Raw genomic sequence first — 53,424 nt, 5'->3', positions numbered from 1 at the left:
ATTTCAAAGTCGGTTCCGCCTTGGCGTCCATAACAGGGACGCTGTAGGGAGGGTTCGACGTCAGGTCTGGATCGTGAACTGCCATAGGCCTTATCCAAAGCGGGGCCGATGGTGGCCCGCGTTCGACAACCCTATGGCAGTAATGAAGTTCCGCCGCGGCTCAGTTTGCGGTCTGGGGGCGCATCACGCGCCCATCCGCTTCTGCTCGCGCTTGGCGTTCCCGCCTTCCATCCTGAGCAATCCCAGGGATTTCCAGAACGGCCTCACCTTCTCGTCATTGACGGCGAGATGAGCCTCGAGGACCCGAAGGCTCTCGTCTGCGCCCTTCAACTCCTGCCCCTCTTTGGACACCTTGAGGCCCGCTTGATTCATATGATTCAGAACGGCCTGGGACAGGTCCTTCTCCTCATTGTGAAGCGCAAGCCAGATCAGCGCACCGATACGGTCATGAGGCACGCCTCCGCCAAGAACGGGCGATGCGAACGTGTTGAGGGGAGCGCCGGACTTCACGCGCTCCGCAGCGACCGCGTTGAAGCGCTCCGCACGGAGCTTGCGCTCCAGGAGACCCTGGTCGGGAAGACAAGGATGGCAGGCATTCTGATCGATCAGGTAAAAGATTCCCTGGAGGATCCGATCCAGCTTGAACCGCTCGAGTTCCGGAAGGCTCGCGATCTCGCGCAAGGCGCGCGGTCCTGGCGTGAGGGCTGCGACCAAGCCATTGAAGAGATCGGGGTTCAGTTTGATGGAGAAGCGGCTTCCCTTCATGTCCTGAGAAGGATTGCCGTTCGTCAGCGCAAATCTCGTGTCCAGCCATTTCTCGGTAATGGCCTGAGCGCCAGGTCTCACAGGACCTTTGACGAAGATGTCGGACCGGAACTGCTGATTGATGATGTGATCGCGCACCGTCTCGCGAAAATGCACGTCGTCGATGCCGGCAAGAAGATCCCGTTGCTCCTGTGTCAGATGGATCATGTCGAGGCCCGCCGTCGTGCTGGCGGGACCCACCCATGTGAGTTTGGCCTCCGACAGTTCGCGGGCCACATCCATGAAGTAGAACGGCGTCAAATCGCGATTGAAATACTCATGCGCGACGTAGTTGAGATTGTTCTTCTTGATGCGCTCGATGCGACCAGCCAGCGATGGCTGGCTTTGGAAATAGCTGGCTTCCAGACGGTTGAGCGTTTCGGCGAAATCGAGAGATGCGGAAATGCGCGGCAGCAACGGGCGGGATGCGCCCTGCATGTCTGCGTGCTCGATCATAAGACGCCGGAGCGGCATGACGGATGCCCATCCGGGCATGCAGTTGTAGGAGATGTAGACGATGCCGCCCGGCTTCAGCTTCCTGGCAATGAAGCGAACGATCTCCTGCCGCGCCTCCGCCGAGATCCAGCTATAGATGCCATGAAGGGTGATGAAGTCGAAATCCGGCAGGTCATCGCGTTGCAGATACTCGCCGAAGCTGTCGTTCGAGAAATGCACATTGCCGAGCTTGGCCGCCCGCGCCAGATCCTGTGCGCCGGCAATATGGCTTGGATTGAAGTCGGTTGCATAGAACTCGATATGCGGATTGCCGGCAGCCAGAACATTGGCTGTGTAGCCCTGTCCGCAGCCCAGCTCGCAATAAGTGCGCGGCTCCAGATCGGCCCCGGGAGCCTGCACCCCGCGCAGGAGTGCGTACAGGCTCAGCAGATTGGGCGTCAGGCCCTTATAGAAGCCGTGGGTGTACTCGACGTCCGTGACGTAGCCCGAACTCCAATTGGTCATGGTCGATCCATTCGATCTGCAATGTTTTTGATGAAATAACGTTGCAATAATACTTTGCAGATCGAATGGCCGGGATCAAGCCTTCATATGGTCTTCCGGGAAGCTAGTGGTCCCCGTGAGAGACCCTTACGTCTCGCGGGCTGTTCAGGATTTCAAGCAGGCTGGTGGCGATGTGCCTGGCTTCGTCATCCTTGAGGCGAAGCAGGAAGGGGGGCATCATGCCGGCCTGCAGGCCCACCACGGCAAGACCATGCTCGTCGGTGCCGACATCGATGGTCGAGGACGTGACCTCCACCAGCTCCTCGGGAGCGTCTTCTCCCGCATTTTCGCTGCTTTCGCCGATTGCGATGAGAAGCTGGCTGAGGGCCTTGACCAGCGAGCGGGCAGCGTGAGGGTCCATGACCACCGCTGTCGACTGCTCGCCTTTCTGGAAGGCGATCTGAATGTTGTCACCTTCGAGCGTGACGGAAATACCTGCCATCGTCGTCCTCATCCTTCCCGTCAGATATGAGGTCGTGCGTCTGAGGGAAAAGGCAAGGTCCTGATACGGCAGATGCGCCCCGCTCCCAAGAGCAAAAGGGCGCATCCGCGAGGGGCTCGCGAGCTTTCAGGGGATAGAAGGATAATCGCCCTGAAATGCCGGTGGGGTCAGGTGCGGTTCTTGCGGCTTGTCGTGTCGCCGGTCCCTCCCGTGTTCATTTCGGGCTGGCCCACCGTTCCGGCGCCTGCCGCGCCTGCGCCGGAGAGCATGCTGCCGCCCATGCCCATATCAGCGTATTGCTGGACGCGCAGGTTGTTCTGCACATGGGTGACGCCCGAGACGGATTCCGCGATGTCCTCCGCATGCCGTTTCTCGAAGCGGCTGTTGACGGTGCCGCTCAAGGTGACCTCGCGGCCCGAAACCGAGACTTCGATTTCCGATGCATCGATATGCGGATCATCCGTAAGGCGGTCATTCACATCGTCCATGATCCGCTCATCGGAACGCTGATAGCCCTTCGGTCCGCGTCCGCGATGATAGCCCGCCTCGCGCATGTCCCGGTCACGGCGGCGCTCGGCATCCTCGTCGCCGAACCAGGAGCGGACCTCGTCCCCGGCGCGCTCGAAGAACCCTCTGTCCTCATTGTAATCACGGGAGCCCCGACCGAACGTGTCGGAGCCGGAACGGTCCTGATCCCATCCGTATGAACTCCCCGAACGGCGATAGTCCCGGTCACGATCCCGGCCTTCGCCGGAGCGGAAGAGGGAGGACGCGTTGTAGTCACGGTCTTCGCCGACAACGTCGCGCCAGTCGCGGGCGGAGCCGCCTGTGCCATAACCGGCGGAATCCCCATAGTCGCGCCTGGGTGTTCTGTCTTCGCGGGCGCGGTCGTAACCGGCGCGGTCATTACCGAAGCCTCGGCGGGCGATATAGCCGTCGTCATCGCGATAGCGATCATTGGCCATGGGAGCGCTCCTTCCGTTGTTCTTGCCGTCGTTCATGGGTACGGCCCGCCGACGGGCAGGGCCTTGCTCCTTCAACGTGAGGAGGCAGAAGCCGTTCCTCCGAAGGGTTTTGAACAGCCATGGTTGAACGGGTTCGCCGGGTTCGCATTGACGATGGCGCAACGCTTTCACGAGCAGAGGTCTCCCATGGCGGAACTATCGGGTTTGAGCGACGAGGCATTGGCGGTCTTCGCCTTTGCTGCCTATCACCAGTTGTCCAGCGGGCAGGCCGTCAGGCGGGTCGTCCAGCGCGACGGAGCAGGGCACAAAGCCAGCGACACGGCTGTTTCCGAGTTGACAGGGAGGGGGCTGATCGAAGCCGATGGGGAGGAGATCCGCTTTACGGACAAAGGCGAGGAGGCATTGCAGATGCTTATTTCAAGCCTGCGCGGCAGCCGGGATACCTAAGAAGGCTTAGCCGTTCTGCCTTGCAATTGCCCCATCCTTCCCCTACTTATTCTCGCATCGACATTTGGCCGGACGACTGGGCTACACCGCTTTGGCACTGCCGGGCGCACGTTCCTTCTCTCTACCAATATCGACTAGCGGGCGTAATTGGCCTCAAGCCCCCGCCCACGTGCAAACGACAGCGAAAGGATTTCCCATGGAAACGGGAACCGTGAAGTGGTACAATGAAACCAAGGGTTATGGTTTCATCCAGCCCGACAACGGCGGCAAGGACGTGTTCGTCCATGCAACGGCGCTTGAGCGCGCCGGCATGCGTGGTCTGCGCGAGGGTCAGAAGATCTCGTACGAGCTTCAGACGGATCAGCGTACCGGCCGCGCCTCTGCAGTGAACCTGCAGAACGCCTAAGGTTTGATACTTGAGGGCGTGCCTGGCACGCTCTCTTGCTTATCGGCCGTTCCGCTTAAGGAGCGGCTTTTTTTGTTACGAGGAAGACTTTGCATGGCAAAGGAAGAACTGATCACCTTTGAAGGACTTGTGACCGAAATTCTGCCGGATGCGCGCTATCGCGTGCAGCTCGACAATGGCCATGAGGTCATTGCCTATACGGCCGGCAAGATGAAGAAGAACCGCATCAAGACGCTCGCGGGCGACCGCGTGACCGTCGAGATGTCGCCCTACGACCTTGAAAAGGGCAGGCTCATCTTCCGCCACAAGGACTCGGGTGCATCGTCCGGCCCCCGCCCGCCGCAACGCGGAAATCAGCAGTTCCGGCGTCGGTGAGCCGGTTGCGCGCCTCCTGAGGGCAGCGCAGGCCACGTTCCGCATGCTTCGACAAGCGAAAAGCCCGGGAGCGGTCATCCGCTTCACCGGGCTTTGGCGTTTGGGATCAGGCTCCACTCAGGCGACGGCGGCGTGCATCACCGAAAGGGTTACGCGATCGGGGCCGATATCCTCGTCCATATCCTCGAGGTGCATGAGCTCGGCGAGGCGGTTACGGGCGCGGTTGACGCGGCTCTTGATGGTGCCCACCGCGCAGCCGCAGATCTCGGCAGCCTGCTCGTAGGAAAAGCCCGAGGCTCCGACCAGCAGCAATGCCTCACGCTGATCGTGCGGCAGCCGTGCGAGCGCCCTCTGCAGGTCTTCGAAGTCGAGATGGGGCATTTGATCGGGCTGAACCGAAAGGGTGGCGGCATACTTGCCGTCGGCATCCTCAACCTCGCGCCGCCGCTTGCGGTATTCGGAATGAAAAAGGTTGCGCAGGATAGTGAAGAGCCACGCCTGCATGTTGGTGCCGGGTTGAAAGCGAGCGATGTTCGCGATCGCCCGCATCAATGTCTCCTGCACCAGATCGTCCGCGCGGTCCACGTTGTTCGTCAGAGAAATGGCGAACGCGCGCAGGTTCGGCGTTGCCTTGAGCATGGAATCGCGAAGATCGGTATCGATGCTCATGATTGCTGCTTCTCCGGCGTCCGTTCGTCCAAACGATTGATGATTTCGATGAACCGATCCGGAACCGGCTGCTCGCCGAGCGCCAGGGCTTCATAGAACTGGCGCAGACGCTGGCCGAGTTGGGCCTGGACAGAGCGGCTGAGCGCCGGCGATGAAGATTTTCTGAGGCCCGGAACAGGCTCTGGATCAAACTGAGGCATTTGCTTTGGAATCTTTTTTTGCATGGGGTCCGGATCCGTATGAGGCGGCGACCTCCCGCAGGGTCGCGCTCAAGGAGGCACCCAATCGCCGTGAGTGTAACGCCAAGCCAGTTTGATCGTTCCGTTACGGCAGAGGTTCCTTTGTGTGCATTGGCATAACGTTCAGGGAACCAAATTCGAATGGCCAAGTTTCTCTGCAACAGCTCATTTTCGGCTGAGGTTGAGCCTCTCCTCCCTCATGAACATTCATGAGGAAAGGCGCAAACCTCCGCGGAAGCTCTACAGGAGGCAACACAATGGCTATCAGTACTATCCTTCTTATTCTCATCATCCTGCTGCTGATCGGTGCGGTGCCGGCATGGCCCCATAGCCGTGGCTGGGGGTATGGCCCGAGCGGTCTGCTCGGCGTGATCCTGCTGATCCTGATTGTCCTATTGCTTATGGGGCGAATCTGACGGGGTCGATGCAAGACTGACCAAGAGGCGGCCGAGAGGCCGCCTTTTTGCGTGCAGATTCATGGTCAAGGTTGTGTGGATCCGCACATTGCCGAGATCGTTTGCGCCCTACCTTCATCTCGGTCGCGGCCATTCAACGGCAGACATCGACCCCTTACGATGCTGCGTTATTTTTGGAGGCCGGACTTCTCTTCCCGATGCGTGTGCCGGGTGAGACCCCCGTCATCTGTTGCCCCCTGAGCGGATGACGGGGGACATTCTTTCGAATGGGCTTCCCCTAGCCTGACAAAACATTCCGGATCTTTGCTGAGAAGTGTAAATTGGATCACGGGGGCTCGGAGGAAGCGATGCCCATATTCCTCGATCGGCATGACTTGAAGGGATTGACGGCGGCGGATGTTGCGGAGGCTCATCGGAAGGACTTGGAGGTGCAGGGGCATTATGGAGTCCGCTTCCTGACCTATTGGTTCGATGACACGCGCGGCACAGCTTTCTGCCTTATCGATGCTCCCGACATTCAAACGGCAATGCGGGTTCATGACGAGGCTCATGGCGAGATCGCACGGGATGTCATCGAAGTCGATTTATCCGCTGTCGAAGCCTTCCTGGGTCGCGTTTCCGATCCGATGCCCGTTGAAACGGCCATCGATCCGGCCATGCGCACCATCATGTTTACGGACATCGTCGATTCAACCGGAATGACGGCCCGTCTGGGCGATGTCCGCGCTGTCGAAATGGTGCGCGCTCATGATGCCTTGGTTCGTCGGGCCCTGCATCGCAAGGGCGGACGCGAGATCAAGCACACCGGCGATGGGATCATGGCAGCCTTCGACGATGCCGAAGCGGGCGTGGAATGCGCTCGTGCCATCCAGCAGGCCTTCGATGCCTTCAACCTCGCCAGTCAGGAGAAATTGCGGGTTCGCATAGGGCTGGATGCTGGCGAGCCGGTTGCCGACCACAACGATCTTTTCGGCGCGACCGTGCAGACAGCCGCTCGCCTCTGTCAGAGCGCAGAGCCGGACTCCATCGTCGTGTCCGAGGAAGTGTCCAGATTTCTGGCGGGCCGTGTTGAACTCGTCGAACTCGGGCAAAGAACTTTGAAAGGTTTTTCGCGGCCGGTCCGCGCGTACGAGGTGGCCTGGCGTTGAGACACATGAAGAAGGGGCGGATTTACCGCCCCTTGCGACCGCCTTTGTATTTCGGCTTCTGTCCCGCGAAACCCTGCGTCGAGCGTCCTGCCGGACGCTCGCGGTAGTTCAGAGGGATTTCGCGGTCCGTGCCTGGGCCCATCTCGTCGAGGCCGGGCTTGCGGATGCGGGTGCCTTCGTCCGAGCGGCCCTTTCCGAGCGGCCCGTAAGCGTCGGAATCCTCGTCTCCCTCGCTCGCGCCCTCCGCCGAGGCGGGAAGGCCCTTCGGTGGCAGGTTGGCGTTGCGTCCGTATTTTCGCGATCCACCGTACTTGCCTGCTTCCTTCTCCACATCGGCCTGACGCGCCATGGGATCGTCGCTGATGGCGAGTTCCGTGGCCTGCAGGCGCTTGAGTTCGTCGCGCAGGCGCGCGGCCTCTTCGAACTCCAGGTTCGCGGCGGCTTCGCGCATGCGCTTTTCCATGTCCGCGATGACGGCCTTGAGGTTGTGACCGACGGTCCTGTCGGCGAGGCCCGTATCGACGGAGACGTGATCGCGCTCGTAGACGCTCTCGAGAATATCCGCAATGTTCTTCTTCACGCTCTGCGGCGTGATGCCGTGCTCGGCGTTGTAGGCGAGCTGCTTCTCGCGGCGTCGGTTGGTCTCGGCGATCGCGCGCTCCATGGAGCCGGTAATCTTGTCGGCGTAGAGGATCGCCTTGCCCTCCACGTTACGCGCCGCGCGGCCGATGGTCTGCACCAGCGAGGTCTCCGAGCGCAGGAAGCCTTCCTTGTCCGCATCGAGAATGGCGACGAGCGCGCATTCCGGAATGTCGAGGCCCTCGCGCAGCAGGTTGATGCCGATCAGCACGTCGAAGGCGCCAAGCCGCAGATCGCGGATGATCTCGATGCGCTCCAGCGTGTCGATGTCGGAGTGCATGTAGCGCACGCGAATGCCGTTCTCGTGCATGTATTCCGTCAGGTCCTCGGCCATGCGCTTGGTGAGCGTGGTGACGAGCGTGCGGTAACCTTGCGCAGACAGTTCCTTCACCTCGTGCACGAGATCGTCCACCTGAGAACGTGCCGGGCGGATCTCGACGATGGGGTCCACAAGACCTGTCGGGCGGATGACCTGTTCTACGAACACGCCGCCGGTCTGCTCCATCTCCCACTTGGCGGGCGTCGCCGACACATGAATCGATTGCGGGCGCATCGCGTCCCATTCCTCGAAGCGCAAGGGGCGGTTATCGAGGCACGAGGGGAGACGGAAGCCATATTCGGCCAGCGTCGCCTTGCGGCGGAAGTCGCCGCGATACATCCCGCCGATCTGCGGCACGGTCACGTGGCTCTCGTCAGTGAAGACGAGCGCGTTGTCGGGCAGGTACTCGAACAGGGTCGGCGGCGGCTCGCCGGGCTTGCGGCCCGTGAGATAGCGCGAATAGTTCTCGATGCCGTTGCACACGCCGGTCGCTTCGATCATCTCGAGATCGAACTGCGTGCGCTGCTCGAGCCGCTGCGCTTCGAGCAGGCGGCCCATGCGGGCGAGTTCCTGCAGCCGGTGCTGCAACTCGTCCTGAATGCCCTTCACGGCCTGCTGCAAGGTCGGACGCGGCGTAACATAGTGCGAGTTCGCGTAGACCTTCACGAATTGCAGATCGTTGGTCTTCTTGCCGGTCAGCGGATCGAACTCGACGATGCTCTCGATCTCATCGCCGAAGAGGCCGATGCGCCAGGCGCGGTCTTCCAAGTGCGCCGGGAAAAGTTCGATCACATCGCCGCGCACGCGGAACGTGCCGCGGGCGAAATCGCTCTGGATGCGCTTGTACTGCAAGGCCACGAGATCCGCGATGAGCTGGCGCTGCTCGATCTTCTCGCCGACCTTCACGGAGAAGGTCATGGCGGTATAGGTTTCCACCGAACCGATACCGTAGATGCACGACACCGAGGCCACGATGATCACGTCATCGCGTTCGAGCAGGGCGCGCGTCGCAGAGTGGCGCATGCGGTCGATCTGCTCGTTGATGGAGCTTTCCTTCTCGATGAAGGTGTCCGAGCGCGGCACATAGGCTTCGGGCTGGTAATAGTCGTAATACGAGACGAAGTATTCCACCGCGTTGTCGGGGAAGAACGACTTGAACTCGCCGTAGAGCTGCGCGGCCAGCGTCTTGTTCGGCGCGAGGATGAGGGCGGGGCGTTGCGTCTCCTCGATCACCTTGGCCATGGTGAAGGTCTTGCCCGAGCCGGTGACGCCGAGCAGCACCTGGTCGCGCTCCTGGCGGCGCACGCCGTCCACCAGTTCGCGGATCGCGTTGGGCTGGTCGCCGGAGGGCGTGAAATCGGATTTGATCTTGAACGGGATACCACCTTCCGACTTCTCGGGGCGGGGCGGGCGGTGCGGCACCCAGGCTTTGCCGTTCTTGAAGCGCGGGTCGCCTTCGGTCAGCAGTTTCGAGAGCGCATCGACGGTGGCCGAGAAGCCCGATCCCGATCCCATGTCGCCCAACTCGTTCGCCACGTCCGGCCCGTCGTCGGGGCCCTTCAGGCCGAGCTTCTTGGCCAGCGCCGGATCGACATCCGTGATGTCGCCATGGATGAAGGTTTCCTGCGCGCGCTCTGCGAAACCTTCAGCCGCCTCCCGCTCCCGGTTGACGGCGGGATTGAGGAGTTCAGCCAGGTGCGGGGCCAGAGGCTTCAGATCAGGCTTGGACGCTTTCCCAGTGGAAAGCTTGGGCTTTTTGGGTGATTTGGCCATAGAACGAATATGGTACGAACTGCCGACGAATGGAAGGGTGTGGATGGACGCAAGGAGATATCTTTACGGCGAGGCTCGGCAACCATAACGTGCATCGTTCCTTGAAGAAGCCTTCCATGAAATCCTTGAAAGACGACCTCCCAAAATTCGATGCCCTCATGCTACCGACCATCCAAGCACTGAAAGCTCTTGGTGGTTCCGCTTCGAATGAGGAACTGGTTGATCACGTTGCAGATAAGCTCAAGTTATCCGAAGAGTTGCGTAACATTCCCTCTGGCAAAGGCTCTCGTTCAGAGCTTGCTTATCGCATGGCTTGGGCGCGCACCTACCTAAAAGGACACGGGGCAGTTGATAATTCAGAGCGTGGTGTTTGGAGCTTGACCGATAAAGGTGAGAGTATCACGGAAACGGATATAGAAGCTATCAAACGCAACGTTCGAATGGCGAACTATGAAGCTCGGAAGTCAGGAGCAACTGCAAAGCCTGCTAGTGATGAAGCTGAAGTATTCTTATGGAATGAGCGGTTGTTGGAAACCGTTCAATCTATTCCGCCTGACGCGTTCGAACGTTTGTGCCAGCGCATCTTGCGTGAATCCGGCTTTACACGTGTGGATATTACTGGAAAGTCCGGAGATGGCGGCATCGACGGCATCGGCGTCCTTCGGATGCATCTAGTATCATTCCATGTGCTTTTCCAATGTAAGCGCTGGAAGGGTTCCGTAGGCTCTAATGTAGTGCGCGATTTTCGCGGTGCTATGGTTGGGCGCGCCGACAAGGGACTCATCATTACAACGGGCACTTTTACATCGGAGGCACGCCGCGAAGCGGCACGCGATGGCGCTCCAGCTATCGACCTTGTAGATGGCGAGAGCCTGTGCGCCTTGCTCAAGGATTTGAAGCTGGGCGTTAAGGTGCGGCTTGTCGAGGAGGTCGAGATCGAAGAGGCATTCTTCCGCTCAATCTAATCTTTTCTTAAGCCGAGTGTTTTTCCACCTTCCTTCCGGTGCCCCTCAACGATTTCGCCAGCGGCACCGCGACAAAGTGGATGAGCGGAATCAGGATGGCGCCGAGGACGAGCCCGAAGAGGCCGGAGGCAGCCGCCGTGACGAGCCACTCCACAGCGCCGCTGAAGGAGGGAGGGACCGCATGAGCGGCGGCTGCGGCCACATCGTGGATGGCGTGGCCCAGCCCGGCGAGGCCATAGCCTTCCAGTCCGTGAATGATGATGCCGCCGCCAACCCAGACCATCGCGGCGGTTCCCACGATTCCGAGCAGCTTGAGCATGACCGGCATGCTCTTCACGAGGCCGCGCCCGATGAGCTTCGTCACAGGCGCCAGGAGCCTGTCGGTGTGCAGGGCCGCGCCTGCTCCGTTGCGCCTGAACAGAGATGAGACGGGCCTGTCGGCGGTTGCAAGCGTGACGCCCATGTCGTCGGCTTTCACGATCAGCGCTACGCCGCCATACACCAGCGCCGTGATACCGATGCCGACGACCGCGAGAACGAGCGCCTGCGTCCAGAACGAGGCGGTCGGCACGGTGCCGAGGGTGATCGCCATGATCTCGGCGGAGAGGATGAAGTCGGTCTTGATGGCCCCGTTCACCTTCTCGTCCTCGAGGCTCTTGGCGGTCTGCATCGCGGCCCCGACCTCGGCCTCATGCTCATGGGCCTTATGGGGGAAGAGGGCCTCGAACACCTTCTCCGACCCCTCATAGCAGAGATAGAGGCCGCCGATCATGAGCAGCGGCGTGATGGCCCACGGAGCCACGAGGCTCAGCAGCAGCGCCGCCGGCAACAGGTAGATGAGCTTGTTCTTGAGGGAGCCCCAGGCAATCTTGCCGACGATCGGCAGCTCGCGGGCGGCCGCGAACCCCACGACATAGCGCGGCGTGACGGCCGCATCGTCGATCACCACGCCCGCCGCCTTCGCGCCCGCCTTGGCGGCCTGCGCCGTCACGTCATCCAGTGAGGCCGCGGCGACCTTGGCCAAGCCAACGATGTCGTCCAGCAGGGCGATCAGGCCGATGCTCATGAGGGCTCCTGTCGAAGGGCGTTCGGATAGAAGGCGGCGATCCGGGAGATCCTAAACGGCTTCTCCCGGTTTCGATAACGTCCGAGGCGCGATTTCGGTGCAGCCCGGCATCGTCATCCCCCATTTCTTGCGTTGGGGATCCACCAGCTTACGCGCCAATCCTTTCAAGCATTTGGGCGCGCATGTCCTTTCCGTCGACGGTCTTCTCAACCATGAGGAACAGCCCTTGGCCTGCTGCCAGTCTTTCCCAAAGCCGTCCGACGGTGCGCTTCTCGTTGGTTTCAGCGTTGCCCTCGCCCGCGAGATGCGCCCCCTTGTACTCAACCACAAAGAGACGTCCGTCATTCAGAAGGGCGACGAGGTCGGGATAAAACCTGCCTGAGGCCAAAGGCAGCCAGAAAGCATCCGGATGCCGCGCTACGTTGCGGACCCAGTATTGAACAGCGGGCAGGCTGTCCAAGGCTTGGGCGCATTGAAGCTCTTCACCCTGTTGATCGTCCCCGTCGAAGGCCGGTACGTTGTCAGGGCCCAAGAAATGCTTGCTGGGCCGCCAGCGTCCACGATAGCGCCGCTGATCGCCAAAGATGCCGCCCTTGAAGACGAAGCCGTGATCGAAAGAAACGCAGGTCTTGGCTTCGGGGGCGATGAGATAGTGCTGATAAGCCTTTTCCTGCTCGACGCGACGGATGGAAGCAATCGCTGCCTTGAGCGTATTGGCGAGGATGAACTTTGAGCGCATTAGTGTTGCGATGGGAATATTCCGGACGCCTGTGAGGTGCCCGATGCAATCGCGCACCCAGCGCAGAAGCTCGGAGGGGTGAAGATCCGGCTGGCGCAATTGCCGCTCGAGCCAGATGGCGAGGTTCTCCGGCGTCCAGCCCTCGACGTCGATGTCGAGGGAAGGCTGTCGTTCCTCCTGCATGAAGCGGTAGATGACCTCGCGCCCATCGACATCGATCTCGAAGCTCTGAGCATTCTCGCGGATCGAAAATGCCGCCTCGCTGAGCTTGGATGAATGATCGAGGAGAGACCACTTATGGTGTTCCATGAGTGTTTCGGGCTCGACGAACACGAACTCGCCCTGAACTTCGCTCATGAGGCGCGGAACGATGAATTTCTTGCCTTGCTCTGCGGGGGAGAGAAGCGGCAGAATATGCGCCTTATAGGCTCGCGCCGCTTCAGAAAAACCCGGACGCTCAGGCTCTGGCACGGCCTCGGTCAGAATTTGCTCGATGTCCGGCGGGATATATCCCGTAACGACGATCTCGACTTTTCCCTCGTCGATTTCGTTCAGCGACACGCCCTGAACCACAGCGTCCTTCATGGTGGCGTAGAGTGCAGGGGAGGCGGTGACGCTATACTTGAAAATCGGTTTGGGCTGCTCGCGCGGAGCAAAAAGCCCCGTCTCATCGAAATGCCCTTGCGCGACTTCGATCATCTCAGGGGCCTCGTCCTCGAAGCCCATGGCGACGAGCTTGTCCACGAGAGCGTTGGCGGCGAGGCTGAAGGTGGGCTCAGAGATGTGGGCATAGGCCTTATTGAGATCGGGCATCTTGCGGCGCTTGGCGTAGGGCATGCGCAGCACGCGTCCGAGAAGCTGCTCGACGGCAATCGCGCTTTGAATGCGCGCCACGGAGCAGAACACATAGGCGAAGGAGCAGTCCCAGCCTTCCTTCAACGCTTCCACAGTGATGACGTATTCGATTCTACACTGCGGGTCGAACAGGTTGATCCCATCCAACTCGCGCTGGTCGCCCGTGGCGATGGCGATGCGGTCCTCGGGGATCTGCTCCACGTCGATCAGGTGCTGCTTCAACCGTTCGACCGTGACCTCCCGGTCTTTCGGCTGTGCCTGGAACAGCACGATGGGGCGAAGGTATTCCGCTTCATCCTTCGCGCTCTCCGCCAGCTTGGCGCGGGTCGCAATCGCGCCGTTCACCGCCCCCTGCCAATCCTGATGCTCTGCCAGCACGATCGGCAGCTTGATCATCTCCTCATCTTTCAACTCGTGCGCGGTCACACTATGCAGGATGTTGGAATTGAAGCGCGGTGTCGCCGTGAATTCGATGATGGCGCAGGGGTTCACCCGGGTCTGCATGTCGCGCGAAAGGTTCGTGACGGCGTTGTGCGCTTCGTCGACGATCATCAGCGGGCGGTGGATGTGCAGGAGGTTCGCAAAGGAGAACTTGATGCCGCCGCTCTCCAACTTCTCCATCTCCGGCGCATGGGGCGAGAGACCGGAGAAATGCGGCTCCATATTCTCGTTGTGGGCATAGACGTTGCGGCCTTCGGTGTTGCTCACGCGAAGGGTCTGGATGGTGCCCACAACGATGCAGAGATTGTCGCGAATGTCGTGCGGGCGGATATGCGTAAAATCCGCGATGTCGAACACGCGCACGCGGCCATCGAACGCCTCGTCAAGCACCTGTCGATAGGGGTGGCGCGGGTTCTTGAGTGCTTCCGCCGTTTGCAGGCGAATGGTGTTGGATGGCACGAGCCAGAGGGCGAAGGGATAGTCCTTTTCGATCCAGGCATCGCGCGCGACCGCGATGGCATGAGCGCCGAGAATGGTCTTGCCGCCGCCGGTCGGCAGGCGAAGGCAGACGTAAGGCGTGTCGGGCAGCGCCTCCAGCGCCTTGTAATCGCCGCGGTAGCGCCCGATGCGCTTGGCTTGGGCGGGTTCGCTGGTGATCGTATCGTAGGCGTTGCGCGGACCTGCCAGACGCGCCTCTTCGAGGAAACGGCGCAGGGTGGCGAGGGTGTCGGACTGATACTGCTTGAGCTTCATGGAGAAAGCCTCAACGCCGCGCTCTCACATCGTAGGGCGTTTGCTTGAAGGTGATGTTCTCTCGCGCCAGCGTGGTCGGCCCGAGGCGGGATTGCTCGCCATAGATCGTGAGCGGACCGTCGAAGGTTGGCGCTTTCTTCGCGGCCGCCTCGCGGATGATCTGAAGCGTCGAGCGCGTCAGCACGTTGCCGCCGTCGGGACGCCTGTCGCCGAGAATGCCGTTGTAGAGCAGGGCATAGCCCTTGCCGTCGTGATGCCCGAGGAAAGGCGACTTGCCTTTACCCTTCCAGGGTGCGTTCGTCTCGCTGAACCACACATGCGCGGCAAGCGTCGGGAAGCGGATGTCCTCGCGCACATGCCCGTCCTCGTCGAAGACCGGCGGCCCGAGACGATAGAAGCGGAAGCCGCCGCCCCCCTGCCAGTTGACGCTTTTCGAAATGCCGCCCTGCTCGCCTTCGATCACCTTCTGCAGGCGCGGCGCGCAATGGGTGACGGCGTGATCGCCCATCTCGATGCCGATATAGTGGCGGCCCATCTTGTGCGCGACGGCAGCGGTGGTGCCAGAGCCGAGGAAGGAGTCGAGAACGAGCTCACCGGGATTGGTGGCGATGTGGAGGATGCGTTGGATAAGGCGTTCGGGTTTTGGAGTATCAAACGTATTAGATGCTCCAAACAAGGCGATGATTTCTTTTTTCGATTCCTGTGTGTGTCCAACTTCCGAGTTCGACCACCAAGACCAAGTTGCCTGACCTTCCCTTTCCTTAAGATAGGTCTTCTTTCTAGGCATCCCGCGACCATCGCGCCCAAACCACATGCGACCTTCTTTTAACAGGCGAAAATACTCGGATTCTATGGTAACCCAGCATCGTCCTTCTGGCGGATAATACTCAGCTCCACCAGGAGTTACGATCTTGTACATCTGGTTCTTCCGAAACCCTTGTGCAGAGAAGTTTGATGATGATGTCCACGGGCCTCGTGGATCGTTATCTGGGTTTTGGAATTCGGCGATCTGGTCCTCGCGCAAAGGGATTTTGTTTGCCGTTGCCTTGAATGCTTCCAGATTTTTTGAGTAGACGACAATGTAATCGTGGGCCGCACCTAAAATGGCTCGTGAATCTGGACCAATGCGCTTCTGCCAAACTATAGTAGAGGTAAAATTCTTCCGCCCGAATACCTCATCCATGATCACCTTGAGGTAATGCACCTCGTTGTCATCGATGGACACCCAGATCGAGCCGTCTTCCGCCAGCAGGTCGCGCAGCAATTCGAGGCGCGGCCACATCATGGCGAGCCATTTCGAATGTTCGAGATTGTCGTCGTAATGCTCGAAGGCGGAGCGGGTGTTGTAGGGCGGGTCGATATAGATGCACTTCACGCGGCCCGCATAGAACGGCAGCAGGGCCTTCAGCGCGTCCAGGTTGTCGCCGTGGATCAGCATGTTCGCGGCATCGGGATCGCCGCAGCTCAGCGCGGATTCCTCCTGCAGCAAGCGGTAGGGAACGCTCCGAACTGCGCGGGTGTCCTCATCCCGCGTCAACCATTGCAGGATCGGCATGGCTCAAAGAGCCTTGGCCAGGTTCAGGAACGGACGACGATCAGCCGCGAATGCTTCGGCAGCACGCAAGCAAAGGGGAGAGGGAAGCATCGGCCACTAACATACTAAGATTAATTTCATTGCATGTTATATCGATTCGCTACTAAGAGACAATGAGCTGCCAGCCTCGGAGATCTTCCGGATCGTCCGCGTTCGACTTTACTTAGCGGTAGTTTCGCTCGCTCGACTCTACGAAAAGCCTGCTCAGGCCGCCTTAAGGCTTTACTGCCCTCAGCGAAAACGCCAGCGGGATCGGCACCGCGCCGTCCGGCAGGCGGAACATGCCGCTTTCGGCGGGCACCATCATCGGGAAGAGCTTGTAGGGCAGGCGCTCGTGCTCGTTCAGGGCCTCCAGACGCAGGCCTGCTTCGAGAAGTCCGCCGATGATGTCGGAGAGCGGGTGGATCCAGTTGTAATCCTTGATGGCTTCCTTGTGAGCGTCGCCCGTATAGGATTTCGTTTCCTCGAAGACGTCCGGTTTTTCCATGGGCGTGCGCCAGCCATAGGTCGGCTCGAGGCGGCCGTCACGCTCGTCGAGCACCTGCGCAGAAGGGTGAGAGTCGAGGAAGTAGAACGTGCCGCCCGGGGCCAGCATGTCCGAGACCACTTCCGCCCAGCGCTTCACATCGGGCAGCCAGCAGATCGTGCCCCAGGACGAGAATACCATGTCGAAGCTGCCCTCGATGGCATCGCGAGCGTCATAGACATCAGCTTCCACGAAGGTGGCCTGGAGATTGGCTTTCCTCGCAAGATCGCGTGCGCCCTCGATGGCGACAGGCGAGAAATCCAGGCCCGTGACGGTGGCTCCGCGACGGGCGAGGGAGAGCGTGTCCAAGCCGAAATGGCATTGCAGATGCAAAAGGCGCTTGCCCTTCACGTCGCCGATTTCGGAAGCCTCGATGGGGAGGAAGGTTGTCCTCGCCTGCGAGGAAGCCATCCACGTTGTAAAAGCCGGTGGCGTCGCGGATGTGCAGAGCGGCCCGGTTGTTCCAGTTCGACAGATTGGCCTGCTGCCAGGACGATCCCATGAGCCCGCTCCGAAGTAACCCTGTTTCCCAGGGCTTCGTTGCTTAGGGCAATCGTATGGGCTTGTAAAACGGGCGATGGAAATGCAGGGAAGGCTCAGGCGGTGAAGACCGTCGGGCCTTTCAAATAAATCTCGACGCGATCAAGCTCGACCTTGGTGTCGGGAGCCTTGTCTTGGCAGGCTTGGGGCACGACAGGTGCGCCCTGATGCTGTGGCAGGGACGGACCACGCATCTCGTCGTTGACGATCCGCAGACCTTTCTTCCGCACATCTTCCTCAGGGCTATCTTCAGGATTGCGCGCGTTCATGGCGTCCTCCTTCAGCGAACAGGGAAGTGTTTGCTCGATCCGTGTCGCAAATAGGGCACCGTTACCGTGTCGAAGACGTTTTGAAGAAGTCTTTGCGGCCTCGCTGAACCTTGCTGCACCTCAGGTGCAGCTGCGGCCCAGGGCGTTGAGCCCCTCGTCGAGAAGATCGGCGAGGTTCGGGATGCCGATGAGCCAGTCGGCGGTCGATACGGCGTTTGCCTCTTCGCGCTCGCGGGCAAGACGCACGGCATCGCCCCATTCCTCCGGCTCCATGTCGCCGCGGCCGATATAGACCAGGGCGATCAGATCGGCGCGCTCGTCATCGTTGAGGCCGGCGATTACATCGCGCAGTTCGTCCTCGGTGGCATCGTCCGGTGAAGCGGTGAGGGCATCGATCGCGCCGTCGTCGATGGGGTTCGAGCCCGAGGCTGGATCCGTCGGCCCTTCTTTCACGTCAATGGCCCTGGCCCGGAGAATGAGTTCGCAGACCTTGTCGAGCGCGATATCCATCGAAATCCTCTTGAGACAATCTTTGCTGAATTCTGTGACTGGAAAACCCCCGAGACGGCTTTCGGTTCGGTGAAGGCCAAGCTTTCATTTTACGCATGGGCTCAGAGACAGGCTAAAAGGGTGCGGAGGCGCACGCCCTCGTCGGCATGGCCTTGTCACGGCATTACGAATACTATTTCATCATCGAGAAGGCGCATCCCCAGGGAGAGAGATGTGAAGTACAGAGCATACGGCTTGGGAATGTTTCTCGCCTCGATGATGTTAGCGGTCGGGCTGCCGGGGATGGCCTTGGCCCAGTCCGGCAGGCTCGCTCCATCGCAGCCGGGCACGGATGTCTACATTCTCTCCTTCGGCCTGTGGGGACCCCAAAGCGTCTTCGAGAGCGAGGCGAAGGGCGCGGCTCGCGTGCTCGGCACGAGCCTGAAAACCAAGAACCGCACCATCGTCGCCTACAATACCAAGCGCACCGCCGGCGCAACGCCGCAAACGATCCGCAAGGCGGTTCAATCCGTCAATCAAGTCATCGATGCCGATGACGTGCTGGTGTTCTTTCTGACATCGCACGGCAGCACGGACGGCGCTGCCATCGTCGCGAAGGACGATCATATGATGATGACGCCCGACAATGTGCAGCGCCTCCTGCAGGAAAGCGGAGCGCGGTATCGCATCCTGATCGTCTCGGCCTGCTATTCGGGCGTTTTCGCGAAGCTCGCGGATGAGCGCACGCTCGTCATCACGGCGGCCGCAGCCGACAGATCGTCGTTCGGTTGCCGCGATGGCGCGACCTGGACCTATTTCGGCGACGCATTCTTCAACAAGGCCATGCGTGGTGAAAGCCGTCTCGATGTGGCTTTCGAAAAAGCTCGGGCGCTCGTCACCCAGCGCGAGCGGCGCGAAGGCTTCGATCCGTCCAATCCGCAGATTGCAGGCGGCTCTCAAGTGCTCGCGCGCCTTGGCGAGCGTGACACGGCTTCCGCTCAGGCAGCCTGCCGGACCCCGCGGGGGAATGCCCGCTTGGTCTGCTGATGTCGCACCGGATGGCAGTCGCTTGACACTTCACGGCAAAGGAATAGGGCAGGGAGCCAAAGCCTCTCACCCACCTTCGTAAATCCTCATGAATCCTCAAACAGCGCCTATCCTTCTGCTGATCGCGTCGAACGTCTTCATGACTTTCGCCTGGTACGGCCACCTGAAGTTCAAGACGTCGCCGCTCTGGCTGGCGGTCATGGCCTCCTGGGGGATCGCCTTCGTCGAGTACTGGTTCGCGGTTCCCGCCAACCGCATCGGCTCTGCCGTCTATTCCGCCGCCGAGCTGAAGACCATTCAGGAGGTCATCACGCTGGTGGTCTTCGCAGGCTTCTCGGTGCTCTACCTGAAGGAGTCTCTGGGCTGGAACCACCTGATCGGTTTCGCCCTGATCGCAGCGGGTGCTGCGTTCATCTTTCAGGGGCGATGAGCGGCGGCCATGACCTTCCTCATCTATGCCGTCGCAGCCTTGGCTGAGATCGCAGGATGCTTTTCGTTCTGGGCGTGGCTGCGCCTGGGCAAATCGCCGTTGTGGCTCGTACCCGGCCTGGGCTCGCTGGCGCTCTTTGCGTATCTTCTGACGCTTGCTCCGAGCGATGCCGCCGGGCGGGCCTATGCGGCCTATGGCGGCATCTACATCATCGCTTCGATCCTGTGGCTCTGGATCGTCGAAGATGCGCGGCCCGACCGATGGGATCTGGCAGGCGGCGCGGTTTGTCTTGCGGGCGCGGCCCTGATCCTCTTCGGGCCGCGCGCCTGAGTTCGATTATGTCGCAGGCTTCATGCGAAGGATGCGGCCCTGCCGGGAATCCGTGAGAATGTAGATCAGGCCGTCCGGGCCCTGGCGCACATCGCGGATGCGCTCGCCGAGATTCTGCAGCATGCGCTCTTCGCCGGTCACCTTGTTGCCGCTGGTCTCGAGACGCGAGACGAGCTTCCCGGCAAGCGCGCCGACGAGAATGCTGCCGCGCCAAGCCGGAAACTTGTCGCCTGTGTAGAAAGCCATGCCGGAAGGCGCGATGGACGGATCCCAGAAATAAACCGGCTGCTCCATTCCGGGTTTCTGCGAGCCTTCGCCGATTTTCTGACCGGAGTAATGCACGCCGTATGAGATGACGGGCCAGCCGTAGTTCTTGCCCTTTTGCGGAATGTTGACCTCGTCGCCGCCGCGCGCACCGTGCTCCACGATCCAGAGCTCGCCGGAGGTCGGGTTAAGAGCCGCCGACTGAACATTCCGATGGCCATACGACCAGATCTCCGGGCGCGCATCCTCCCGGTTGAGGAAAGGGTTTCCTGGCGCTGCTCCGCCGGTTGGATTGATGCGGACGATCTTGCCGATATGGTTGCCGATGTTCTGTGCCTGATCGCGCAGATCGTTGCGCTCGCCGAGAGTCACGAAAAGGCTGCCATCCCGGGCAAAAACCAGCCGCGATCCGAAGTGGTGAGTGCCCGCATAGGACGGTTCCTGGCGGAAAATGACTTCTGTGCCCTCAAGCGAGGTCCCATCCTGGCTGAGGCGGCCGCGGGCCACGCTCGTGCCGTTGCGGCCCTCGCCGCGATCCTCGGCGAAGCTCAGATACACAAGGCGGCTCTGCGCGAAGTTGGGGTCGAGCACCACATCGAGAAGCCCGCCTTGGCCACGCGCGGAGATGCGGGGAAGTCCTTTGATCGGCTCGGAGAGCTTGCCGTCCACGTCCACGATGCGCAGGCGCCCCGGGCGCTCGGTCACCAGCATGCGGTTATCGGGGAGGAAGGCAAGGCTCCAGGGGTTCTGAAGATCGCGGGCGACCGTCTCGACGATCACCTCGACCTTGTCGGTGCGAAGACGCTGCGTGTCCTGCGCCAGGGCGGCTGGGGCGGCGGCAAGAACAAGGGCACAGGCAAGGGCAAGGCGAAGTCTGGACATGAACGCTCTCCGTCAATCTCGAGGTCGAAGAGCTAACCTCCCGGCATGAGGCGTCAACCTCACGGCCGTTCACTCACGTGTTACCGGATGGAATAGAGGTGGATAGGGCTCGTGTCGCGCGCCGACAGGGTTTGGGTAGTGGCGAGAACAGAGAGGGTGGCAAGTCCCATCAACATGATCAGGGCCAGTGAGCAGCGGCTTTGCTGGAGAAGATCGACCCTGTGGGTGCGGGGTGTAACGCGACGTCTGGAGGGCAGGGTCTTCATGGCTCTTTCCCCTGAGGGTAAGTTGGCTTTGGAGAAAAAACCCATTCAATACACGAAGGTTCCAAACTCTGCTGAGATCATACTTTTGGAGATCTTAACGAGTGGGCGCGTTAACCATTCGTTAACTATTATTAACGCGAATGAGACTTGGATCATGAAGTAGTGCGCGAAGCAAAAAAATGGCCGGGGCTGAGCCCGGCCATCCGTTGAAAAGAGCCTCACGTCGCTCATTCTGCTCCGATATTGGCAGCCTTGATGATCTCGGCCCAGGTCTGGATCTCCTTTTCCAGATAAGGTTTGAAGGCCTCGGGATCGCGCACGTTCAAAGTAAAGCCAAGCTTCGTGATGCGTTCCTTCACATCGGGCTTGTTGAGGATCGCGATGATCGTGCCCGAGAGCTTGTCGAGAATGGGCTTGGGCGTGTTCATGGGGGCGAAGAAGGCCGCCCAGGATTCCGCGTCCGCATTGGTGATGCCCTGTTCGCGCAGCGTCGGCACGTCGGGTGCAAGCGGGTTGCGCTGCGGGCTCGCCAAGCCGATGGCGCGCATTTGACCCGCCTGGAACTGGGACAGAACGCTCGGCAGGGTGGAGTTCGACACGTCGATGCGACCTGCCATGAGCTCCGTCACGAGAGGGGCCGCGCCGCGGAAGGGCACATGGGTCATTTTGATGCCCGTGCGCGTCATGAAGAGTTCCGTCGCCAGATGAGAGCCCGATCCGGCGCCGGTGGAGCCGTAATTGAGCTTGCCGGGATCCTTCTTGGCGAGTTCGACGAGTTCGGGAATGGTTTTCACGGGCAGGTCGTTCTTGACGACGAAGACGTGCTCGAAGGCGCCTGCGCCGGCAAGCGGCGCGAAATCCTTCACTGCGTCGTAGCCTGGGTCCTTCAGCAGGAACATGTTGTTCCCGTGCGTCTGATTGTTGCCGAAGACGATGGTGTAGCCATCGGGTTCGGCCCTGGCGACGGCCCGGGTGCCGACCGCGCCGGAAGCGCCGGCCAGATTCTCCACGATCACGTTCTGCCCGAGATCCTTGCCCATCTCTTCCGCCACGATGCGGGCGATCACGTCCGTCGGGCCGCCGGCGGGATAGGGGACCACCATCTTGATCACACGGCTGGGATAGGTCTGCGCGACGGCAGCATGAGAGAGCAGGGCTGCTCCGGCGAACAGGCCGAGGGCCATGCGGCGGGTGAGGGCGAGGGTCATGAAAAGCGTCTCCTGAAAATCCCGCTTGAGCAGGGCTGTTTCGCTTGCTTGGACAGCTTGAGCGGATTAGGGTCCGCCCCCGTCACATTCCCTTCCTAACGTCCCGACCGGAGGTTTCCCATGGGCTTTTTGTCTGATGCCCTTTCGCGTGTTAAGCCGTCTGCCACGATCGTCATCACGCAGAAAGCGCGCGATCTGAAAGCCCAGGGCCGGGACGTCATCAGCCTTTCCGTCGGCGAGCCGGACTTCGACACCCCCGACAACATCAAGGAAGCGGCCATCGCGGCCATCCGTCGCGGCGAGACCAAGTACACCCCCGTCTCCGGCATCGTGCCGCTTCGCGAGGCTATTTCCCGCAAGTTCAAGCGCGAGAACGGCCTGGACTACAAGCCCTCGCAGACCATCGTCTCTACCGGCGGCAAGCACGTGATCTACAACGCGCTTCTCGCCACCCTGAACCCTGGTGACGAAGTCATCATCCCGGCTCCGTACTGGGTGTCGTACCCTGAGATGGTCGTGATCTGCGGCGGCAAGCCCGTGTTCGTGGATTGCACGATGGAGCATAACTTCAAGCTCCAGGCAGCTGACCTCGATCGCGCCATCACGCCCAAGACCAAGTGGATCATCCTCAACTCGCCGTCGAACCCGACGGGCGCAGCCTATTCGCGCGCCGAGATGAAGGCGATCACCGATGTGCTGATGCGCCATCCGCATGTGTGGGTGCTCACCGACGACATGTACGAGCATCTGACCTACGGCGATTTCGAGTTCGTAACGCCCGCCCAGGTCGAGCCGAACCTCTACGAGCGTACGCTCACCATGAACGGCGTCTCCAAGTCCTATGCCATGACAGGCTGGCGCATCGGCTATGCCGGTGGCCCTGAGCACCTCATCAAGGCAATGGATTTCGTCCAGGGACAGCAGACCTCCGGCACCAGCGCGATCTCTCAATGGGCCGCTGTCGAAGCTCTCGATGGCCCGCAGGATCATCTGCCGCGCTTCAAGAAGGCCTTCGAGGAGCGCCGCGACCTCGTGGTCTCCATGCTCAACCAGTCGAAGTACCTGAAGTGCCCGATGCCGGAAGGCGCGTTCTACGTCTACCCGTCCTGCGCCGAGGCCATCGGCAAGACCGCGCCGTCAGGCAAGGTCATCAAGACGGACGAGGACTTCGTGTCCGAGCTGCTCGAGGTCGAGGGTGTCGCCGCCGTGCACGGCTCGTCCTTCGGTCTGGGCCCCAATTTCCGCATCTCCTACGCCACCTCGAATGCGCTGCTGGAAGATGCCTGCAACCGCATTCAGCGGTTCTGCGGATCGCTCCGTTGATGAATAACCTGCCTCGGACGTTCCATCCGGATCCCGAGGCAGAGCCCTATAGGGTCGATCAGCAATCCGCATACCGGGTGAAGTCGGACTTCAGGGTCGACTTCACCAATGGCGGGTATGTGGAAGCGAAAGACTTCATCCTCGACATCGAGGGCGATAATGTCGCGCCTTCGCGTCTGGCCGAGATGATCGTCTCCTCCATGAACCTGCTCAGAGCGGGTCCGGTGACGATCTTCGCCATGGAAATTGTGCGCCGCGGCGATCATTGGGATTCAGCTCCGGCTCACCTGCGGAGCACCTGAAAAACGACGGCCAGGCGAAAGCTTGGCCGTTTTGCTTTGCGCAAAAGACCCCTTGCCAACTTCTCCCGACAGGCAGAGCATCCCCCTTTAAGCGGCCATGAAGAGCGCGCTGACGGGGGCAGGGAGGAGACTACCATGGCACCCACCGGCAGAGGACCTGCGGGCCCGCGATGCATTGCTATCGTTGGCCCATTCCAGAGCGGCAAGACCACTCTCCTTGAAGCGATTCTGGAGCGTACAAGCGCGATTTCACGCGCGGGCCGCGTGACCAATGGCGACAGTGTCGGCGATGCGAGCGCGGAAGCTCGCGCTCACGGCATGAGCATCGAGCCCAATGTCGCCACCGTCGAATTCCTCGGCGAGACGATGACTTTCATCGACTGCCCCGGCTCCACGGAGTTTCTGCACGAGATGCGCAGCATCACGCCGGTCTGCGATGCCGCGATCGTCGTATGCGAGTCGGATGAGCGTAAGATCCCTGCGCTTGAAGTCATTCTGCGAGAGCTGGAGGAGGCGGACATTCCACGCTTCCTCTTCATCAACAAGATCGACACGGCCACGCAGCGCGTGCGCGAGACTCTCAGTCTTCTTCAGCAGGCGTCGCGCACGCCGCTGCTGCTGCGCCAGATCCCGCTTTGGAAGGATGGCATCGCGATCGGCTTCATCGATCTCGCATTGGAGCGCGCCTTCATCTATCGCGAGCATGCGCCCAGCGAGATCGTCGAAATGCCCGATGGAGAGAGCCTGCGTGAGCGCGAAGCGCGTTTTGCCATGCTCGAAAAGCTCGCTGATTACGATGACGAGTTGATGGAAGAGCTGATTTCCGAGATCGAGCCGCCGCGCGATCGCATCTTCGACGATCTCTCGAAGGAACTGCGAGAAAGGCATGTGGTGCCCGCTCTCATCGGCTCCGCCGAACGCGGCAACGGCGTCACGAGGCTTCTGAAGGCGCTTCGCCATGAGGCGCCGACCCTTTCCGAAACCCGCACCCGACTGGGTATTCCGGAAGACGGCGCTCCGCTCGCGCATGTGATGAAAACTTTGCACATGGGCCAGGGTGGTAAGCTTTCCGTCGCACGGGTGATGCGCGGGACGTTCCGCGAAGGTGACACGGTCGTGGGCTCCCGTGGTGCGGAAGGCCGTATCGGCTCCCTGCTCACGATCATGGGCGGCAACACCGCGCGTCGCAATGAGGCCAATGCAGGCGATACGGTCGGCTTCGGCCGCCTCGAGGGCATTGCAACGGGTGACAGCTTCGCATCAGGCAAGACGCGCCCGGACACCATTGTTTCCTCCGCGCCTCCGGAGCCCGTCTATGCGGTGGCTTTGAAGGTAAAAGACCGCAAGGACGATGTGCGTCTCTCGAGCGCGTTGACGAAGATCACCGAGGAGGATCCATCCCTCGTAGTGGAAGCCCGGCCAGAGATGGGTGAGATCCGCCTGCTTGGGCAGGGCGAGATGCACCTGCGCGTCACCGTCGAGAAACTCGCCTCACGCTTCCAGGTCGGCGTCGACATCACCAAGCCGCGCGTGGCCTATTGCGAGACGATCAAGCTGCCGGCCTCGGCTCGCGGGCGTCATCGCAAGCAGACAGGCGGTCATGGCCAATACGGCGACGTGATGATCGAGATCAAGCCGCTGCCGCGAGGGGAGGGCTTCGCCTTCGAGGATCGCATTACGGGCGGAGTCGTGCCGCGCCAGTACATCCCATCCGTGGAAACCGGCGTACGGGACGCACTGAGGAACGGCCCGTTAGGCTTCCCCGTCGTCGATCTCGCCGTGAGCCTGACCGATGGCTCCTATCACACCGTGGATTCGTCTGATGCAGCTTTCCAGGCGGCGGCAAAGCTCGCCCTGGCCGAGGCCTTGCCAAAGGCCAAGCCGGTCCTCCTGGAGCCCATTCTCTCAGTCGAGATCACCATCCCGACCGAAGCCCTGTCGAAGGCGACCAGCCTCGTGACTGCAAGGCGTGGGCAGATCCTCGGCTATGACGGTCGGCCCGGATGGACCGGATGGGAGGTGTTGAGCGCCACCATTCCGGAATCGGAGATCGGTGATCTGATTGTCGAGTTACGTTCAGTCACCGCCGGCGTCGGCACCTTCTCGACGCGGTTCGACCATATGGCCGAGCTGAGTGGAAAGCCGGCAGACATGGTGCTGCACAAGGCACATTAAGACCGGACGATGGGCGTTCCCAGGCGTTTTTGGAGCGCCCATCGACAAATTCCGCCTTCCGCGCCAATCTAACCTTCACCGGAGATCACGTCTCCTCTGAAGTAAACTCGCCCTGGAGCGGGAGGAAAAAATGAACGCCACAACTCAACCGGCCGCATTTTCGGGTCCGGCAGGCCCTTCCTTGGACAGGCCCTGGCTCAAATCCTATCCATCTAAAGTCCCCCAGGTGATCGACGACGCGAGCATCGGCACGCTCAATGACATCTTCCTCAAGGCTCGCGCGGATTACGCAAACCGCCCTGCGGCTGAGAGTTTCGGCAAACGCATGACTTATGCGGAGCTTGGCCACGCCACCGATGCCATTACGTCATGGCTGCAGCAGCAAGGCCTGAAGAAAGGGGATCGCGTTGCGATCATGCTGCCGAACGTGATGGCCTATCCGGCGATCCTGTATGGCGTGCTCATGGCGGGCGGCACGGTCGTGAACGTCAACCCACTCTATACTCCTCGCGAACTGACCTTTCAGCTCCAGGATTCCGGCGCGCGCTTCCTCTTCGTTCTCGAAAATTTCGGCGCGACGGTGGAAGAAGCCTTGTCCGATCTCAAGCTCGACCGCGTAGTCGTCGTGAAGCCCGGCGATCTATTGGGTCTCAAGGGCAAGGTCGTGAACCTCGTCTCGCGGCATGTGAAGAAAGCGGTCAAGCCGTTCAGCATTCCGCAATCCGTAGCGTTCACGTCGGTGCTTGCCGAGGGGTGCCGCACAAAGCCTCAGGCCGTTCCCGTTACGCGCGATGACATCGCCTTCCTGCAATATACAGGCGGCACCACGGGCGTGTCGAAGGGAGCCATTCTGCTTCATCGCAACGTGGTGGCCAATGTGCTGCAATCCGAAGCATGGATGCGGCCGTTCTTCGGCGAGCGAACCGACCATGTGATGGTGACCGCGCTGCCGCTCTATCACATCTTCGCTCTCACGGTCTGCGCACTCTTCATGACGAAGATCGGCGGCTGTCAGCTTCTCATCGCCAATCCACGGGACATTCCCGGTTTCGTGAAGATTTTGAAGAAGAGCAAGATCACGCTCATGTCCGGCGTGAACACTCTCTACAACGCTCTGGCCCATGCACCGGGCATCCGCGAGGTCGACTTCTCGCAACTCGTGTTTGCCGTTGCGGGCGGCATGGCCACGCAGGAAACCGTTGCGAAGAAGTGGAAAGAGATTTCCGGCCAGCCCATCGTCGAAGGCTATGGCCTCTCGGAAACGTCGCCGGTGGTCTGCGCCAACCGTCTGGATATCGAGGAGTTCACCGGCACCATCGGCTATCCGCTTCCGTCCACCGATGTGACGGTGCGGGCGAGCGATGGCTCCATCCTGCCTCTAGGCGAGCGTGGCGAGTTGTGCGTGAAGGGCCCGCAGGTGATGCCGGGCTACTGGCAGCGCCCGGACGAGACGGCGCGTGTCATGACCGAGGACGGATATTTCCGGACGGGGGACGTTGCCACGATCCTTCCTGACGGACAGGTGAAAATCGTAGACCGGATGAAGGACATGATCCTAGTCTCCGGCTTCAACGTCTACCCCAACGAGGTCGAGGACGTGATCGTGAAGCATCCGGGTGTCATGGAGGCTGCGGTGATAGGATTGCCGGACGATCAGTCCGGCGAAATGGTGGTGGCCTACGTGGTACGCAAGGACCCGGCACTCACTGCTGAAGAATTGCGCGAGTTCTGCCGTGAGAACCTGACAGGCTATAAAGTGCCGCGCCGCGTGGAATTCCGGGAGCTTCTGCCGAAGACGAACGTGGGCAAGGTCTTGCGCCGTGTGCTCAAGGAGGAGGTCGTCAGGCCTCACGCGCGCAGGGACTGAAAAGAAAAAAGCCGGGCCAAAGGCCCGGCATAAAGTGAGGTCCGACAAATAAACGTCAAAACCTTCCAGAGGGAACGGCCGACACGGCAGCGCCGGGAGGAAGAAAAGCGATGCCGCGTTGAAATCAGCCAATGCCGATATCGGCTGCATTCGACTTATTTGCAATGCAACATGCCTCATAAAAGGGCTGCGCTGGTTGCATAGCTTTTGTTCGAGCCTGACATAAAACTGCCACGCTTTCTCGAAGCGAATAGGAATTCGCGCCTGATATGTTGGGTAGAGAGGAATTTACGGCACAGTCGTCCCGTTCGTCACCAGCCGACGTGGCGAATGTATCCTACAATTCATTGCCTGGGAGAGAGGACTAATAGGTCCAGCGCTGGGCCTTGGAGATCAGGAAGTCACGGAAGGCCTGAACACGGGCAACGGAGCGCATCTCTTCCGCATAGACCAGATAACTGTCGAGAGACGGCATTTCGACGTCGCGGAGCACCTGAACGAGGTTGGGATTGCCGACAGCGGCATAGTCCGGCAGCACAGCGATGCCTGCCCCAGTTTCCACCGCGAGCTTCAGGGCCGTAATGTTGTTCACGATATAGTGATATTGCCGGGGCTCCCGGCCTTCACGGCCGGCCGTCGAGAGCCAATGCACGGACATCAGATATGACGGCTGGTCGCCGCCGAACGAGATGATGCGGTGCTCGTCGAGATCCTCCAAGGATTTCGGCTCGCCGAAGCGCTTGATGTAGTCGGTCGAGGCATAAACGTGGAAATGCACCGTGAAGAGGCGGCGCTGGATCAGGTCCGGCTGGGCAGGGCGGCGCAGGCGAATGGCGACGTCGGCCTCGCGCATGGCGAGGTCCAGCTCCTCGTTGGAAAGGATCAGCTCAACCCGCACTTCCGGATAGAGATCCATGAACTCCGCAACCCGCTGGGCCAGCCAGATGGAGCCGAGGCCCACCGTGGTCGTCACCTTCAACTCGCCCGAGGGGCGCTCGCTGGTTTCGACAAGGCGCGCCTTGGTGGTTTCCAGACGCATGCGCATGTCGCGAGCTGCGCGGAAGAGCAGGTCCCCCTGTTCGGTCAGGATCAAACCGCGGGCATGGCGGTGAAAGAGGGGGGCCTTCAGCTCACGCTCGAGAGCGCTGATCTGCCGGCTGACGGCGGATTGGCTCAAGCCCAGATCGTCACCGGCACGGGTGAAGCTACCCGCTTCCGCGACGGTGTAGAAAATCCGGATCTTGTCCCAATCCACGGCGTTCCCCTTGGCCCCCGCATTCCTCTGGCGCAGGGCTCCTTATCTCTGATGAGGAGCTGGCAGGATGCAACAGGAATCCTGCCCCAAGGATAACCAGTTGTGAATAAACCTTATTCGGCGGCCTCTTGGGTGGCTTCCAAAGCCGCCAGATAGCGTTCCGCGTCCAATGCAGCCATGCAGCCCATGCCTGCCGAGGTTACGGCTTGGCGGTAAACATCGTCCGTGACGTCGCCAGCGGCTTCTCTTAACCAAGGATCAGCGCGCATTCAACCGGCTCCGCAACGAGTAGCCAAACTCAGTCAAATATATGCAGCCGAAGGCCTTTTCGATCCGAGTCAGGCCTTCTTAGCCTTGGTTTTATCGCTGCATAATCAACGCGACCCGGTGAAGCTACAGTCTCACAACTCTGCCACCCGCCACGGGATTTCAGGGTTTGAGAGGGATGGGCGTCGTCCGGCCGGCGCGCCCTTCATAGCGCCGTAGCCGGGCGGACGGCGCACAGCCCGTCTTCGTGCCGTGTATTACCTGTAACGGTATTCCTTCGCTCCGACGGTGCTGTCGGGACCCGTGCACGGCGGGATGGCAGGCACCCAACGCGGAATTGTCCAGTCTGTGTCGGCACTGGGTTCGGGCCGACAGCCATGGCAGGCGGGACACGGAGAGGGGTTCGGGGAGAGGGAGGCAGTCGCTCTCACTGGTCCTCGATGCACGGCGAGGGGTCTTACAAGGGGAACGCCGGTCGGACTAGGAGATCAAGCGTTCATACCCTCATAGAGCTCTGAGCGGATGACATCTCCGACCCGTCCTAGGGTAGAGTAATCTACGACCGTAATCTCATGGACCCTGGCGATCGCATGACCTGATGGCTCCACCGAGCCAGTTGTGACGAGGACCATGAACGGGTTTTTAATCGGGTAGCGCTCTCTGGCCCGCAGCACGTCGATGACCTCTCGTTCGCTGACGCGTCCAAGTTTGCCACTTGAGCGGTGCTTCACTTGGACGATCGCACCACGATCCCTTTGTGTTGGCGAGTGAACGATCATGTCTGCCCCAGCGTCACCGCTGGGGGGGTGTCCGATTAGCGACGAAGCCAGCTTCAATAATGCGCTCCAGCGTCCACTCCTCGAAGCGCTTCCAGTCCATGTTCGCGACGTCGTCCCCGATCGGGGACTCACCGAAGACTGAGGTATGGAGGTTGGCCAGCTCCGCTGGATCGAACTGCACAGATCCGACGCGTGCGGGGGAACAGCGGAAGGTGGTGCCCAAGATGTACCTCAGCGTCACTCCCGGCAAGGAAAGGGCAATGGCAAGTGTGCACAGCCGTGAGATCTTCGATGCCGCGAGGGATGAACTCTTGAAGTACGAGAACGTGTTCGACATCCTGACGTCAGGCGCACTGATCGGAGCTAGGTCTGGGACCGTCCGCTACGCAGATTGATTGCACGGATCACGTCAGCACCGAGGGTCTGCGTGTTCTTGGTCTCACCCCTGGAGTTCAGCAGGTCGACGCCGACCTCGGCGGCAATGGGCCGAAGGCCATCTCGACGATGCGGGCGCCGACCTGCGAGGGGCCAATGAGCGCGCCAAGCGCGACGGCCGCCGCGAGGCCGAGGCCCCGTGCCTGGAGGAAGGTGAGCAGATGCACTCCGATCATGGAGGCCGTGACCGCACCGAGGGTGAGGACCGTGGCGAGCAGCGCGAACGCACGGATCCGTCTGGTTTCGGTCAGAGGGGGCGGTGAGGACGGTTCAGGCTTCGTGCCGGATGCCGTGCTGCCGCTCCGAACCGATCCGATGCCGGGCACGACGAAGCCGTGCAGCGGAAGCGATACCAGGACATGGATCGCGGCGTAGGCCGCGCAGGCGCCGCGCCAGCCGAAGTTCTCGACGAGCCAGGCGCTGAGGGGCCAGCAGACGGTGCTGGCGAAGCCTCCCCACAGGGTCAGGGTGGTGATCGCCCGCCTCGCATCCTTCCCGTACAGCCGGCCGAGCGTGGCGAATCCGGCATCGTAGAGGCCGGACCCCATGCCGACGCCCATCACGAGCCAAGCCATCAGGTAGACGGGCAGACTGTGGGCGAGCGCCAGGGTGGCAAGACCCGTGGCGAGCAGCACAGAGCTGGCGACGAGGACCGGACGGCCGCCCTTCGCGTCGATGGTGCGCCCGACCCGCGGCGCGACCAGCCCGGCCGCGAGCAGGCCGATGGACAGCCTGCCCACGACCCAGCCGAGCGACCATCCGGTGTCGGCGGCGATCGGCTTCGCGAGCACCGCGGGCAGGTAGAAGGACGATCCCTAGGCGAGGATCTGCGTGACGCCGAGGGCGGAGATGACCGCCCCCGGACTTGGCTTCGGCATGGCGGGATCGCTCGCCAGGGACTCGCTCACCGGATTGGACACAGGTTGATCTCAGCAGCAGCCCGCAGGCTCCGCAACCTTCTCCGGCACCTTCGCGGGTCCGCAGCCACAGCCCGACTTGCCCTCGGCCTTGGCCTCGGCATCCGCGACGCAGCAGGCGTCGACCTGCGCCGGGGCGGGACCGCCGCAGCAGCCCGAGGATGCCGAAGCACCGTCAGCGGGAAGGCTGGTCGAGCAGACGCCCGTCTCGGGCAGGACGAGGTGGATGTCGTCCGCCGCGACAAGGTCTCCGGCGATGGCGGCCACGACGGAGCGGACCTGCTCGTAGCCCGTGAGCATCAGGAAGGTCGGGGCGCGGCCGTAGCTCTTGATGCCGACCGTGTAGAAGCCCGGCTCCGGATGGGTGAGCTCGCGGTGGCCATGCGGCGGCACCGACCCGCACGAGTGCAGGTTCGGGTCGATCAGCGGTCCGAGCGCCTTCGAGCTCTCCAGCCATGGGTCGAGGTCGAGCCGCAGCTCGCGGGTCAGGTTCAGGTCGGGGCGTTGTCCGGTGGAGACCACGACCCGGTCGACGGGGCCGACCTCGCGGCTGCCCTGTGCCGTCTCGCCTTCGACGATGACCTGATCGCCGTCAGCCCTGACGCGGACCACGGAGAACCCGGAGACCAGCGTGACCTGCCCGCTGTCGACGAGGGCCTTGAGGCTGGAGCCGAGTTCCCCGCGGGCCGGAAGCTGGTCGGCGCGTCCGCCGCCGTAGACCCGCATCAGGTTCCCGCCGCGGGTCGCCCACACGATGGACGTCGCGGGATTTCGCTCCGCCAGCTTCGCGAGGTCGATGAGCACGTTGGCGGCCGAATGACCGGCGCCGACCACCAAGGTGGTCTTGCCCTCGTACGCGGCGCGGTCGCGCCCGAGCACGTCCGGGATGCCGTAGGCGATGCTCCGGGAGTTCTCGGCCTCGCCCTCGGCAAGGATTCCGCCCGCCCCCAAGGGATTCGGCGCCGTCCACGTGCCGGAGGCGTCGATCACCGCCCGCGCCAAGTCGCGCCGGACGGAGCCGTTGCCGTTCGAGACGGCGAGCACGAAGGGCTTGGTCTCGCGACCCTTGCTGGTCACCTTGTCGGCGCCCAGCCGGGTGATCGCCGTCACTGTCACATTGGTCTCGATCGCGGATGCCATCTCCGGCGTGGCGGCCAGCGGCTTGAGGTAGGCCTCGTACAGGTCCGATCCCGTCGGCATGGCCTTCGCGGGGGGCGCCTGCCAGCCATGGGACCGGAGCAGCGTGCGGGCCGCCGCATCGGTGTTGTACTCCCACGGCGAGAACAGGCGGACGTGGCCCCAGTCATTCACATTGGCGCCGACGGTGGCTCCGGCTTCGTAGACCTTCACGGGCAAGCCGCGCTGGATCAGGTGAGCGGCGGCGGCCAGGCCGACCGGGCCTGCGCCGATGACGGCAACGGGGAGGGTGTCGAGCGAGGTCATGGAAGGGCTCCTTGTCAGGATTGGCAGCACGGGACGGGTTCGGGGGAGAGGGCATTGCGCAGGCGGGCGACGAGTTCGGCCCATCGGCGTGTCGCTCTCGAGCAGCAAGCGGGGAGGAGCCGCTCCGCGGCTACGGCATGGAGTTCGATGCGCCGCAGGCCGATGTCGCGCAGGAGGTGGTCGTCCAGATCGCGCAACGACAGCATCTCACGGTGCGTGGCGACGGGTTGTTCCCGTCTGAGGAAGGAGGAGAGCAGCGTGAGCACCGGTATCTCCTATATCGCTATTTCCAGTATCATGGAAATATGAAGCAAAAGAAATCAGGCGGCGTTCTCCGCCCGGGCCGTGCATCCGGCATCGGCGCAGCACTCGTCGGCCAGGAAGTCGATCAAACCGTTCATCGCCGGATAGCTGGCCCGGCAGATCAGGGTCGTGGCCTGCCGCTCCTGCGTCACCAACCCGGTTAGCAGGAGCCGCTGGAGGTGATGCGAGAGCGTCGAGCCCGGGATGCCGAGTCGCTCCTGGATCTGTCCGACGGGCAGCCCCGCCTCGCCTGCACGCACGAGGGTACGGTAGACCTGGAGCCGGGTGGTGTTCCCGAGCGCTTCGAGCTGCTTGGCGGCTTGTTCGACGTTCATGGAAATAGAATGGACTTAAGTCGTGTCTGCGTCAATCGGTATTTCTAGGTTTGTCGAATAAATAAATGGCGATATCGCCATACGGTCAGGACAGAACAAGCCGCGCACCTGCGAACGCTAGGATGGCGGCGAGCACCCACCGTGTCGCCTGCTCCGACATGAAGCGCAGCCCAATCCAGGTGCCCATGGCCGCCCCGAGCAGCGCAGCGGGAGCCAGGATCGCGGCATCGGGCGGCACCCGCTGCCCCGATGCGAGGACGCCGGCAAGGCCGATCGCCGAGTTCGCGAGGATGAAGGGGGCCGAGATCCCGGCGGCGCTCTTCGGCGATGCCCACCCGAAGGCGATCAGCATTGGCGCGAGGAAGACACCCCCGCCCACGCCCGTCAGTCCCGACAGGAAGCCCGCCGTGCCCCCGGCGAGTCCGCTCCAGAGCAAACCGATGGTACGCTGACCGGCAGGATCGGGGTGGCGGGGGCGGCTCCCCCGCTTGAATGCCATCAGAGCCGCCGCAGCGATCAGGACGATTCCAGTCAGGCACAAGTAGACTTGGTCTCCGAGGACGATCAGCCCGCCGAGGAACGCCGTTGGAAGTGCTGGAAGGCCGACCCGACGGAGCAGGTCCCAGTCCACGGCGCCTCCCCGGTGCAGGCACCAGGTCGCGTAACCCGCGGCGACGATGTTGAGGGCCAGCGATGTGGGTCGCATGCCCTCGGCTGGATAGTCGAGGAGCGCCATGGCCGCCAGGAATGCGGTTCCGCCCGACTGGCCTGCCGTTGCATAGAGGAGCGAGGCGCCCGCGATGAGCGCAAGGAACAGGCCAAGGTGAAGCATCGACCCCGGATATGGCATGACACCATTGGATTGCCAGGGGCCTGGAACAAGGCCACCTGCGGGGCGGCGGCTCTCAGTGGTGACCCTTGTGGCCGTGTTGGCCACCGCCTGGACCTCCGTACCCGCGCAACTCACCGTACAGACGGACCTGCCCGGGCGTGAGAACGTCTAGGGTCGAGAGATGGTAGCGCAGGTGAGCCAGTCGCAGGGCACCCTGCGTTGCGCCGATCTCGGCCGTCGCGGCCTGAAGGCGTACGGGAGTGACCGATTTCCGGGCAAATTGCTGGTCGAGGTCCATTTCTTGCACGATCAGGCGTTCGCCCAGCGGCACGGTCTCCGCCTTCATGGCCGCATGGAGTTCCTGCATGCGGCTCCGCTGGTCCTCGCTCAGCCCAAGCCTGTCGGCAAGTTCCAGGACGTGGACTGGACCCGGGTAGCCGTTCAGCTCCGCCGCCAGCGCGAGCCCCATGCCGCGGCCGGCTCGCAGATCGGCGATCTGCCCGTCCGACAGGGACTTGATCGTCCGGTGCTCGAGGCCGGAGTACGGCGAGGCGGGCGAAAGCTGGGCCTGGGCGGCGCCCACCCCTGCGAGCATGGCGGCGATGGCCAGGGTGAGTATCCTCATGGTGCGGTCCTCCGGAGTGGCTCCGGACGAAATTCGCGCCATTCGCGGGTTCGGGCAACTCGCGATGTGGTGAGCGGCATTCGCACGAGCCGGGTCCCTCGGCCGTTATGGACCGGCCGCCGGCTTCAGTGTTCCACGTGTCGGCATTGTCCGTGGTCGGCGAGAACCTCAATGATCCGGCAATCGGAAATCCGGCGATGGTTACAGGAGACCATAGTTTCGAGTTCGTCGCGCAGGGCCGTGAGCCGCGCAATCTTGTCCTTCACCTCCTTGAGGTGGGCCTTGGTGATGTCGTGGACCTCGCCACAGGAGCGATCAGGATCTCCTGCAAGTCCCAGCAGTTGCCGGATAGCCTCGACCTCGAATCCGAGCTCGCGGGCGTGGCGGATGAAATTGAGCCGGCGGACGTCCTCGGGACGGTACCGCCGCTGCTGTCCCTCCGTCCGGGTCGGTTCGGCCAGCAGGCCGATCTGCTCGTAGTACCGGATCGTAGGAACCTTCACCTGGGTCTGCCGCGACAGCTCGCCGATTGTCAGGGACATGGAAAAAACCTCTTGAACCTCTAGCCGCTAGAGGATGTAGGGTCGCCCCGACTCGAAATGCAAGGACTTGATGATGACGGCAAGCGTCGCTCCCCAGAAGATCAGGTATCGCGTCCAGGGCATGGACTGCGCCTCCTGCGCCCGCAAGATCGAGACTGCGCTCATCCGCGTGCCAGGCGTCTCGGACATCAACATCACCACCGCCACCGAGACCCTGCGCCTGCGCGTGGCTGAAGCTGGCACGGGCGAGCAGGTCGAGAAGGTGGTCCGTGACCTCGGCTACGGCATCACTCCCGTGGAGGAGGGCGCGCGGCATCACCACGACCACGGGGCCGAGGACGGTCCCTGGTGGCGGTCGGCCAAGGGGCGGCTCACGCTCTTCTGCGGACTTGCCCTCGCCGCCGCCTGGGGGCTGGCCATGGCCCTGCCGGGCTACGAGGCGTGGCTCTACACCGCCGCCATGCTGATCGGCCTCGTGCCAGTCGCCCGCCGCGCCATCTCGGCGGCCGTGGCCGGGGCACCCTTCACCATCGAGACCCTGATGAGCATCGCCGCGATTGGCGCGGTGATCATCGGAGAGACGGAGGAGGCCGCCATCGTGGTGTTGCTCTTCCTCGTGGGCGAACTGCTGGAGGGCGTCGCCGCTGGCCGCGCCCGTGCCAGCATCCGCTCCCTGTCGAACCTGGTGCCGAAGACCGCCTTCATCGAGCGCGGCGGCAGCCTGGAAGAGGTCGCGGCGGAGAGCCTTGCGGTCGGGGACGTGATCGCCGTCCGGCCCGGCGACCGGGTTCCCGCAGACGGCGTGGTCGTGTCCGGCGAGAGCGCTATCGACGAGGCCCCGGTGACGGGTGAGAGCACCCCGAAGCGCAAGGGCGAGGGCGAGACCGTCTTCGCCGGAACCATCAACATCGACGGCACCCTGCGGGTGCGGGTCACGGCCGAGGCCGAGGACAACACCATCGCCCGCGTGGTGCGCCTGGTCGAGGAGGCGCAGGAGGCCAAGGCCCCGACCGAGCGCTTCATCGACCGCTTCTCGCGCTACTACACCCCGGCCGTCCTCGTCGTTGGCGCCCTCGTGGCGATCTTGCCACCGCTGGTGGCGGGCGAACCGTGGGGCGAGTGGATCTACAAGGGGCTGGCGGTGCTCCTGATCGGCTGCCCGTGCGCCCTCGTCATCTCCACCCCGGCCGCCATCGCGGCGGGGTTGGCGGCGGGCGCCAGGCGCGGCCTGCTGATCAAGGGTGGGGTGGTCCTGGAAACCCTCGGCAAGGTCACGGCCGTCGCCCTCGACAAGACCGGAACCCTCACCGAGGGGCGGCCCAAGGTGACCGACATCGTGGCCTTTGGAGGAGCAAGCGAACGCGAGGTCCTCGAGGACGCGGCGGCGCTCGACGCCACCTCGTCCCACCCGATCGCCAACGCCATCGTGGCCCGTGCTCAGGCGGAGGGTCTTGAGGTCACGCCCGCCGTCGGCGTGATGGCGCTTGGCGGCAAGGGCGTGAAGGGACGCTTCCGCCGCCGCGGGCTGTGGCTCGGATCGCCAAAGGCCGCAGCGGCCATCGCGCCGCTCCCGGCCGAGGCCGAGGCGCGGATCGCCGCATTGCAGGAGGAGGGCAAGACGGTCTCGGTCCTTCTCGTGAACGACGCGCCCGTAGGCTTGGTCGCCGTTCGGGACGAGCCGCGCGAGGATGCGCTGGAGGGTCTGAAGGCGCTCAAGGCCCGCGGGATCACGCCCGTCATGCTCACCGGCGACAATGCCCGGACGGCGGCGGCCATCGCCCGCACGCTCGGCGTGGAACCCCGGGCCGACCTGCTGCCGCAGGACAAGCTGCGGATCGTCAACGAACTCAAGGCCCAGGGGCAGGTGGTGGCCAAGGTCGGCGACGGCATCAACGACGCCCCGGCGCTGGCGGCGGCCGATGTCGGCATCGCCATGGGCGGCGGCACCGACGTGGCGCTGGAGACGGCGGACGGCGCCGTGTTGCACGGGCGGGTGCTCGACCTCGCCCGCATGGTGCGGCTGTCGCGGGACACAATGGCCAACATCCGCCAGAACATCACGGTGGCGCTCGGGCTCAAGGCGGTGTTCCTGGTCACCACTATCCTCGGCATCACCGGACTCTGGCCCGCGATCCTTGCCGACACCGGCGCAACGGTGCTGGTCACCGCCAACGCCATGCGGTTGCTCGGAGCGGGAAGCCGGACATGATGCCGTCACCTTGGCTTCCGGTCGTGGTCCTCGTCGTCGTCGGCACCGCCTTCGCGACGCTGACTCGGCGGGTGGCGCGACGCATCGGGCACTCGCCCAACAGATTCGGCACGGGCGACACCGCCCACGATTTCGTGGGGCGGGTGTACCGCGTCAGCGGTCGCATCCTGTTCGTCTTCCTGGTTGCACGGGCGATCTCACCCGGGATCGATGCGGAAGCCGGCCCAGTCCCCGCGCTCGTTCATCCGGGCATGGCCTGGCTCGGTCAGGGGATCCTGACCCTCGGCGGCGGGGTCATCCTCGCCGCCCAGGCGGGGATGGGCACCTCCTGGCGCATCGGCCTCGACCGGGAGCTGACCGGACTCGTGACGACGGGCCTGTTCGCCTGGTCGCGCAACCCGACCTTCCTCGGCATGATGGCCGTCGTGCTCGGCGCGTTCCTCGTCGCGCCGACCGTGGTGACCGGCATCGTGCTCGCGGCAGCCTGGGTCGGGTTCTCGATCCAGATCCGCATGGAGGAGGAGCACCTGGGTCGGATGCACGGTCCCGCCTACGAGCGCTACCGCGCCGCTGCCCCGCGGTGGATCGGGCTTCCCGGACTCCGGGTCGCGGCGCGCGCCAGCCGGGATGGCCCTGTGAATCATGGGTAACGGGAGCCGAGTGCCTCAATCCTGCCCGACTTGAAGGCAGGATCGGTTTCGGGTCGGCGATGCCCGCGACGAGGCGGACACGAGATCGACCATCAAGGAAACGGGGAACCGCCCGGCGCCAACGCTCGGGCGGATCAAGAATGCGGGGTCCCCATGATCAAGCGTATCGCATTGGCTGCGGGTCTCGTGCTCGCGCTCGCCGCCTGCCAGGGTGAGAACCGATCCACGCGCCACCTGGCGCCGATCCCGCCTGCCACCATGGCGCTGATGGCCAGCAAGGGGATGTCGCAGAACGACCCGATCCTCATGCGGGCCTACAAGAAGGAATCCGAGATCGAAGTCTGGAAGCGCCGCTCCGACGGCCGGTACGCGCTGCTCAAGACCTACCCGATGTGCCGTTGGTCGGGCCAGCTCGGGCCGAAGACCCGGGAGGGCGACCGCCAGGCGCCAGAGGGCTTCTACACGGTCACCCCGGCTCAGATGAACCCGAACTCCAGCTTCCACCTCTCGTTCGATCTCGGGTATCCGAATGCGTACGACCGCGCCCACGGCCGGACCGGGGCGCACCTGATGGTGCATGGCTCGTGCTCGTCGAGCGGCTGCTTCGCCATGACCGACGAGGCCATCTCTGAGGTCTACGCGCTCGCCCGCGAGTCCTTCGCCAGCGGCCAGCGCAGCTTCCAGTTCCAGTCCTATCCGTTCCGGATGACGGCGGAGAACCTGGCCAGGCACCGCCTCGACCCGAACATCGCCTTCTGGCGAAACCTCAAGGAGGGCTCGGACTACTTCGAGCTCGCGAAGCAGGAGCCGCAGATATCCGTCGCCAGCGGGCAGTATGCGTTCAGTGGCGACGCCTCGGTCATGGCGGCGGTCGCGCAGAAGCGGCAAAGCGACGACCGGCAGGTGACGAACTTGGCGGCCAATGGCGTGCAGCCGATCAGGCTCGTGTACGGCGACGGCGGGCAGCACCAGAGTTTCCGACAGGCGCGGGCGGGGGAGGATGGCTCGCTCGCCGTCGATGCCAGCGCCCGCAACCGTCTCGGTGACGTCAGCAGGCCGGAGGCCCTGGCCGCAGGGCCGCAGGAAATCGTTCTGGGCGCGAATGGCAAGCCACGGCAGGGAGCATCATCGACGCTCGCCTATACCTCGCAAGGACCGCGAAATGGCCAGGTCGCCGCCGGTGAATCCATCCGGCGGGCCGCTCCGACGGCAACAACAGCTCCTGTGCCGGCGCAACCAGCGGACCGGGGTGACGGACGCTCGGTGCTCGAGCGCTTCCGGGGGCTGTTCGGCGGGTAGGAACTGCGGGCGGCGACGGAAAAGTCCCGCCGATCCCGTTCGATGTGCAGGGACATGTCAGGCTTGGAACACGATCGTCCCGGTGCGCCTGACGTCCGGGCAAGGCCGGAATATTGGCTTCAACGCAAACGGAAGACGCCATGGCGAAGAACACGATCTGCCTCTGGTACGACAAGGACGCCGAGGCCGCCGCCCGCTTCTATTCCGGGACCTTTCCCGACAGCGCGGTGCATGCGGTGCATCGCGCCCCCAGCGACTTTCCGTCCGGCAAGAAAGGCGACGTGCTCACGGTCGAGTTCACCGTTGCGGGCGTTGCCTGTCTCGGCCTCAACGGCGGCCCCGCGTTCAAGCACACCGAAGCCTTCTCGTTCCAGATCTCCACCGAGAATCAGGAGGAGACTGACCGCTACTGGAATGCCATCGTCGGCAATGGCGGCCAGGAGAGCGCGTGCGGCTGGTGCAAGGACCGGTGGGGCGTGTCGTGGCAGATCACGCCGCGCGTGCTGACGGAGGCACTGGCGGCCGGCGGCGCGGAAGCCAAACGGGCATTCCAGGCGATGATGGAAATGAGGAAGATCGACGTCGCCGCGATCGAGGCGGCGCTGCGCGGCTGATGCCCCAGCCTACTGGTTGGCCGTCATGGTCGGCGACGTCCGGCCGCCGAGCGAGGCCCAGGCCATGCCCTCGTCGCCCTCGCGCTTGATGTAGACGTAGCCCGTCTTGTGCCAGGGCAGGATCGCGTTGCGCTTGTTGTCGAGGATGAAGTCTCCGCGATTGGTGCGCACCATCATGACCGCGTGTCCGGCGCCTTCCTCGTCGATCACCACGGTCATCCGCAGCGCTCGGCGTGGGAAGCCAGCCTCGACCAGACGCTTGCGCTTGAGGAGCTGGTAGTCCTCGCAGTCGCCGTAGCCGTCCTCGGCGAAATCCCAGATGTCCTCGACGCCCCAGTGATCCTTGTCGGTCTTCGCCCTGATTCTGGCGTTCACATGCTGGTTGATCCGGTTGAGGGTCTTCCAGTCCTTCGCCGTGAGATCGATGGTGGAGGGTTCGGAAGGATCGACCGTGCACTCGGCCGGGTTCCGTTCGCAGAAGCGGATCCAGCCCACGATCGGCTTGGCGGTGCCGACCCTGGCAACGGGTTGCGAGACGCCCGGCAGGATGCTTCCAGTCTGGGTCTGCGCCTGTGCTGCGGTGGCAGTGCCGGAAAGGACGAGGGCGGCGGCGAAACGGATGAGGGTTCCGGAAAAAGGACGAACGTTCAGAAGCCCGAAGAGAGGTTGCCGCATTGCCCCGCCATGCCGTTAAGGATTTGTTCATCAAACCTGACACGGCGGATCGGGCGATCTCAAGGCGAAAGTTAAACAACGGTTAACAGGTCGCACCCGGCTTCGTTCCGTCCTTTCCGCAGCCATGGCTTGCTCGCAATGTCGCGGCAATGATCTCGAGTCGCCCACTGACGTCGTCGAAGGACAGGGCATAGTGGACGTCGGTGCTGTCGAGGTGCGCCTCGCCCACGCTGAGCGCGGCCTCGCCCAACTCGAGCAGCGCCTCCCCGCGGCGCTCCGCCGCCATCCCTGGATCGTAGGCGACCATGGTCGCCCCGACTACCGTCAGAATGTCGTCCAGGAGCCTGGTTGCCGCCGCGTCATCGCCCTGGCGGAACGTGGCCGTGACCTGGATCCGCTCCGTGCCGGGGCGATCCGCCGGGCCGACGACCTCGATGTCGACGAGGCGCGCGGCGAAGCGGCAGCGAGTGCCGTCGACGCAGGAGGCCTGTCGGATGCGAAGATCTGTCCCGATCCCTTGCAGTGCGGGGTTGACCGTTTCCGCGTACCGCGAGGGTGGGGCACCGAACGGTTCGGCCCCTGCCGGGGAGGCAAGGGCAAGCATGGAGATGAATAAGGCTGATCGCATGGCCCCTCCGGGAGGTGTCGATCCCCAGCCCTGGCATCATGGCGGACGAATGGTTCACCAATCATGTCCGATGCCGGATCCTCGTGAGGATGGAGCAGGATTCCATGCTTCCGGCGGGAATGCGGCGCTTTTGCTCCCCGGCATTCACAGGCTCGTGATGGGGCCGAGCTTCCCAATCCGGAGGGCGTGTGAGAGGCTCGCGCCATGAAGCCGTGGCTCGCCATCACACGCCTGCTCGGGATCGTCGCGATCCTCGGGCTCGTGCTTGCCCTGTTCACCGTTCCTTCGGTGGACGGCGGCATGAACGTGCCCGCGGCGATGGCGAGCACGATTGAGACGGCGTCCCCGGCCCATGACCTGGCGGTGGCGGAAGTCCCGTGTTGCGGACCCGCTCAGCCGTTCGTACCCGACTGCCCTAAGGGCTGTCCGCTCGCGCCCCTGTGCCACGCCAAGATCCTCCAGGACGTCCCGGCCGCCGGTGCGGTGGTGCGCTGGTCCAGCTTGGCACACCCCCTGATGCCCCGGAACGATGCCGCCCTGGACAGCCTAGCCCAGGCTCCGCGCCTCCGGCCTCCGCAAGCCTGAGGCTCGCGCCGGCGCCGAGGCCAGCCATCCGTGTCATGGCCGTCGACCTCTGATGATCCGATGCAGCCGTCCCTCTCGGCACGCCCTTTCAGGGGCTCCTTCGCGCAGGTCCGAGACGGCTGCGACACCTGTTCCCGAATGGGATGATGCCCCCTGTCGAAGGGGCGAAAGACACCCGAATGACGAAGCGATTTGCCGCTGCCCTGCTATCCACCCTGGCTGTCGGGATCACCCCGTCCGCGATGGCCCAGGCCCCCGATACCTTCCGTGCCGGCGCCATCGTGGTGGAGGCGCCCTGGTCCCGGGCGACGCCTGGCGGCGCCAAGGTGGGCGGTGGCTACATGCGGATCACGAACACGGGTTCCGAGCCCGACCGCCTGGTCGGCGGCTCCACCGTTGTCGCCGAAGGCTTCGAGGTGCACCGCTCCACAGTCACCGACGGCATCGCCCGCATGGAACCTGTCACCGGAGGCCTGGAGATCGGCCCGGGCCAGACGGTTGAGCTGAAGCCGGGCGCCATGCACGCCATGTTCGTCAACCTGCGGCAGGGATTGAAGCCCGGTGAGACGGTGGACGGCATGCTCGTGTTCGAGAAGGCCGGCGCACTCAAGATCGCATACCGGGTCGGCGGGATCGGGGCGCAGGCGGCCCCCGCCGCGGCCAACGCCCACCAGAACCATTGAGGTGCCGGGATGTTGGCTCTCAGGATCATTCGCTGGACCGCTTGGGCGCTGGTGGCCGTCGCCATCTTCGTCGGGACCGGGATCGCGGTCGGCTGGTTCCGAACGGAGTGGCTCGGCCAGCAGCCGCCGGGGGCGGTGACGAGCACGGGCACGCCAGCCGTCGGAGGTCCGTTCTCGCTCGTGAACCATCGCGGCGAACGTGTCACCCAGGATACCTTCAAGGGCAAGCCCACGGCGTACTTCTTCGGCTTCACCCACTGCCCGGAGGTCTGCCCGACGACGCTGTTCGAGATGAGCCAGCACCTGAAGGAGCTCGGGCCCGACGCCGACAAGCTGAACGTCGTCTTCGTGACCGTCGACCCGGAGCGGGACACCCCGGAACTGCTGAAGACGTACCTGGAAAGCTTCGATCCGCGCATCATCGCGCTCACCGGCACGCCGGAGGAGATGGCGGCCGCGGCCAAGGCCTTCCGCATCTCCTATCGCAAGGTCCCGACCGAGGGCGGCAACTACACCATCGACCACACCTCGTCGCTGATCGTGACCGACGCCAAGGGCGAGCTCGTCACCCTGATCGATTACCACGAGGAGGCGCCGTCGGCGCTCGCGAAACTCAAACGGGCGATCCGGGGATGAGCATGAGCGGGTCACGTCAGGCCATCGGGCCGGCAGGCTCCGCGATGGCGTCGCCGGACCCATCGCATCGGGCGCCCGCCTCTGGCCATCATGCGTGGGGGCGGCTGTTCGCCGCCTGGACCGTCGCGCTCGCCTCAACCGCCGGGGCCCTGTTCATCGGGGAGGTGATGGGGCAGGCGCCGTGCCATCTCTGCTGGCACCAGCGCGTGTTCATGTTCCCGCTCGCGGTGATCCTGGCGGTGGCGACATTCCGCGAGGATAGCGGCATCTGGCGCTACGCCTTGCCCGTCGCCGCGCTCGGCTGGCTCGTCGCGGCATTCCACTCCATGCTCTACGCCGGGATTATCTCCGAGGCGATCAAGCCATGCGGGCAGGGGCCGTCCTGCTCCAGCGCGGACATGACTATCCTGGGGCTGCCGCTTCCCTACCTGTCGCTCGCGGCCTTCACCGCCATCACAATTCTTCTCATCCCTGTCAGCCGAAGGAAATCGAATGTCTAAGCGCGTTCTCGTCGCCCTGACGGCCCTGTTTGTGGTCGTTGCCTTCGCCGGCGGGGCCTTCCTCTATGACCGATACGGCAAGGCCAACGTGCTTGCGGTCAACCGCGCCACCGAAACCCTCGTGCGATCTCACTCGCCGGTGATCGGTCCGGCGCAGGCTCGAGTCACCATCGTCGAGTTCTTCGACCCATCCTGCGAGGCGTGCCGGGCCTTCTACCCCATCGTCAAGCAGATCATGGCAGCCTACCCGGCCGAGGTGAGGCTCGTCCTCAGGTACGCGCCCTTCCATGAGGGGTCCGACGTCGCGGTCGCCATCCTCGAGGCGGCTCACCTCCAAAACAAGTTTGTACCGGTTCTGGAAGCGCTGCTGGCGAACCAGCCGGAATGGGCCATTCACGGCGCGCCTGATCTGGACAAGGCCTGGGGCTCCGCTGGGGCCGCCGGCCTCGACGTTCCAAGCGCGAAGTCCTTGGGATCCTCGCCAGTCTTCCGCCGTGCATTGGAGCAGGACGTCGCGGACCTGAAGGCTAACAACGTCCGGCAGACGCCGACCTTCTTCGTCAACGGCAAGCTCCTGACCGACTTCGGTCCGCAGCAACTCCTCGACCTGGTCCGGAGCGAGGTCGAGCAGGCGCGGAAGGGGACGTGATGCCTGCAATGTCTGCCTCGGCCGATCCCGTACGCCCTCGCTTGCCCTGGGTCCCATCCCCTGGCTCCGCGTGGGGCTCGGCCCAACGGAATGGATAGGGCCCCATGCTCAGCGGCTCCCTCCCGGCCGCCATGCTCGGCGGCCTCATCAGGGCAGGGAACAGATGCCGCGGGGGGGCGTTGGGACCATGACCCCAGGATGATGCCGTGCCCCGCGTTCGCTTCATACTCCGCCTCCTGACGGTCGCGATGCTCGCGCTCGGCATCGCGAGCGCCCCGCTGTATGCGGTCGCACGGGCAGAGGGTGGGACAACGGCCGTGCAAGCCCATCACGAGCACATGGCCAGGGTTACCCAAGTCACACCTGATCACGACCACGTCTCCCCGACGAAGCCCCATGCGACGGGCCGGACCTGCTGCCATCCCGGCTGCATCATGGCCGTCGTGCCGGGCTTCGCCAGCCTGGCGACCGCCCCGATGCCATGGACCGTCCTGGCGATCCCAAGGGATCGAGGGGCGGTGCCCATCCCGCCGCAGGGGCTCGACCGACCGCCAAAGCTCGCCTGAGCCAGGGACGGGCAGGCACGCCTCGGCGTGAGTTCCCGTTCGCCATGAGACCTGCCCGCGGCGCGTCAGGCGCCGTGCCCTTGCGGGCCGACACCTCACTGCGCCTGGAATTCAGGAGAAACCTTATGCACCAGATGTCCAAGGAGATGCAGGCCTGCATCGACGAGTGCCTGCGCTGCTACCGGACCTGCCTCGGCATGGCGATGACCCATTGCCTCGAGCAGGGCGGCAAGCATGTGGAGCCCGGCCATTTCCGCCTCATGATGGCCTGCGCCGAGATCTGCCGCACCTCAGCCCATTTCATGCTGATCGGAACGCCTCACCACAAGCATACATGCCGCGAATGCGCGGAGATCTGCGAGGAATGCGCCCGTTCCTGCGAACAGGTCGGCGACATGCAGGAATGCGTCGACCAATGCCGTCGCTGTGCGGAAAGCTGCCGCAGGATGGCAGCCTGATCCGATCCCCCTTCCCGAACCCCAAAGGAGACCTGTCATGAACACCCGTATCCTTCTCGTCCTCGGCACCGCCGCCTCGCTCGCGGCGTCGGGCGCCATCGCCCAGCAGGCCCAGATGCAGCATCCCTCGGGAGGCCCGATGGCCATGTCGACCGAAGGCCTGCCCGAGGAGTGCCGGACGGCGGCGCAGGCCGGCGGACAGCACCAGATGATGCAGGGCATGGACATGCAAGGCATGAACCAGAACATGCAGGGCATGATGGCCAACATGAACGAGGCCCAGAAGGGCTACATGGAGGCCATGACGAAGATGCACGGCCCGATGATGACCGGCATGATGATCAAGGACTCGGACGTGGCCTTCATCTGCGGGATGATCCCCCACCACCAGAGCGCCGTCGACATGGCCCGGGTCGTGCTGAAGACAGGCGACAACGCCGAGGCCAAGAGGATGGCCGAGAAGGTCATCAAGGAGCAGGAGCGTGAGATCGCCGAGATGAAGGATTGGTTGAAGAAGAACGCCCAGAGCGAAACCAGGAACGAGGCGACCGGCTCCACGAAGTAGCGCGAGCCCGTGCACAGGTTGGGCACGGACCGCTCCTCGCCTGGGACGGGAGCGGTCCGTGCTCGGGCGCGCCGCGCTCCTTTGATGAGGGGGGATCCGCTCATGGCCGGAGAAGGCGGACGCGCGGGCAATCAGGCGCCAGCTCGGTGTCGGTACGCCCTGGAGGCGCACGCCGCCAAGGTGATCGCCTTTCAACGGCAAGGCCGCCTCCTCAGGAGCGGCCGCGGCTCCGCTCCTGCTGGTAGGTGCGCTCGCGATCCGGCCAGGTGCTCTTGATATAGGCCAGGACGGCCTCGATCTCCCGGTCCGACAGGACGCCGGCGAACGCGGGCATGACGCTCTCATAGCCCGGCACGACGGCCGCCATGCCGAACTTGGTGATCCGGAACAGCTCCTCGTCGGAGTGGTGCCACGTGTGGCCCGAGGCATCGTGCGGCGGGGCCGGCATGCGCCCATCAGGCTTCGGATACTGCCAGTTGGGCTCGCCCTGAAGCGCAGTGCCGTGGCAGGAGGCGCAGTGGTCGGCATAGAGCCTCCGGCCGAGCTCGACCCGGGCGGCGTGCTCCCGGCCCGGGACGATCACCCATGCCAGCACGACGGCCCCGAGAACCAGGACCGCCGCGCCGGCGAGGATGGTGCGGCGTCGGAAGAAAGGCATCGGGAATCCTCAGGGTCAGCGGCGCAGGTATTTCACCAGGGCCGCAATCCCGAGGACGAGCAGGATGACGACGAGGAGCCAGACAAGGCCCATCCCCGCCATCATCCATCCCATGCCGTCCGTCATGCCCATCATCGGATGCTCCTCTCACGAGCCGGAGGAGCCGAAGCTGCCCCAGGTCCGCCCCTGGTCGGTGCTGGTCAGCACGCGGCCCTTGCCGGTGGAGGCGAACAGCCGGTTGGGATTGCCGGGATCGACGGTGAGATGCAGGAGATAGCCGCCCCCGAAGTCGCCACCGAGCTCGGTGAGGTTCACCGGTTCCTCCGCCGAGCGCACCAGCCCACGGCCGAGGACGAAGGCGTAGAGCGTGCCGTCGGGCGTGATCTCCACGAGGCTGACGGGTGCGCCCTCGAGGATGGGCGTCCAGGTCTTGCCGGCATCCTTGCTGACGAGCAGCCCGGCCTCCGTCGCCGCGTAGAGCGTATCCGCGCTTTTGGCCGAGGCGGCGAGATCGATCAGCTTGTCGGGCGTGGGGCCGACGACCTTCCAGGTCTTGCCCGCGTCCCGGCTGATCTGGAGCCCGCCGTGGGCGCCGTAGACCGTGTTCGGATCGGCGGGGCTGACCGTCATCTGGTGAAAGTCCACCGGGCCGTTCACGCCGGGGGAGACCTGCGTCCAGGTCCTGCCCTGGTCGGTCGAGGCGATGAAGCCGAGATTGCCGCCCTGGCGCGGGTGCCCGCTGGCGTACAGCGTCCTCGGGTCGCTCGGGTGCGGGCTGAAGCCCATGAAGTCCTGGACTTCGGAGATGCGCTCCGCCTTGCCGTCCGGGCCTGCGCGGAACAGGCCGTGATGGGTGGCGATGAGGAGCCTGGACGGGTCCTGCCGGTCGACGGCCAGGCCATGGATGTGCGTGTGGCCCGGGAGCTTGGAGACCTCCAGGATTTCGGTGGCTTCGGAACGGATGCTGTATCCGATGGTGGCGAGGGCGAGCGCGGCGGCGCCGGCCAGGGCGATCTTGTTCGTGGCGTACTTCTTCATGTCTGGTTCCTTGGGAAGTCGGCGGGTTCGAGGCCCCCGGGCAGGCATGCGGGAGCGCATGGCGGCTCCTGGGCCCGACGACGGTCGGGCATGTCCGCATCAGGGAATCCCGTCCCGCCCGGGGTGGGGCGGCCTTCCGCCGCCCCGGCGGGCTCAGGGCTTCGCGTTCGCGGCGAGCCAGGATTTCATCATGGCGATCTCGTCCTCTTGCGCCTTGATGACGGTCTCGGCGAGCTCGTGGATCTTCGGGTCCTTGCCGAAGGCCACCTGGATTTTGGCCATGTCGACGGCGCCCTGATGGTGGGCGATCATGTTCCGGACGAAGTCGGCATCGACGTTGCCCGTGTACTCCATGGCCATCTCGCGGTGCATGCGTTCGTTGACCGCGTTCATGGCGAGCGAGGCGACGCCCTGGTCGCCCCGGGTCTGGCCCATCTGCATGGAGCCGCCTCCGCGGCCCATCATGCCCGCCATGCCGCCCTGCATCATCGGGCAGTTCATCATCATGTTCTGGCCCATGCCGGACATCATGCCGCCGGGGCGCTGACCGCCTGGCATGGTGCCGCCCTGCGGTGCGGTCACGGGACCCGTCTGGCCCTGGGGGCTTGCCATCGGCGGGGTGGTCTGCGCCTGGGCCTGCTCCGGGTGGTGCGCGTTGTGGTCCGCATCGGACGGGACAGCCTGCTGGGCGAGGGCCGGAACCGACAGGCCGGCGGCGAGGACGAGAGCGAGAATGGATGACTTCATGATGGTTCTCCTCGAGAACGTTCGAGCTTCCGAAAGGACGATGGCCACGGGTGCGCGGCCCGACTGCGGATGTCGTCTCAGGCTCGGGGAGGAGGAGTCGTCGTCTCGGGAGAGATGTCATCGAGGAGAACGGACACGATCTCCCATCGGATCGCCCGCCGATCATGGGGCGCAGGCAAGCTCGCGATGGCGGGAACAGCCGTCGACCCGCAGCGGGCCTGGGCACAGGCCAGGGCGCAGCTCCCATCCGGTGCGGCAGGTTCCGGATCGCAGCAATCGTGCGCCGGGGATCCATGGGAGATGGCGGTCGCGGCCACGGTGCGATGCTCTCCTGCGGCCATCGCGGATGGCCCGAGCAGGCCGATGACCAGCACTGCCGCGAGAACGCAGCGAACCAGGCCGGAGATCAGGGACCGTACGGGTGTCATGCGCTCAAGACTACCTGGTTCAGTCCGCTTTCCATTGTTCCAGATCAATCCCGTCATCGGTTGGCGTTCCGCTTTCGTCAACGCAACGGACATCATCGGGTATATAATGGCGGTTGTCGAAGGCGAACCGAAGGAGGCCTCGATGTCCTCTTCAACTCTTCGAGATGCGCTTCCGGCCGCCGGCATGCGCCAGGGCGCTCCGATGAACCTGGTGGCCACGGGATGGGCCCTGACGAGCACCCTCGTGGGCCTGTTCGTGATCTGTTACGTGCTGTCGTTCGTGTGGCCGACTTCCGGCCTTGCCCATGGATGGGTGAGTCTCTTCGCAACGCACCCCGAGAGTCCCGGCCGGACCCTCGTGGAGGGGATCGCGGGCAGTGCGGCGGCGGCATGGATCGGGAGCGTCCTGTTCGTGCCGGTCTACAACCGGATGATCGGGCGCTGACGCGTCGGTCAGATGACACCGGACAGGCGTGCCATGAGGCCGGCCGCGAGCACGGCGAGAAGGCCCCAGCACGTCCAGTAGGCCACGGGCTCCCACCAGGCATCCGGAGCGTCGGCCCGGCGCTTGAGGCGGTGCCTGTCGAGCATGCCCCAGGCGTGGACAGCCGCACCGACGAGCAGGAGCGGAAGGCCAAAGCGGCCGAGACGGTCGGCGGCGAGCACACCAAGTCCGACGCCGAGAACGAGCGCGCCCGCGCCCGACGTGAGCTCGGCCAATCGCAGGCGGTCGGACCTGGCGACGGTCACTCGCGCTTTCCGTGATGGTGGCCGTGGCCCCCGTGCATGAACAGGTGCATCAGCGGGCAGGCCAGCAGGAGGAGGTAGGGCAGGGCGGCCAGGATGTGGCCCGTGTGCGTCGCGAACAGGTAGACGCCGAGCGCGGCGACCGCGAGCGCGAGGGTCCAGCCCAGGGGCGTGCCGACCAGGAGTGTCCTCCAGGTCCTGGGTGGCACTGACGGAACCGTTGGCGTGGCGGTCATGTGGAATCTCCCATCCGAGACGGTGTTCACTGTGAACCTTGGGCGCGGAAGCTGCCTTGATCTCGGTCAAGGGACGGCTTGCTATCGCGCCCGGTGTTGCCGGGCAGGCTCCGAAATCCGCCTGCCCGGCCTTTCAAGATCCCCGGGAGGCCTAGCGGGCTGCGACGCCGTTCGGCCCCTTTCCGACCGGGTAGGTCTTCCCGGCCGTGAGATCGTCGAGGTCGACGGCGGAGATGGTGTTCGCGTACGTGTTGGTGACGTAGGCGGTGTCCCCGTCGGGGTCGATGACGACGCCGTGGGCGCCCTTGCCGACCGTCACGTTCTTCACCAGCTTGCCCGTTCCCAGGGCGATCACCGACACGCGGTCGTCGGGCTTCGCCGCCGAGCCCTGGTTCGCCACGAGGGCGGTCTTGCCGTCCGGCGTGACGAAGACCTGCACCGGCCCTCGGCCAACGGGCGCCGTCCGCAGCACCTTCCGGGACGCGACGTCGACGATGGCGATCTTGTTCTCGCCATTGAGGGAGACCACGAGGGTGCGGCCGCTCGGGTCGAAGGCGACCTGGACCGGCCCGCGTCCGACCGGGACATGCGCGACCTTTTCCGGATCGCGCGGGTCCACGAGCGAGACCGTGCCGCTCTTCATGTTCGCGACGGCGAGAAGGCTCCCGTCCGGCGACAGGCGCAGGCCGTGGGGATAGTTCTGCACGGGGATGCGCTCCGCCACCTTGCGGGCGGCAATGTCGACCACCACGACCGAATTGGTCTCGGCGTCGGTCAGGTACGCAAGGCGTCCCTGGGCGTCGGGGACTACGTGTGCCGGGTGCCCTCCCACCGTCACGATGGTTGGCGCGGCCGGCGCGCTCCCCGACACGTCCATGAGAACGAGCTGGCCGCCGCCCGATTGGCCGTGGGCGGCGTGGCTGCCGGGGCCGCCGGCCGGCATGCCGGTGGCCAGCAGCAGCCGGCCGTCCGGGGTGATGTCGACGTTGTGCGGCGAGATCGGGATCGGGACCGTGACGGTCTTGGAGGTCTCGGTATCGACGATGGAGAGGCTCTGCCCGTTCTCGTTGGCGACGAAGATCGTCTCGGCCCGGGCGCCGGCGGCGCCGAGGGAGACCGTGAGGGCGAGTGCAATCTGAAAAGTGCGTGCGGACATCGCGTTGTCCTTTCTGAATTTCCGTTGAGGAGGCCCTGAGCTTGGTTGGTAGGGCACGGCTTTGGGAGCAACCCTCATGTCCCGTTGCGGGGCGGCATCATCGGCGATGCGCAGGGACGAGGGCTTCAGGAAGTCACGCGACGGGTTTGGGCGGCTTTGGTTGTGCGTCGGGATCCAGCCCCGACAGCATCAGGTCGTCCCTGGGATGGATGCAAACCGTTCCGGCATCCCGTTGGAGAAGGCTGCCGGCTTGGGAGGTCAGTGGCGCCGGAACGCAGCCCGCGGCGCCGACCGGGCAGGCCGCATTGCAGGGCAGGCCGCCCATCGTGCCGACCTCATGAACGCCCCCCGGGGATGAGCTGTCATGGTGGGCATGAACGAGTGGGCCGGCATCGGCATGGTCCAAGTGGACCGAGGACAGATGGGCGGCGTGCCCCGGAACCGACGGAGCCGCGGCGGCCGCCGAGCCACCGACAAGGCCTATCGCGGCGGCCGCCAGCAGGAGCATGGCCGTCAGCACGAGCCAGGATGTGTTCCGGATCCAGTTCATGCTGAAGATCCTAGCAGGCCGAGCGAACCGAACATTGCGCCACGTCAATGTTCGGGACGAACCGGGCAGGCCCTGAGCGGGCCCGCCCGGCCGGGTGATCACAGCCGTACCGTGCGCAGCCGGATCGCGTTGCTGATCACGCTGACCGACGACAGCGCCATCGCGGCCGCCGCGATGATCGGCGACAGCAGGATGCCGAAGAACGGGTAGAGCACGCCTGCCGCCACCGGCACGCCGAGCGCGTTGTAGATGAAGGCGAAGAACAGGTTCTGGCGGATGTTGCGCATGGTCGCCCGCGACAGCCGATGCGCCCGCACGATCCCGGTGAGATCGCCTTTCAGCAGCGTCACGCCCGCGCTCTCCATCGCCACGTCGGTGCCGGTGCCCATGGCGATGCCGACATCCGCCGCCGCGAGTGCCGGAGCGTCGTTGACGCCATCACCTGCCATGGCCACCACGCGGCCCTCGCGCTTGAACTTCTCGACCACGGCGCTCTTCTGCTCCGGCAGCACCTCCGCCTCGACCTCGTCGATCCCGAGGCGGCGCGCGACCGCCTTTGCGGTGGTCCAGTTGTCGCCGGTGAGCATCACGACGCGGATGCCCTCTTCCTTCAGGCCGGCCAGGGCCTCGGGCGTCGTTGCCTTTACCGGATCGGCGATGGCGATGGCGCCCGCCACCTTTCCGTCGATGCCGGCGAAGATCGCGGTTGCGCCGTCCTCACGCAGCTTGTCGGCCTGTTCCGCCAAGGGAGCCACGTCGATGCCGTGCTCCGCCAGGAACTTGGCGCTGCCGAGCACGACCCGTCGGCCCTCGACGGTGCCGAACGCCCCCTTGCCGGTGGGCGAGTCGAAGTCTGTCACCGGGGCCGTCGCGATGCCCTGCTTCTCGGCGGCCTCGACGATGGCGATGGCGAGCGGGTGCTCGCTCGGGCGCTCGGCGCTGGCCGACAGGCGCAGCACCTCGGCCTCCGTGAAGCCCTGAGCCGGGACGATGGCCGTCACGGCTGGCCTGCCTTCGGTGAGCGTGCCGGTCTTGTCGACCACGAGCGTGTCGACCTTCTCCATGTGCTCCAGGGCTTCCGCATTCTTGATCAGCACGCCCGCTTGGGCACCGCGTCCGACGCCGACCATGATCGACATCGGCGTGGCCAGCCCCAGCGCGCAGGGGCAGGCGATGATCAAGACGGCCACGGCGGCCACCAGGCCGTAGGAGAATTGCGGCTCAGGACCCCAGATCGCCCAGGCGATGAAGGCCAGCGCCGCCACCACGATCACGGCGGGTACGAAGTAACCTGAGACTTGGTCGGCGAGGCGTTGAATCGGGGCGCGGCTGCGCTGGGCCTCGGCCACGAGCTGCACGATCTGGGACAGCATGGTGTCGCGCCCGACCTTCTGCGCCTCGATGACGAGGCCGCCGGACTGGTTCATGGTGCCGCCGATGGC

Annotated in this window: 62 protein-coding genes and 2 pseudogenes (1 of these 64 only partly in view); 27 read left to right on the top strand and 37 right to left on the bottom strand. The window is 63.8% G+C overall.

Annotation, left to right across the window (positions count from 1 at the left end; genetic code table 11):
- The 4 genes from BLP10_RS19940 to BLP10_RS19925 form a co-directional block, all read right to left on the bottom strand.
- Window positions 1-85, bottom strand: the beginning of a protein-coding gene (locus tag BLP10_RS19940) for a nucleotidyltransferase family protein (RefSeq protein ID WP_244510723.1). The gene continues 731 nt to the left of window position 1, outside the view; the window shows 85 of its 816 coding nt (coding positions 1-85); its start codon is at window positions 83-85; the stop codon falls past the left edge of the window.
- Window positions 86-183: 98 nt separating this feature from the next.
- Complete coding sequence (locus BLP10_RS19935) at window positions 184-1,764, bottom strand: class I SAM-dependent methyltransferase (RefSeq protein ID WP_091138632.1); 1,581 nt, start codon at window positions 1,762-1,764, stop codon at window positions 184-186.
- 103 nt (window positions 1,765-1,867) lie between these two features.
- Window positions 1,868-2,245, bottom strand: a complete 378-nt coding sequence (locus BLP10_RS19930; RefSeq protein WP_091138629.1) for a hypothetical protein — start codon at window positions 2,243-2,245, stop codon at window positions 1,868-1,870.
- A gap of 167 nt (window positions 2,246-2,412) precedes the next feature.
- The gene (locus BLP10_RS19925) at window positions 2,413-3,210 is read right to left on the bottom strand and encodes a BON domain-containing protein (protein WP_091138783.1); all 798 of its coding nucleotides are present in this window, start codon (window positions 3,208-3,210) and stop codon (window positions 2,413-2,415) included.
- A 186-nt stretch (window positions 3,211-3,396) separates the two neighbouring features.
- Here BLP10_RS19925 and BLP10_RS19920 point away from each other — a divergent pair, with 186 nt between their 5' ends.
- The 3 genes from BLP10_RS19920 to infA all read left to right on the top strand — a co-directional run bounded on the left by BLP10_RS19920 (window position 3,397) and on the right by infA (window position 4,438).
- A complete protein-coding gene (locus tag BLP10_RS19920) occupies window positions 3,397-3,657 on the top strand; it encodes a hypothetical protein (RefSeq protein WP_139165549.1) in 261 nt (86 codons plus the stop codon).
- A 196-nt stretch (window positions 3,658-3,853) separates the two neighbouring features.
- The gene (locus BLP10_RS19915) at window positions 3,854-4,063 is read left to right on the top strand and encodes a cold-shock protein (RefSeq protein WP_091138623.1); all 210 of its coding nucleotides are present in this window, start codon (window positions 3,854-3,856) and stop codon (window positions 4,061-4,063) included.
- Between the two features lie 93 nt (window positions 4,064-4,156).
- Entirely contained in the window at window positions 4,157-4,438 is a 282-nt protein-coding gene (gene infA / locus BLP10_RS19910) for a translation initiation factor IF-1 (RefSeq protein ID WP_009494617.1), read from the top strand.
- Window positions 4,439-4,555: 117 nt separating this feature from the next.
- On the opposite strand, the gene BLP10_RS19905 is transcribed toward infA, so the two are convergent.
- Window positions 4,556-5,107, bottom strand: coding sequence for a sigma-70 family RNA polymerase sigma factor (locus tag BLP10_RS19905; protein ID WP_091138620.1), 552 nt, complete (start codon window positions 5,105-5,107; stop codon window positions 4,556-4,558).
- Window positions 5,104-5,307 (bottom strand): NepR family anti-sigma factor, encoded by a 204-nt coding sequence (locus BLP10_RS19900; RefSeq protein ID WP_091138618.1) that lies wholly within the window; start codon window positions 5,305-5,307, stop codon window positions 5,104-5,106. Before BLP10_RS19900 ends, BLP10_RS19905 begins: the two co-directional genes overlap by 4 nt.
- A gap of 296 nt (window positions 5,308-5,603) precedes the next feature.
- Here BLP10_RS19900 and BLP10_RS19895 point away from each other — a divergent pair, with 296 nt between their 5' ends.
- Window positions 5,604-5,762: a DUF3309 family protein gene (locus BLP10_RS19895; protein ID WP_091138615.1), complete on the top strand. Its 159-nt coding sequence runs from the start codon at window positions 5,604-5,606 to the stop codon at window positions 5,760-5,762.
- Window positions 5,763-6,109: 347 nt separating this feature from the next.
- Window positions 6,110-6,910: a nickel-binding protein gene (locus BLP10_RS19890; protein WP_091138780.1), complete on the top strand. Its 801-nt coding sequence runs from the start codon at window positions 6,110-6,112 to the stop codon at window positions 6,908-6,910.
- 22 nt (window positions 6,911-6,932) lie between these two features.
- Here the strand turns inward: BLP10_RS19890 and uvrB are convergent, their stop codons facing one another.
- A complete protein-coding gene (gene uvrB / locus BLP10_RS19885) occupies window positions 6,933-9,641 on the bottom strand; it encodes an excinuclease ABC subunit UvrB (protein WP_091138614.1) in 2,709 nt (902 codons plus the stop codon).
- A 116-nt stretch (window positions 9,642-9,757) separates the two neighbouring features.
- On the opposite strand from uvrB, the gene BLP10_RS19880 reads away from it, so the two are divergent.
- A complete protein-coding gene (locus tag BLP10_RS19880) occupies window positions 9,758-10,606 on the top strand; it encodes a restriction endonuclease (RefSeq protein ID WP_091138611.1) in 849 nt (282 codons plus the stop codon).
- Between the two features lie 7 nt (window positions 10,607-10,613).
- On the opposite strand, the gene BLP10_RS19875 is transcribed toward BLP10_RS19880, so the two are convergent.
- The 6 genes from BLP10_RS19875 to BLP10_RS19850 form a co-directional block, all read right to left on the bottom strand.
- Entirely contained in the window at window positions 10,614-11,672 is a 1,059-nt protein-coding gene (locus BLP10_RS19875) for a DUF808 domain-containing protein (RefSeq protein ID WP_091138609.1), read from the bottom strand.
- 148 nt (window positions 11,673-11,820) lie between these two features.
- Window positions 11,821-14,460: a DEAD/DEAH box helicase gene (locus BLP10_RS19870; protein ID WP_091138607.1), complete on the bottom strand. Its 2,640-nt coding sequence runs from the start codon at window positions 14,458-14,460 to the stop codon at window positions 11,821-11,823.
- Window positions 14,461-14,470: 10 nt separating this feature from the next.
- Entirely contained in the window at window positions 14,471-15,898 is a 1,428-nt protein-coding gene (locus BLP10_RS19865) for a site-specific DNA-methyltransferase (protein WP_244510722.1), read from the bottom strand.
- 370 nt (window positions 15,899-16,268) lie between these two features.
- Complete coding sequence (locus BLP10_RS19860; protein WP_244510721.1) at window positions 16,269-16,991, bottom strand: class I SAM-dependent methyltransferase; 723 nt, start codon at window positions 16,989-16,991, stop codon at window positions 16,269-16,271.
- 185 nt (window positions 16,992-17,176) lie between these two features.
- Window positions 17,177-17,389, bottom strand: a complete 213-nt coding sequence (locus BLP10_RS19855) for a hypothetical protein (RefSeq protein WP_091138602.1) — start codon at window positions 17,387-17,389, stop codon at window positions 17,177-17,179.
- Between the two features lie 120 nt (window positions 17,390-17,509).
- On the bottom strand, window positions 17,510-17,899 hold the full coding sequence (locus BLP10_RS19850) for a DUF3775 domain-containing protein (protein ID WP_091138599.1): 390 nt from the start codon (window positions 17,897-17,899) through the stop codon (window positions 17,510-17,512).
- A 213-nt stretch (window positions 17,900-18,112) separates the two neighbouring features.
- Here BLP10_RS19850 and BLP10_RS19845 point away from each other — a divergent pair, with 213 nt between their 5' ends.
- From BLP10_RS19845 to BLP10_RS19835, 3 genes are all read left to right on the top strand, one after another.
- A complete protein-coding gene (locus BLP10_RS19845) occupies window positions 18,113-18,925 on the top strand; it encodes a C13 family peptidase (protein ID WP_244510719.1) in 813 nt (270 codons plus the stop codon).
- An 88-nt stretch (window positions 18,926-19,013) separates the two neighbouring features.
- A complete protein-coding gene (locus tag BLP10_RS19840; protein ID WP_091138593.1) occupies window positions 19,014-19,355 on the top strand; it encodes a DMT family protein in 342 nt (113 codons plus the stop codon).
- A 9-nt stretch (window positions 19,356-19,364) separates the two neighbouring features.
- A complete protein-coding gene (locus BLP10_RS19835; RefSeq protein WP_091138590.1) occupies window positions 19,365-19,685 on the top strand; it encodes a YnfA family protein in 321 nt (106 codons plus the stop codon).
- A 6-nt stretch (window positions 19,686-19,691) separates the two neighbouring features.
- Here the strand turns inward: BLP10_RS19835 and BLP10_RS19830 are convergent, their stop codons facing one another.
- The 3 genes from BLP10_RS19830 to BLP10_RS19820 all read right to left on the bottom strand — a co-directional run bounded on the left by BLP10_RS19830 (window position 19,692) and on the right by BLP10_RS19820 (window position 22,305).
- Window positions 19,692-20,831: a PQQ-dependent sugar dehydrogenase gene (locus BLP10_RS19830; protein ID WP_091138588.1), complete on the bottom strand. Its 1,140-nt coding sequence runs from the start codon at window positions 20,829-20,831 to the stop codon at window positions 19,692-19,694.
- An 80-nt stretch (window positions 20,832-20,911) separates the two neighbouring features.
- The gene (locus BLP10_RS23410; protein WP_091138585.1) at window positions 20,912-21,097 is read right to left on the bottom strand and encodes a hypothetical protein; all 186 of its coding nucleotides are present in this window, start codon (window positions 21,095-21,097) and stop codon (window positions 20,912-20,914) included.
- A 227-nt stretch (window positions 21,098-21,324) separates the two neighbouring features.
- Window positions 21,325-22,305, bottom strand: coding sequence for a Bug family tripartite tricarboxylate transporter substrate binding protein (locus tag BLP10_RS19820; RefSeq protein ID WP_091138582.1), 981 nt, complete (start codon window positions 22,303-22,305; stop codon window positions 21,325-21,327).
- A gap of 120 nt (window positions 22,306-22,425) precedes the next feature.
- On the opposite strand from BLP10_RS19820, the gene BLP10_RS19815 reads away from it, so the two are divergent.
- The 4 genes from BLP10_RS19815 to BLP10_RS19800 all read left to right on the top strand — a co-directional run bounded on the left by BLP10_RS19815 (window position 22,426) and on the right by BLP10_RS19800 (window position 27,972).
- Window positions 22,426-23,628 (top strand): pyridoxal phosphate-dependent aminotransferase, encoded by a 1,203-nt coding sequence (locus tag BLP10_RS19815; RefSeq protein ID WP_091138581.1) that lies wholly within the window; start codon window positions 22,426-22,428, stop codon window positions 23,626-23,628.
- Entirely contained in the window at window positions 23,628-23,930 is a 303-nt protein-coding gene (locus tag BLP10_RS19810; RefSeq protein ID WP_091138577.1) for a hypothetical protein, read from the top strand. Before BLP10_RS19815 ends, BLP10_RS19810 begins: the two co-directional genes overlap by 1 nt.
- A gap of 135 nt (window positions 23,931-24,065) precedes the next feature.
- On the top strand, window positions 24,066-26,105 hold the full coding sequence (locus tag BLP10_RS19805; RefSeq protein WP_091138576.1) for an elongation factor G: 2,040 nt from the start codon (window positions 24,066-24,068) through the stop codon (window positions 26,103-26,105).
- A gap of 130 nt (window positions 26,106-26,235) precedes the next feature.
- A complete protein-coding gene (locus BLP10_RS19800; protein ID WP_091138574.1) occupies window positions 26,236-27,972 on the top strand; it encodes an AMP-binding protein in 1,737 nt (578 codons plus the stop codon).
- 364 nt (window positions 27,973-28,336) lie between these two features.
- Here the strand turns inward: BLP10_RS19800 and BLP10_RS19795 are convergent, their stop codons facing one another.
- From BLP10_RS19795 to BLP10_RS19785, 3 genes and pseudogenes are all read right to left on the bottom strand, one after another.
- Window positions 28,337-29,227, bottom strand: coding sequence for a LysR family transcriptional regulator (locus tag BLP10_RS19795; protein WP_091138571.1), 891 nt, complete (start codon window positions 29,225-29,227; stop codon window positions 28,337-28,339).
- A 113-nt stretch (window positions 29,228-29,340) separates the two neighbouring features.
- Window positions 29,341-29,469, bottom strand: a pseudogene (locus tag BLP10_RS19790) (thioredoxin-disulfide reductase); the annotation flags it as partial.
- 513 nt (window positions 29,470-29,982) lie between these two features.
- A complete protein-coding gene (locus BLP10_RS19785; RefSeq protein ID WP_280141124.1) occupies window positions 29,983-30,405 on the bottom strand; it encodes a restriction endonuclease in 423 nt (140 codons plus the stop codon).
- Between the two features lie 128 nt (window positions 30,406-30,533).
- Between BLP10_RS19785 and BLP10_RS23900 the strand changes: the two genes are divergently transcribed.
- Complete coding sequence (locus BLP10_RS23900; protein WP_280141123.1) at window positions 30,534-30,668, top strand: hypothetical protein; 135 nt, start codon at window positions 30,534-30,536, stop codon at window positions 30,666-30,668.
- A 96-nt stretch (window positions 30,669-30,764) separates the two neighbouring features.
- On the opposite strand, the pseudogene BLP10_RS19775 reads toward BLP10_RS23900, so the two are convergent.
- The 7 genes and pseudogenes from BLP10_RS19775 to BLP10_RS19745 all read right to left on the bottom strand — a co-directional run.
- Window positions 30,765-31,508, bottom strand: a pseudogene (locus tag BLP10_RS19775) (MFS transporter); the annotation flags it as partial.
- Between the two features lie 129 nt (window positions 31,509-31,637).
- A complete protein-coding gene (locus BLP10_RS19770; RefSeq protein ID WP_091138561.1) occupies window positions 31,638-33,068 on the bottom strand; it encodes an NAD(P)-binding domain-containing protein in 1,431 nt (476 codons plus the stop codon).
- A gap of 14 nt (window positions 33,069-33,082) precedes the next feature.
- Window positions 33,083-33,334 (bottom strand): DUF1127 domain-containing protein, encoded by a 252-nt coding sequence (locus BLP10_RS19765; protein WP_139165547.1) that lies wholly within the window; start codon window positions 33,332-33,334, stop codon window positions 33,083-33,085.
- A 54-nt stretch (window positions 33,335-33,388) separates the two neighbouring features.
- Entirely contained in the window at window positions 33,389-33,706 is a 318-nt protein-coding gene (locus BLP10_RS19760) for an ArsR/SmtB family transcription factor (protein WP_091138556.1), read from the bottom strand.
- A gap of 85 nt (window positions 33,707-33,791) precedes the next feature.
- Entirely contained in the window at window positions 33,792-34,643 is an 852-nt protein-coding gene (locus BLP10_RS19755; protein WP_244510717.1) for a sulfite exporter TauE/SafE family protein, read from the bottom strand.
- Window positions 34,612-35,163: a Spy/CpxP family protein refolding chaperone gene (locus BLP10_RS19750; protein ID WP_091138551.1), complete on the bottom strand. Its 552-nt coding sequence runs from the start codon at window positions 35,161-35,163 to the stop codon at window positions 34,612-34,614. Before BLP10_RS19750 ends, BLP10_RS19755 begins: the two co-directional genes overlap by 32 nt.
- A gap of 125 nt (window positions 35,164-35,288) precedes the next feature.
- Window positions 35,289-35,705 carry a MerR family transcriptional regulator gene (locus BLP10_RS19745; protein ID WP_091138549.1) on the bottom strand — a complete coding sequence of 139 codons (417 nt, stop codon included), beginning with the start codon at window positions 35,703-35,705 and terminating at the stop codon, window positions 35,289-35,291.
- 73 nt (window positions 35,706-35,778) lie between these two features.
- Between BLP10_RS19745 and BLP10_RS19740 the strand changes: the two genes are divergently transcribed.
- From BLP10_RS19740 to BLP10_RS19725, 4 genes are all read left to right on the top strand, one after another.
- A complete protein-coding gene (locus BLP10_RS19740) occupies window positions 35,779-37,914 on the top strand; it encodes a heavy metal translocating P-type ATPase (protein WP_091138777.1) in 2,136 nt (711 codons plus the stop codon).
- Window positions 37,911-38,564, top strand: coding sequence for a methyltransferase family protein (locus tag BLP10_RS19735; RefSeq protein ID WP_091138546.1), 654 nt, complete (start codon window positions 37,911-37,913; stop codon window positions 38,562-38,564). Before BLP10_RS19740 ends, BLP10_RS19735 begins: the two co-directional genes overlap by 4 nt.
- Window positions 38,565-38,717: 153 nt before the next feature.
- A complete protein-coding gene (locus BLP10_RS19730) occupies window positions 38,718-39,863 on the top strand; it encodes a L,D-transpeptidase family protein (protein WP_244510715.1) in 1,146 nt (381 codons plus the stop codon).
- 140 nt (window positions 39,864-40,003) lie between these two features.
- Window positions 40,004-40,477 carry a VOC family protein gene (locus BLP10_RS19725; protein WP_091138543.1) on the top strand — a complete coding sequence of 158 codons (474 nt, stop codon included), beginning with the start codon at window positions 40,004-40,006 and terminating at the stop codon, window positions 40,475-40,477.
- A gap of 9 nt (window positions 40,478-40,486) precedes the next feature.
- On the opposite strand, the gene BLP10_RS19720 is transcribed toward BLP10_RS19725, so the two are convergent.
- Together BLP10_RS19720 and BLP10_RS19715 are read right to left on the bottom strand one after the other, a co-directional pair.
- On the bottom strand, window positions 40,487-41,152 hold the full coding sequence (locus BLP10_RS19720; RefSeq protein WP_091138540.1) for a transglutaminase-like cysteine peptidase: 666 nt from the start codon (window positions 41,150-41,152) through the stop codon (window positions 40,487-40,489).
- Window positions 41,153-41,234: 82 nt separating this feature from the next.
- The gene (locus BLP10_RS19715) at window positions 41,235-41,780 is read right to left on the bottom strand and encodes a hypothetical protein (protein ID WP_091138538.1); all 546 of its coding nucleotides are present in this window, start codon (window positions 41,778-41,780) and stop codon (window positions 41,235-41,237) included.
- 204 nt (window positions 41,781-41,984) lie between these two features.
- On the opposite strand from BLP10_RS19715, the gene BLP10_RS19710 reads away from it, so the two are divergent.
- From BLP10_RS19710 to copM (BLP10_RS19675), 8 genes are all read left to right on the top strand, one after another.
- Window positions 41,985-42,365, top strand: coding sequence for a hypothetical protein (locus tag BLP10_RS19710; RefSeq protein WP_091138535.1), 381 nt, complete (start codon window positions 41,985-41,987; stop codon window positions 42,363-42,365).
- Between the two features lie 179 nt (window positions 42,366-42,544).
- On the top strand, window positions 42,545-43,048 hold the full coding sequence (locus BLP10_RS19705) for a copper chaperone PCu(A)C (RefSeq protein WP_175493984.1): 504 nt from the start codon (window positions 42,545-42,547) through the stop codon (window positions 43,046-43,048).
- Between the two features lie 9 nt (window positions 43,049-43,057).
- Window positions 43,058-43,684: an SCO family protein gene (locus BLP10_RS19700; protein ID WP_091138530.1), complete on the top strand. Its 627-nt coding sequence runs from the start codon at window positions 43,058-43,060 to the stop codon at window positions 43,682-43,684.
- 2 nt (window positions 43,685-43,686) lie between these two features.
- Window positions 43,687-44,184, top strand: coding sequence for a disulfide bond formation protein B (locus tag BLP10_RS19695; protein WP_244510714.1), 498 nt, complete (start codon window positions 43,687-43,689; stop codon window positions 44,182-44,184).
- Window positions 44,177-44,833 carry a DsbA family protein gene (locus BLP10_RS19690; RefSeq protein WP_091138527.1) on the top strand — a complete coding sequence of 219 codons (657 nt, stop codon included), beginning with the start codon at window positions 44,177-44,179 and terminating at the stop codon, window positions 44,831-44,833. Before BLP10_RS19695 ends, BLP10_RS19690 begins: the two co-directional genes overlap by 8 nt.
- Window positions 44,834-45,171: 338 nt before the next feature.
- Window positions 45,172-45,399 (top strand): hypothetical protein, encoded by a 228-nt coding sequence (locus tag BLP10_RS22970; RefSeq protein WP_139165546.1) that lies wholly within the window; start codon window positions 45,172-45,174, stop codon window positions 45,397-45,399.
- A gap of 125 nt (window positions 45,400-45,524) precedes the next feature.
- On the top strand, window positions 45,525-45,857 hold the full coding sequence (locus tag BLP10_RS19680) for a four-helix bundle copper-binding protein (RefSeq protein ID WP_091138518.1): 333 nt from the start codon (window positions 45,525-45,527) through the stop codon (window positions 45,855-45,857).
- Window positions 45,858-45,894: 37 nt separating this feature from the next.
- The gene (gene copM / locus BLP10_RS19675) at window positions 45,895-46,422 is read left to right on the top strand and encodes a CopM family metallochaperone (RefSeq protein WP_091138517.1); all 528 of its coding nucleotides are present in this window, start codon (window positions 45,895-45,897) and stop codon (window positions 46,420-46,422) included.
- 211 nt (window positions 46,423-46,633) lie between these two features.
- On the opposite strand, the gene BLP10_RS19670 is transcribed toward copM (BLP10_RS19675), so the two are convergent.
- The 4 genes from BLP10_RS19670 to BLP10_RS19655 all read right to left on the bottom strand — a co-directional run bounded on the left by BLP10_RS19670 (window position 46,634) and on the right by BLP10_RS19655 (window position 49,293).
- Window positions 46,634-47,080 (bottom strand): c-type cytochrome, encoded by a 447-nt coding sequence (locus tag BLP10_RS19670; protein ID WP_091138516.1) that lies wholly within the window; start codon window positions 47,078-47,080, stop codon window positions 46,634-46,636.
- Window positions 47,081-47,227: 147 nt separating this feature from the next.
- Complete coding sequence (locus tag BLP10_RS19665) at window positions 47,228-48,118, bottom strand: F510_1955 family glycosylhydrolase (RefSeq protein WP_091138515.1); 891 nt, start codon at window positions 48,116-48,118, stop codon at window positions 47,228-47,230.
- A gap of 153 nt (window positions 48,119-48,271) precedes the next feature.
- The gene (gene copM, locus BLP10_RS23725; RefSeq protein ID WP_244510713.1) at window positions 48,272-48,865 is read right to left on the bottom strand and encodes a CopM family metallochaperone; all 594 of its coding nucleotides are present in this window, start codon (window positions 48,863-48,865) and stop codon (window positions 48,272-48,274) included.
- A 77-nt stretch (window positions 48,866-48,942) separates the two neighbouring features.
- Window positions 48,943-49,293, bottom strand: coding sequence for a hypothetical protein (locus tag BLP10_RS19655; RefSeq protein ID WP_091138514.1), 351 nt, complete (start codon window positions 49,291-49,293; stop codon window positions 48,943-48,945).
- Between the two features lie 142 nt (window positions 49,294-49,435).
- On the opposite strand from BLP10_RS19655, the gene BLP10_RS19650 reads away from it, so the two are divergent.
- Complete coding sequence (locus BLP10_RS19650) at window positions 49,436-49,738, top strand: hypothetical protein (protein WP_139165545.1); 303 nt, start codon at window positions 49,436-49,438, stop codon at window positions 49,736-49,738.
- 8 nt (window positions 49,739-49,746) lie between these two features.
- Here the strand turns inward: BLP10_RS19650 and BLP10_RS19645 are convergent, their stop codons facing one another.
- The 5 genes from BLP10_RS19645 to BLP10_RS19625 all read right to left on the bottom strand — a co-directional run.
- On the bottom strand, window positions 49,747-50,043 hold the full coding sequence (locus tag BLP10_RS19645) for a hypothetical protein (protein ID WP_091138509.1): 297 nt from the start codon (window positions 50,041-50,043) through the stop codon (window positions 49,747-49,749).
- Window positions 50,040-50,276: a DUF2933 domain-containing protein gene (locus tag BLP10_RS19640; protein WP_210183645.1), complete on the bottom strand. Its 237-nt coding sequence runs from the start codon at window positions 50,274-50,276 to the stop codon at window positions 50,040-50,042. The genes BLP10_RS19645 and BLP10_RS19640 overlap by 4 nt, the downstream gene beginning before the upstream one ends.
- Window positions 50,277-50,427: 151 nt before the next feature.
- Window positions 50,428-51,432 carry a YVTN family beta-propeller repeat protein gene (locus BLP10_RS19635; protein ID WP_091138507.1) on the bottom strand — a complete coding sequence of 335 codons (1,005 nt, stop codon included), beginning with the start codon at window positions 51,430-51,432 and terminating at the stop codon, window positions 50,428-50,430.
- 133 nt (window positions 51,433-51,565) lie between these two features.
- Window positions 51,566-51,982, bottom strand: coding sequence for a hypothetical protein (locus tag BLP10_RS19630; protein ID WP_091138504.1), 417 nt, complete (start codon window positions 51,980-51,982; stop codon window positions 51,566-51,568).
- A gap of 98 nt (window positions 51,983-52,080) precedes the next feature.
- The coding region (locus tag BLP10_RS19625; protein WP_139165543.1) for a copper-translocating P-type ATPase at window positions 52,081-53,424 on the bottom strand (1,344 nt) is incomplete at its 5' end.

Source organism: Microvirga guangxiensis (assembly GCF_900102135.1).
Taxonomy (GTDB): Bacteria; Pseudomonadota; Alphaproteobacteria; order Rhizobiales; family Beijerinckiaceae; genus Microvirga; species Microvirga guangxiensis.
The sequence above is the reverse complement of the archived record's forward strand: the minus strand, read 5'-3'. Positions and strand labels throughout refer to the sequence as shown.

Excerpts from the sequence above, each read along its gene's own strand:
- BLP10_RS19630 (WP_091138504.1), bottom strand. The coding sequence starts at position 51,982 with ATGAACTGGATCCGGAACACATCCTGGCTCGTGCTGACGGCCATGCTC.
- BLP10_RS19930 (WP_091138629.1), bottom strand. The coding sequence starts at position 2,245 with ATGGCAGGTATTTCCGTCACGCTCGAAGGTGACAACATTCAGATCGCC.
- BLP10_RS19665 (WP_091138515.1), bottom strand. The coding sequence starts at position 48,118 with ATGAAGAAGTACGCCACGAACAAGATCGCCCTGGCCGGCGCCGCCGCG.
- BLP10_RS19800 (WP_091138574.1), top strand. The coding sequence starts at position 26,236 with ATGAACGCCACAACTCAACCGGCCGCATTTTCGGGTCCGGCAGGCCCT.
- BLP10_RS19700 (WP_091138530.1), top strand. The coding sequence starts at position 43,058 with ATGTTGGCTCTCAGGATCATTCGCTGGACCGCTTGGGCGCTGGTGGCC.
- BLP10_RS19850 (WP_091138599.1), bottom strand. The coding sequence starts at position 17,899 with ATGGATATCGCGCTCGACAAGGTCTGCGAACTCATTCTCCGGGCCAGG.
- BLP10_RS19720 (WP_091138540.1), bottom strand. The coding sequence starts at position 41,152 with ATGCGGCAACCTCTCTTCGGGCTTCTGAACGTTCGTCCTTTTTCCGGA.
- BLP10_RS23900 (WP_280141123.1), top strand. The coding sequence starts at position 30,534 with ATGGCAAGTGTGCACAGCCGTGAGATCTTCGATGCCGCGAGGGATGAA.
- uvrB (WP_091138614.1), bottom strand. The coding sequence starts at position 9,641 with ATGGCCAAATCACCCAAAAAGCCCAAGCTTTCCACTGGGAAAGCGTCC.
- BLP10_RS19640 (WP_210183645.1), bottom strand. The coding sequence starts at position 50,276 with ATGACCGCCACGCCAACGGTTCCGTCAGTGCCACCCAGGACCTGGAGG.
- BLP10_RS19695 (WP_244510714.1), top strand. The coding sequence starts at position 43,687 with ATGAGCGGGTCACGTCAGGCCATCGGGCCGGCAGGCTCCGCGATGGCG.
- BLP10_RS19830 (WP_091138588.1), bottom strand. The coding sequence starts at position 20,831 with ATGTCCAGACTTCGCCTTGCCCTTGCCTGTGCCCTTGTTCTTGCCGCC.
- BLP10_RS19635 (WP_091138507.1), bottom strand. The coding sequence starts at position 51,432 with ATGTCCGCACGCACTTTTCAGATTGCACTCGCCCTCACGGTCTCCCTC.
- BLP10_RS22970 (WP_139165546.1), top strand. The coding sequence starts at position 45,172 with ATGGCCAGGGTTACCCAAGTCACACCTGATCACGACCACGTCTCCCCG.
- BLP10_RS19710 (WP_091138535.1), top strand. The coding sequence starts at position 41,985 with ATGAAGCCGTGGCTCGCCATCACACGCCTGCTCGGGATCGTCGCGATC.
- BLP10_RS19855 (WP_091138602.1), bottom strand. The coding sequence starts at position 17,389 with ATGAACGCGCGCAATCCTGAAGATAGCCCTGAGGAAGATGTGCGGAAG.
- BLP10_RS19915 (WP_091138623.1), top strand. The coding sequence starts at position 3,854 with ATGGAAACGGGAACCGTGAAGTGGTACAATGAAACCAAGGGTTATGGT.
- BLP10_RS19730 (WP_244510715.1), top strand. The coding sequence starts at position 38,718 with ATGATCAAGCGTATCGCATTGGCTGCGGGTCTCGTGCTCGCGCTCGCC.
- BLP10_RS19745 (WP_091138549.1), bottom strand. The coding sequence starts at position 35,705 with ATGTCCCTGACAATCGGCGAGCTGTCGCGGCAGACCCAGGTGAAGGTT.
- BLP10_RS19875 (WP_091138609.1), bottom strand. The coding sequence starts at position 11,672 with ATGAGCATCGGCCTGATCGCCCTGCTGGACGACATCGTTGGCTTGGCC.
- copM (WP_091138517.1), top strand. The coding sequence starts at position 45,895 with ATGAACACCCGTATCCTTCTCGTCCTCGGCACCGCCGCCTCGCTCGCG.
- infA (WP_009494617.1), top strand. The coding sequence starts at position 4,157 with ATGGCAAAGGAAGAACTGATCACCTTTGAAGGACTTGTGACCGAAATT.
- BLP10_RS19655 (WP_091138514.1), bottom strand. The coding sequence starts at position 49,293 with ATGACACCCGTACGGTCCCTGATCTCCGGCCTGGTTCGCTGCGTTCTC.
- BLP10_RS19905 (WP_091138620.1), bottom strand. The coding sequence starts at position 5,107 with ATGAGCATCGATACCGATCTTCGCGATTCCATGCTCAAGGCAACGCCG.
- BLP10_RS19900 (WP_091138618.1), bottom strand. The coding sequence starts at position 5,307 with ATGCCTCAGTTTGATCCAGAGCCTGTTCCGGGCCTCAGAAAATCTTCA.
- BLP10_RS19865 (WP_244510722.1), bottom strand. The coding sequence starts at position 15,898 with ATGCTGATCCACGGCGACAACCTGGACGCGCTGAAGGCCCTGCTGCCG.
- BLP10_RS19840 (WP_091138593.1), top strand. The coding sequence starts at position 19,014 with ATGAATCCTCAAACAGCGCCTATCCTTCTGCTGATCGCGTCGAACGTC.
- BLP10_RS19740 (WP_091138777.1), top strand. The coding sequence starts at position 35,779 with ATGACGGCAAGCGTCGCTCCCCAGAAGATCAGGTATCGCGTCCAGGGC.
- BLP10_RS19920 (WP_139165549.1), top strand. The coding sequence starts at position 3,397 with ATGGCGGAACTATCGGGTTTGAGCGACGAGGCATTGGCGGTCTTCGCC.
- BLP10_RS19860 (WP_244510721.1), bottom strand. The coding sequence starts at position 16,991 with ATGGCTTCCTCGCAGGCGAGGACAACCTTCCTCCCCATCGAGGCTTCC.
- copM (WP_244510713.1), bottom strand. The coding sequence starts at position 48,865 with ATGAAGTCATCCATTCTCGCTCTCGTCCTCGCCGCCGGCCTGTCGGTT.
- BLP10_RS19925 (WP_091138783.1), bottom strand. The coding sequence starts at position 3,210 with ATGGCCAATGATCGCTATCGCGATGACGACGGCTATATCGCCCGCCGA.
- BLP10_RS19680 (WP_091138518.1), top strand. The coding sequence starts at position 45,525 with ATGCACCAGATGTCCAAGGAGATGCAGGCCTGCATCGACGAGTGCCTG.
- BLP10_RS19890 (WP_091138780.1), top strand. The coding sequence starts at position 6,110 with ATGCCCATATTCCTCGATCGGCATGACTTGAAGGGATTGACGGCGGCG.
- BLP10_RS19810 (WP_091138577.1), top strand. The coding sequence starts at position 23,628 with ATGAATAACCTGCCTCGGACGTTCCATCCGGATCCCGAGGCAGAGCCC.
- BLP10_RS19895 (WP_091138615.1), top strand. The coding sequence starts at position 5,604 with ATGGCTATCAGTACTATCCTTCTTATTCTCATCATCCTGCTGCTGATC.
- BLP10_RS19815 (WP_091138581.1), top strand. The coding sequence starts at position 22,426 with ATGGGCTTTTTGTCTGATGCCCTTTCGCGTGTTAAGCCGTCTGCCACG.
- BLP10_RS19750 (WP_091138551.1), bottom strand. The coding sequence starts at position 35,163 with ATGAGGATACTCACCCTGGCCATCGCCGCCATGCTCGCAGGGGTGGGC.
- BLP10_RS19820 (WP_091138582.1), bottom strand. The coding sequence starts at position 22,305 with ATGACCCTCGCCCTCACCCGCCGCATGGCCCTCGGCCTGTTCGCCGGA.
- BLP10_RS19650 (WP_139165545.1), top strand. The coding sequence starts at position 49,436 with ATGTCCTCTTCAACTCTTCGAGATGCGCTTCCGGCCGCCGGCATGCGC.
- BLP10_RS19935 (WP_091138632.1), bottom strand. The coding sequence starts at position 1,764 with ATGACCAATTGGAGTTCGGGCTACGTCACGGACGTCGAGTACACCCAC.
- BLP10_RS19690 (WP_091138527.1), top strand. The coding sequence starts at position 44,177 with ATGTCTAAGCGCGTTCTCGTCGCCCTGACGGCCCTGTTTGTGGTCGTT.
- BLP10_RS23410 (WP_091138585.1), bottom strand. The coding sequence starts at position 21,097 with ATGAAGACCCTGCCCTCCAGACGTCGCGTTACACCCCGCACCCACAGG.
- BLP10_RS19805 (WP_091138576.1), top strand. The coding sequence starts at position 24,066 with ATGGCACCCACCGGCAGAGGACCTGCGGGCCCGCGATGCATTGCTATC.
- BLP10_RS19760 (WP_091138556.1), bottom strand. The coding sequence starts at position 33,706 with ATGAACGTCGAACAAGCCGCCAAGCAGCTCGAAGCGCTCGGGAACACC.
- BLP10_RS19715 (WP_091138538.1), bottom strand. The coding sequence starts at position 41,780 with ATGCGATCAGCCTTATTCATCTCCATGCTTGCCCTTGCCTCCCCGGCA.
- BLP10_RS19735 (WP_091138546.1), top strand. The coding sequence starts at position 37,911 with ATGATGCCGTCACCTTGGCTTCCGGTCGTGGTCCTCGTCGTCGTCGGC.
- BLP10_RS19670 (WP_091138516.1), bottom strand. The coding sequence starts at position 47,080 with ATGCCTTTCTTCCGACGCCGCACCATCCTCGCCGGCGCGGCGGTCCTG.
- BLP10_RS19880 (WP_091138611.1), top strand. The coding sequence starts at position 9,758 with ATGAAATCCTTGAAAGACGACCTCCCAAAATTCGATGCCCTCATGCTA.
- BLP10_RS19835 (WP_091138590.1), top strand. The coding sequence starts at position 19,365 with ATGACCTTCCTCATCTATGCCGTCGCAGCCTTGGCTGAGATCGCAGGA.
- BLP10_RS19725 (WP_091138543.1), top strand. The coding sequence starts at position 40,004 with ATGGCGAAGAACACGATCTGCCTCTGGTACGACAAGGACGCCGAGGCC.
- BLP10_RS19770 (WP_091138561.1), bottom strand. The coding sequence starts at position 33,068 with ATGACCTCGCTCGACACCCTCCCCGTTGCCGTCATCGGCGCAGGCCCG.
- BLP10_RS19705 (WP_175493984.1), top strand. The coding sequence starts at position 42,545 with ATGACGAAGCGATTTGCCGCTGCCCTGCTATCCACCCTGGCTGTCGGG.
- BLP10_RS19870 (WP_091138607.1), bottom strand. The coding sequence starts at position 14,460 with ATGAAGCTCAAGCAGTATCAGTCCGACACCCTCGCCACCCTGCGCCGT.